At 62.2% G+C, this 56,779-nt stretch carries 50 protein-coding genes and 1 tRNA gene (1 of these 51 cut by a window edge); 17 read left to right on the top strand and 34 right to left on the bottom strand.

Going from position 1 to position 56,779, the window contains the following annotated elements; all coding sequences use genetic code 11:
• From AC3WLP_RS17505 to AC3WLP_RS17490, 4 genes are all read right to left on the bottom strand, one after another.
• Positions 1–58: the 5' end (the start) of a FecR domain-containing protein gene (locus tag AC3WLP_RS17505; RefSeq protein WP_011953274.1), read on the bottom strand. It extends 899 nt beyond the left edge of the window; the window shows 58 of its 957 coding nt (coding positions 1–58); its start codon is at positions 56–58; the stop codon falls past the left edge of the window.
• Positions 55–573: an RNA polymerase sigma factor gene (locus AC3WLP_RS17500; protein ID WP_003255629.1), complete on the bottom strand. Its 519-nt coding sequence runs from the start codon at positions 571–573 to the stop codon at positions 55–57. The genes AC3WLP_RS17505 and AC3WLP_RS17500 overlap by 4 nt, the downstream gene beginning before the upstream one ends.
• 203 nt (positions 574–776) lie before the next feature.
• The gene (locus tag AC3WLP_RS17495; RefSeq protein WP_011953275.1) at positions 777–1,487 is read right to left on the bottom strand and encodes a 3'-5' exonuclease; all 711 of its coding nucleotides are present in this window, start codon (positions 1,485–1,487) and stop codon (positions 777–779) included.
• Positions 1,484–3,421, bottom strand: a complete 1,938-nt coding sequence (locus AC3WLP_RS17490) for a putative nucleotidyltransferase substrate binding domain-containing protein (RefSeq protein ID WP_014755106.1) — start codon at positions 3,419–3,421, stop codon at positions 1,484–1,486. Before AC3WLP_RS17490 ends, AC3WLP_RS17495 begins: the two co-directional genes overlap by 4 nt.
• 116 nt (positions 3,422–3,537) lie before the next feature.
• On the opposite strand from AC3WLP_RS17490, the gene AC3WLP_RS17485 reads away from it, so the two are divergent.
• A complete protein-coding gene (locus AC3WLP_RS17485; protein ID WP_011953277.1) occupies positions 3,538–4,083 on the top strand; it encodes a response regulator in 546 nt (181 codons plus the stop codon).
• 43 nt (positions 4,084–4,126) lie between these two features.
• Here AC3WLP_RS17485 and AC3WLP_RS17480 read toward each other — a convergent pair whose 3' ends face one another.
• On the bottom strand, positions 4,127–6,304 hold the full coding sequence (locus AC3WLP_RS17480) for a malate synthase G (protein WP_003255621.1): 2,178 nt from the start codon (positions 6,302–6,304) through the stop codon (positions 4,127–4,129).
• Positions 6,305–6,753: 449 nt separating this feature from the next.
• Here AC3WLP_RS17480 and AC3WLP_RS17475 point away from each other — a divergent pair, with 449 nt between their 5' ends.
• On the top strand, positions 6,754–7,272 hold the full coding sequence (locus AC3WLP_RS17475) for a glycine cleavage system transcriptional repressor (RefSeq protein ID WP_003255620.1): 519 nt from the start codon (positions 6,754–6,756) through the stop codon (positions 7,270–7,272).
• A 328-nt stretch (positions 7,273–7,600) separates the two neighbouring features.
• Here the strand turns inward: AC3WLP_RS17475 and rarD are convergent, their stop codons facing one another.
• From rarD to AC3WLP_RS17455, 4 genes are all read right to left on the bottom strand, one after another.
• Positions 7,601–8,488, bottom strand: a complete 888-nt coding sequence (gene rarD / locus AC3WLP_RS17470) for an EamA family transporter RarD (RefSeq protein WP_003255619.1) — start codon at positions 8,486–8,488, stop codon at positions 7,601–7,603.
• 64 nt (positions 8,489–8,552) lie between these two features.
• Positions 8,553–9,527: a serine/threonine protein kinase gene (locus AC3WLP_RS17465; protein ID WP_088513529.1), complete on the bottom strand. Its 975-nt coding sequence runs from the start codon at positions 9,525–9,527 to the stop codon at positions 8,553–8,555.
• Positions 9,528–9,685: 158 nt separating this feature from the next.
• Positions 9,686–10,450, bottom strand: coding sequence for a TOBE domain-containing protein (locus tag AC3WLP_RS17460; protein WP_011953279.1), 765 nt, complete (start codon positions 10,448–10,450; stop codon positions 9,686–9,688).
• Positions 10,451–10,499: 49 nt separating this feature from the next.
• Entirely contained in the window at positions 10,500–11,231 is a 732-nt protein-coding gene (locus tag AC3WLP_RS17455; RefSeq protein ID WP_011953280.1) for a ComF family protein, read from the bottom strand.
• A gap of 89 nt (positions 11,232–11,320) precedes the next feature.
• On the opposite strand from AC3WLP_RS17455, the gene bioB reads away from it, so the two are divergent.
• The 9 genes from bioB to AC3WLP_RS17410 all read left to right on the top strand — a co-directional run bounded on the left by bioB (position 11,321) and on the right by AC3WLP_RS17410 (position 21,869).
• Positions 11,321–12,379, top strand: a complete 1,059-nt coding sequence (bioB, locus tag AC3WLP_RS17450; RefSeq protein ID WP_011953281.1) for a biotin synthase BioB — start codon at positions 11,321–11,323, stop codon at positions 12,377–12,379.
• A 1-nt stretch (position 12,380) separates the two neighbouring features.
• Complete coding sequence (gene bioF, locus AC3WLP_RS17445; protein ID WP_088513528.1) at positions 12,381–13,553, top strand: 8-amino-7-oxononanoate synthase; 1,173 nt, start codon at positions 12,381–12,383, stop codon at positions 13,551–13,553.
• A complete protein-coding gene (locus AC3WLP_RS17440; RefSeq protein ID WP_003255608.1) occupies positions 13,546–14,277 on the top strand; it encodes an alpha/beta fold hydrolase in 732 nt (243 codons plus the stop codon). The genes bioF and AC3WLP_RS17440 overlap by 8 nt, the downstream gene beginning before the upstream one ends.
• Positions 14,270–15,088 carry a malonyl-ACP O-methyltransferase BioC gene (gene bioC / locus AC3WLP_RS17435; RefSeq protein ID WP_088513527.1) on the top strand — a complete coding sequence of 273 codons (819 nt, stop codon included), beginning with the start codon at positions 14,270–14,272 and terminating at the stop codon, positions 15,086–15,088. The genes AC3WLP_RS17440 and bioC overlap by 8 nt, the downstream gene beginning before the upstream one ends.
• Before the next feature lie 10 nt (positions 15,089–15,098).
• Positions 15,099–15,779, top strand: a complete 681-nt coding sequence (bioD, locus tag AC3WLP_RS17430) for a dethiobiotin synthase (RefSeq protein ID WP_003255605.1) — start codon at positions 15,099–15,101, stop codon at positions 15,777–15,779.
• A 211-nt stretch (positions 15,780–15,990) separates the two neighbouring features.
• Entirely contained in the window at positions 15,991–16,287 is a 297-nt protein-coding gene (locus tag AC3WLP_RS17425; RefSeq protein ID WP_003255603.1) for a hypothetical protein, read from the top strand.
• 288 nt (positions 16,288–16,575) lie between these two features.
• The gene (locus AC3WLP_RS17420; protein ID WP_010951720.1) at positions 16,576–18,381 is read left to right on the top strand and encodes a phenylacyl-CoA dehydrogenase; all 1,806 of its coding nucleotides are present in this window, start codon (positions 16,576–16,578) and stop codon (positions 18,379–18,381) included.
• A gap of 301 nt (positions 18,382–18,682) precedes the next feature.
• The gene (locus tag AC3WLP_RS17415; protein ID WP_014755114.1) at positions 18,683–19,966 is read left to right on the top strand and encodes a GGDEF domain-containing protein; all 1,284 of its coding nucleotides are present in this window, start codon (positions 18,683–18,685) and stop codon (positions 19,964–19,966) included.
• Between the two features lie 124 nt (positions 19,967–20,090).
• Positions 20,091–21,869 carry an acyl-CoA dehydrogenase C-terminal domain-containing protein gene (locus AC3WLP_RS17410; protein ID WP_003255600.1) on the top strand — a complete coding sequence of 593 codons (1,779 nt, stop codon included), beginning with the start codon at positions 20,091–20,093 and terminating at the stop codon, positions 21,867–21,869.
• 363 nt (positions 21,870–22,232) lie between these two features.
• Here AC3WLP_RS17410 and AC3WLP_RS17405 read toward each other — a convergent pair whose 3' ends face one another.
• Positions 22,233–23,156, bottom strand: coding sequence for a LysR family transcriptional regulator (locus tag AC3WLP_RS17405; RefSeq protein WP_003255599.1), 924 nt, complete (start codon positions 23,154–23,156; stop codon positions 22,233–22,235).
• A 211-nt stretch (positions 23,157–23,367) separates the two neighbouring features.
• Between AC3WLP_RS17405 and AC3WLP_RS17400 the strand changes: the two genes are divergently transcribed.
• Both AC3WLP_RS17400 and AC3WLP_RS17395 read left to right on the top strand, forming a co-directional pair.
• Positions 23,368–24,648, top strand: coding sequence for an aspartate aminotransferase family protein (locus AC3WLP_RS17400; RefSeq protein ID WP_011953286.1), 1,281 nt, complete (start codon positions 23,368–23,370; stop codon positions 24,646–24,648).
• Between the two features lie 147 nt (positions 24,649–24,795).
• A complete protein-coding gene (locus AC3WLP_RS17395; RefSeq protein ID WP_009681539.1) occupies positions 24,796–24,954 on the top strand; it encodes a YqaE/Pmp3 family membrane protein in 159 nt (52 codons plus the stop codon).
• Positions 24,955–25,017: 63 nt separating this feature from the next.
• Here AC3WLP_RS17395 and AC3WLP_RS17390 read toward each other — a convergent pair whose 3' ends face one another.
• The 10 genes from AC3WLP_RS17390 to AC3WLP_RS17345 form a co-directional block, all read right to left on the bottom strand.
• Positions 25,018–26,841 carry a S9 family peptidase gene (locus tag AC3WLP_RS17390; RefSeq protein WP_011953287.1) on the bottom strand — a complete coding sequence of 608 codons (1,824 nt, stop codon included), beginning with the start codon at positions 26,839–26,841 and terminating at the stop codon, positions 25,018–25,020.
• Positions 26,807–27,967 (bottom strand): pyrroloquinoline quinone biosynthesis protein PqqE, encoded by a 1,161-nt coding sequence (gene pqqE / locus AC3WLP_RS17385; RefSeq protein WP_017148053.1) that lies wholly within the window; start codon positions 27,965–27,967, stop codon positions 26,807–26,809. The genes AC3WLP_RS17390 and pqqE overlap by 35 nt, the downstream gene beginning before the upstream one ends.
• Positions 27,939–28,214, bottom strand: coding sequence for a pyrroloquinoline quinone biosynthesis peptide chaperone PqqD (gene pqqD, locus AC3WLP_RS17380; protein ID WP_003255595.1), 276 nt, complete (start codon positions 28,212–28,214; stop codon positions 27,939–27,941). The genes pqqE and pqqD overlap by 29 nt, the downstream gene beginning before the upstream one ends.
• Complete coding sequence (gene pqqC, locus AC3WLP_RS17375; protein ID WP_003255592.1) at positions 28,211–28,966, bottom strand: pyrroloquinoline-quinone synthase PqqC; 756 nt, start codon at positions 28,964–28,966, stop codon at positions 28,211–28,213. Before pqqC ends, pqqD begins: the two co-directional genes overlap by 4 nt.
• Before the next feature lie 162 nt (positions 28,967–29,128).
• Positions 29,129–30,040, bottom strand: coding sequence for a pyrroloquinoline quinone biosynthesis protein PqqB (gene pqqB / locus AC3WLP_RS17370; RefSeq protein WP_003255590.1), 912 nt, complete (start codon positions 30,038–30,040; stop codon positions 29,129–29,131).
• 78 nt (positions 30,041–30,118) lie between these two features.
• Positions 30,119–30,190: a pyrroloquinoline quinone precursor peptide PqqA gene (pqqA, locus tag AC3WLP_RS17365; protein ID WP_003243383.1), complete on the bottom strand. Its 72-nt coding sequence runs from the start codon at positions 30,188–30,190 to the stop codon at positions 30,119–30,121.
• A gap of 159 nt (positions 30,191–30,349) precedes the next feature.
• Positions 30,350–32,650 carry a pyrroloquinoline quinone biosynthesis protein PqqF gene (pqqF, locus tag AC3WLP_RS17360; RefSeq protein WP_088513526.1) on the bottom strand — a complete coding sequence of 767 codons (2,301 nt, stop codon included), beginning with the start codon at positions 32,648–32,650 and terminating at the stop codon, positions 30,350–30,352.
• Between the two features lie 140 nt (positions 32,651–32,790).
• Positions 32,791–33,585 carry a carbon-nitrogen hydrolase family protein gene (locus tag AC3WLP_RS17355; RefSeq protein WP_003255587.1) on the bottom strand — a complete coding sequence of 265 codons (795 nt, stop codon included), beginning with the start codon at positions 33,583–33,585 and terminating at the stop codon, positions 32,791–32,793.
• Between the two features lie 14 nt (positions 33,586–33,599).
• Complete coding sequence (locus tag AC3WLP_RS17350) at positions 33,600–35,282, bottom strand: flavin monoamine oxidase family protein (RefSeq protein ID WP_088513525.1); 1,683 nt, start codon at positions 35,280–35,282, stop codon at positions 33,600–33,602.
• 339 nt (positions 35,283–35,621) lie between these two features.
• The gene (locus AC3WLP_RS17345; RefSeq protein ID WP_003255583.1) at positions 35,622–36,083 is read right to left on the bottom strand and encodes an Lrp/AsnC family transcriptional regulator; all 462 of its coding nucleotides are present in this window, start codon (positions 36,081–36,083) and stop codon (positions 35,622–35,624) included.
• A 187-nt stretch (positions 36,084–36,270) separates the two neighbouring features.
• Between AC3WLP_RS17345 and AC3WLP_RS17340 the strand changes: the two genes are divergently transcribed.
• Positions 36,271–36,825 carry a serine acetyltransferase gene (locus AC3WLP_RS17340; RefSeq protein WP_088513524.1) on the top strand — a complete coding sequence of 185 codons (555 nt, stop codon included), beginning with the start codon at positions 36,271–36,273 and terminating at the stop codon, positions 36,823–36,825.
• Positions 36,826–37,133: 308 nt separating this feature from the next.
• Here the strand turns inward: AC3WLP_RS17340 and AC3WLP_RS17335 are convergent, their stop codons facing one another.
• From AC3WLP_RS17335 to rpsU, 6 genes are all read right to left on the bottom strand, one after another.
• Positions 37,134–37,292 carry a hypothetical protein gene (locus AC3WLP_RS17335; protein WP_004576185.1) on the bottom strand — a complete coding sequence of 53 codons (159 nt, stop codon included), beginning with the start codon at positions 37,290–37,292 and terminating at the stop codon, positions 37,134–37,136.
• 59 nt (positions 37,293–37,351) lie between these two features.
• Positions 37,352–37,428, bottom strand: a tRNA-Ile gene (locus AC3WLP_RS17330).
• A gap of 16 nt (positions 37,429–37,444) precedes the next feature.
• Entirely contained in the window at positions 37,445–41,188 is a 3,744-nt protein-coding gene (locus AC3WLP_RS17325) for a bifunctional diguanylate cyclase/phosphodiesterase (protein WP_011953300.1), read from the bottom strand.
• Between the two features lie 127 nt (positions 41,189–41,315).
• The gene (rpoD, locus tag AC3WLP_RS17320; protein ID WP_003255578.1) at positions 41,316–43,166 is read right to left on the bottom strand and encodes an RNA polymerase sigma factor RpoD; all 1,851 of its coding nucleotides are present in this window, start codon (positions 43,164–43,166) and stop codon (positions 41,316–41,318) included.
• A gap of 67 nt (positions 43,167–43,233) precedes the next feature.
• Complete coding sequence (gene dnaG / locus AC3WLP_RS17315) at positions 43,234–45,216, bottom strand: DNA primase (RefSeq protein ID WP_088513523.1); 1,983 nt, start codon at positions 45,214–45,216, stop codon at positions 43,234–43,236.
• A gap of 304 nt (positions 45,217–45,520) precedes the next feature.
• Complete coding sequence (rpsU, locus tag AC3WLP_RS17310; protein WP_003255575.1) at positions 45,521–45,736, bottom strand: 30S ribosomal protein S21; 216 nt, start codon at positions 45,734–45,736, stop codon at positions 45,521–45,523.
• A 204-nt stretch (positions 45,737–45,940) separates the two neighbouring features.
• Here rpsU and tsaD point away from each other — a divergent pair, with 204 nt between their 5' ends.
• Positions 45,941–46,966, top strand: coding sequence for a tRNA (adenosine(37)-N6)-threonylcarbamoyltransferase complex transferase subunit TsaD (gene tsaD / locus AC3WLP_RS17305; RefSeq protein WP_088513522.1), 1,026 nt, complete (start codon positions 45,941–45,943; stop codon positions 46,964–46,966).
• Positions 46,967–46,983: 17 nt separating this feature from the next.
• Here the strand turns inward: tsaD and plsY are convergent, their stop codons facing one another.
• Positions 46,984–47,553 carry a glycerol-3-phosphate 1-O-acyltransferase PlsY gene (gene plsY / locus AC3WLP_RS17300; protein ID WP_004576187.1) on the bottom strand — a complete coding sequence of 190 codons (570 nt, stop codon included), beginning with the start codon at positions 47,551–47,553 and terminating at the stop codon, positions 46,984–46,986.
• A gap of 74 nt (positions 47,554–47,627) precedes the next feature.
• Here plsY and folB point away from each other — a divergent pair, with 74 nt between their 5' ends.
• Both folB and folK read left to right on the top strand, forming a co-directional pair.
• Positions 47,628–47,984 carry a dihydroneopterin aldolase gene (gene folB, locus AC3WLP_RS17295; protein WP_003255570.1) on the top strand — a complete coding sequence of 119 codons (357 nt, stop codon included), beginning with the start codon at positions 47,628–47,630 and terminating at the stop codon, positions 47,982–47,984.
• Entirely contained in the window at positions 47,975–48,484 is a 510-nt protein-coding gene (gene folK / locus AC3WLP_RS17290) for a 2-amino-4-hydroxy-6-hydroxymethyldihydropteridine diphosphokinase (protein WP_003255569.1), read from the top strand. The genes folB and folK overlap by 10 nt, the downstream gene beginning before the upstream one ends.
• Positions 48,485–48,705: 221 nt before the next feature.
• On the opposite strand, the gene AC3WLP_RS17285 is transcribed toward folK, so the two are convergent.
• The 7 genes from AC3WLP_RS17285 to apaG all read right to left on the bottom strand — a co-directional run bounded on the left by AC3WLP_RS17285 (position 48,706) and on the right by apaG (position 56,644).
• Entirely contained in the window at positions 48,706–49,812 is a 1,107-nt protein-coding gene (locus tag AC3WLP_RS17285; RefSeq protein WP_088513521.1) for a multifunctional CCA addition/repair protein, read from the bottom strand.
• Between the two features lie 55 nt (positions 49,813–49,867).
• On the bottom strand, positions 49,868–51,436 hold the full coding sequence (locus tag AC3WLP_RS17280) for a SpoVR family protein (protein WP_003255566.1): 1,569 nt from the start codon (positions 51,434–51,436) through the stop codon (positions 49,868–49,870).
• Positions 51,433–52,704, bottom strand: a complete 1,272-nt coding sequence (locus AC3WLP_RS17275; protein WP_003255564.1) for a YeaH/YhbH family protein — start codon at positions 52,702–52,704, stop codon at positions 51,433–51,435. The genes AC3WLP_RS17280 and AC3WLP_RS17275 overlap by 4 nt, the downstream gene beginning before the upstream one ends.
• A 141-nt stretch (positions 52,705–52,845) precedes the next feature.
• A complete protein-coding gene (locus AC3WLP_RS17270) occupies positions 52,846–54,768 on the bottom strand; it encodes a PrkA family serine protein kinase (protein WP_003255563.1) in 1,923 nt (640 codons plus the stop codon).
• A 282-nt stretch (positions 54,769–55,050) separates the two neighbouring features.
• Entirely contained in the window at positions 55,051–55,383 is a 333-nt protein-coding gene (gene glpE, locus AC3WLP_RS17265; protein WP_010951742.1) for a thiosulfate sulfurtransferase GlpE, read from the bottom strand.
• Positions 55,384–55,397: 14 nt separating this feature from the next.
• On the bottom strand, positions 55,398–56,264 hold the full coding sequence (locus AC3WLP_RS17260) for a symmetrical bis(5'-nucleosyl)-tetraphosphatase (RefSeq protein ID WP_004576191.1): 867 nt from the start codon (positions 56,262–56,264) through the stop codon (positions 55,398–55,400).
• Positions 56,264–56,644, bottom strand: a complete 381-nt coding sequence (apaG, locus tag AC3WLP_RS17255; protein ID WP_003255559.1) for a Co2+/Mg2+ efflux protein ApaG — start codon at positions 56,642–56,644, stop codon at positions 56,264–56,266. Before apaG ends, AC3WLP_RS17260 begins: the two co-directional genes overlap by 1 nt.
• Positions 56,645–56,779 lie beyond the last annotated feature (135 nt).

Here is a 56,779-nt window from a genome sequence, read left to right as displayed (position 1 = left end):
TGAGTTTCCAGGCAATCGCGGCTTCCAGGACCCGGGACGAAACCGGGACGTTGCTCACGTCGGCTCCCCATACAGGGCTACATAGCACTGGCGCATCCCTTGGGCGATGTACTGGCGCACCCGCGACACCGAAACGCCAAGGCGCTCGGCAATCTCGGCATGGCCCATGCCGTCCAGGCGGCTGTGCAGAAACGCCGCGCGAGCCTTGCTCGACAGCTTGCCGAGCAGGCGGTCGATGGCTTTGAGGTCTTCAAGGATCAGGTGCTGCATTTCTGGCGACGGCTGTTCGGCTTCAGGGATCAATGCCAGCTCGGCCAGGTAGGCTTGTTCCAGCGCGGTGCGACGGAAGTGGTCGAACATCAGCCCCTTGGCCACGGCGGCCAGAAACGCGCGGGGTTCGCGGGGTGTCTCCAGTTGCTCACGACCAAGCAGGCGCACGAAGGTGTCCTGGCTCAGGTCTTCGGCACGTTGGCGGCAGGCCATGCTGCGTTGCAGCCAGGCGAGCAGCCAGCCGCGGTGGTCGCGGTACAGCGCACCGACCAGATCGGCGTGTGGGCTTTGTGCAGAAGACAAGCAGCGTCCCCCTGGAACGAATGCATTAACTAACGATAATTATTCTCGATTGTTGCAGAGGGGAGGGGGTGGGTGCAATGGACGCTTATCGGATTGCCATCATGGGGCTTGGTTTGAGTTATGTGGCGCCGGTGAGATCAAGCTTGCTCGCGATACGCCGCGCGGGCGGCGCTCAATCTCACCGGCGCTGCAAATCCCACGCCTTACAAACCATGACTCTGCATCTTGCGCCGTCGCCACCCGCGCAACCGTTGCTCAAGCTGCAGCGGGCTGTCCAGCTGCTGGCGCCGGGCCTGGCTGAACAGGATCAGCGCCAGTTCTGCAGTCACCTGGGCATCGGCACTGGCATGATGGCGTTCTTCAACCTGCAAGCCAAACCGTGCCACCCAGTCATCCAGCCCGGCCTCGCGCAGTACCGTGTCTGGGTTGAGCATCGGTGCCAGTTCGGCAACGTCTAGGAACATTGACTGCAAGCGATGCCCAAGGGTCTCTTTCAGCGCACGGGCCAGCATGCGCTGGTCGAATGGCGCGTGAAACGCCAGCACCGGGCTGTTGCCAATGAAATCGAGTAAATCCAGCAAGGCCTCGGCCGGGTCGCAACCGGCAGCCAGGGCGCTGGGGCCCAAACCGTGGATCAGTACGCTGGCGTTGGTCTTCTGCAAAGGCCGGTGCAATGTGCGTTCGAACTGCTGGGCAAAGTCGATGGCACCGTCTTCGATGGCCACCGCCCCAATCGACAGTACCTGATCACGGTTGGGGTTGAGCCCGCTGGTTTCCAGGTCCAGCACCACCCAGCGCTGCTCACGCAGGGTACATACCCCCAGCGGCACGGGCTTGGGCAACCGGGCCAGGCGCTGGCGCTTGGCGTGGTCCAGCTCGGGCGCGCTGGGGCGTAGCCAGGCGAACAGGCTCATAGCTGATACCGCAAGGCCAGGCTGCTTTGCAGGCGCTGAGCCTGGCGCAGCGACTCGCGCAGGATGCGCCGGTCCAGGTGGTTGAGGCTGTCCGGGTCGAGCCGGTTGGAGTAAGGCAGGTTGTCGCGAATCTGGCGTTGGTGCTGCTGCATGCGGGTTTGCTGGATGAAGTGGTAGGCCTCTTCATAGGCGGCGCCGTCCAACGGCTCGATCACGCCCTTGGCCACCAGTTGGCGTAGGCGCTCCAGGGTATTGCAGGCTGCTATGCCATTGGCCAGGGCCAGCAAACGGGCACCATCCACGAAGGGCGTCAGGCCCTGGACCTTGAGGTCGAGGGTCGCCGCCTTGTCGTTGCCCTGGCGTGTCAGCACGAACTCGCGCAACCGGCCCACCGGCGGGCGTTGGCGCAGGGCGTTGTCAGCCATCATGCGCTGGAAGATGCGGTTGTCGGCTACCTGTGCCAGCAGGCCCTGGCGCAGTTGCTCGCAGCCTTGCTCGTCGCCCCACACCACACGCAGGTCGAAGTAGATGCTCGAGCCCAGCAGGTTCTCCGGGCTGGCTTCGCGGACAAACCCGGCAAAGCGCCGCGCCCACTCGCTGCGCGACAGGCACAGTTCGGGGTTGCCGGCCATGACGTTACCCGTGCACAGGGTGAAACCGCACTGGGCCAGGCATTGGTTGATGTATTGCGCCAGCGGCAGCAGGCGAGCGCGGATGGCGTCGGCCTCGGCGCTGTCGACTGCTTCGAAGAGGATGCCGTTGTCCTGGTCGGTGTGCAGGGTTTGCTCACGTCGCCCTTCGCTGCCAAAGCACAGCCAGCTGAACGGCACGCCCGGGTCGCCACGTTCGGCCAGGGCCAGTTCGATGACCCGGCACACGGTATGGTCGTTGAGCAAGGTAATGATCTGGGTGATCTGCGTCGACGATGCGCCATGGGCCAGCATGCGTTCTACAAGCTGGCTGATTTCGCCGCGCAGCGAAACCAGCGTATCCAGGCGTGGCGCATGGCGTATGGTGCGCGCCAGGTGAACCAGATCGACCCGTTGCAGGGAGAACAGGTCGCGCTCGGAAACCACGCCGCACAGGCGTCCGTTTTCCACCAGGCAGACATGGGCAATATGCCGCTCGGTCATGGCCATGGCGGCATCGAAGGCGCTGGCCTGGGGTGGGAGGTAGAACGGTTTGGCGGTCATGTGCCGGTCGATGGCGGCGCCCAGGTCGGCATCTACTGTCGCCACCACCTGGCGCAGGTCGCGCAAGGTGAAGATACCGATGGGGTAGCGCTGCGGGTCGACCACCACGATGCTGCCCACCTGTTGCTCGTGCATCAGCCGCACGGCTTCGCGCAGGGGCGTATGGGCGCTGCACACCACCGGGTGACGCATGGCCAGTTCACCCAGGGGGGTGTTCAGCGAGTATTGGGTGCCGAGGGTTTCCACAGCGCGCTGGCGTACTTGCTGATTGACCTGATCAAGCAGGCTGCTGACACCGCGCAGGGCAAAATCCCGAAACACTTCAGACATCGAGAACACGCGGATGAATGCGGCCTTGTTCAGTTGCAGGCAGAAGGTGTCTTCCCCGGCCAGGTGCTCGGTGCGGGTTGCCCGCTCACCCAGCAGGGCTGCCAGCGGGAAGCACTCCCCGCTGGTGATCTCGAACGTGGTTTCGACACCCGGTTTGGCCAGGTGCTGGCGCTCGCCAACCACGCGGCCTTGCTTGACGATGTAGAAGTGCTCGACCGGCCCGTCGGCAGGTTTGACGATGCTTTCACCGCAGGCGTAGAAGCGCAGCTGGCACTGCTCGACCAAGAAGGCCAGGTGGCTGTGCTCCATCTGATTGAACGGCGGAAAGCGCTGCAGGAACTGCAATGTGCCTTGGATGTTTTGCAGTACCGCTGTCTTGCCCGCCTGGCTGTAGGCGTCCTTTTTGCTCATGAAACTGACCGTATCGCTATGCCGAACTATATATATCTATATATAGGTACCGGCCATGTTGTTCTCTGCCTCCATGGTCGGCTTGCGGCGGGGTGGTGCCCATTGGACGTAAGTCTATGAGCGCCCTTGTCAAAGACCCGACGAAAGGCGAAACGGGTTACGCAAGTAATGCGGTCCTAATGCTGAAGCGGAATTATTTTGACGAGACAAGCATGCCCGAGCACACCGACATCCTGAGCGACGCCGAGCGCGAGGCCTTGGCCGTGATAAACCAAAGTGCGCCTGTGGAAGCCAGACCGTTGGTGCTGGTGGTGGATGACAACGCGGTGAACCGCGAGGCGCTGATCCTGTACCTGAAAAGCCGGGGCATTGATGCGGTGGGGGCGGATGGGGCCGAGGAAGCCAGGTTGTACCTGCACTACCAGAAGCGTATCGGGTTGATGATTACCGATTTGCGCATGCAGCCTGAAAGTGGACTGGACTTGATCAGGACAATTCGCGCGTCGGAGCGGGCGGCGTTGTCGATCATTGTGGTGTCGGGTGACACCGATGTGGAAGAAGCAGTGGATGTGATGCACCTGGGGGTGGTGGACTTCCTGCTCAAACCGGTGGATTTGGGCAAGCTGTTGGAGCTGGTGAGGAAAGAACTGAAAATGGGTTGATGCGCCAGGGGGCCGCAAAACGGCACCCTGGCGCAGATGTTACTTACAACCCGTTACGCGCCTTGAACTCGCGGCGACGGCGGTGCAGTACCGGTTCGGTATAACCGTTCGGTTGCTTGCCACCTTCCACCACCAGTTCCACAGCCGCCTGGAACGCCACGTTGTCGTCGAAGTTCGGCGCCATCGGGCGGTACAGGGCGTCGCCAGCGTTCTGCTGATCGACCACCACGGCCATGCGCTTGAGGCTTTCCAGCACCTGCTCCTGGCTGACCACGCCGTGGCGCAGCCAGTTGGCCAGCAGCTGGGCAGAGATGCGCAGGGTGGCACGGTCTTCCATCAGGCCGACGTTGTTGATGTCCGGCACCTTCGAGCAACCTACGCCCTGGTCGATCCAACGCACCACGTAGCCGAGAATGCCCTGGGCGTTGTTGTCCAGCTCGTTGCGGATCTCTTCGGCCGACCAGTTGGTGTCGGCAGCCAGCGGAATGGCCAGAATGTCGTCCACCGACGCCGGGGTACGTGAAGCCAGTTCACGCTGGCGCGCCTGTACGTCCACCTTGTGGTAGTGCAGGGCGTGCAGGGTGGCGGCAGTTGGCGACGGTACCCAAGCGGTGTTGGCACCGGCCAGCGGGTGGGCGATCTTCTGCTCGAGCATGGCGGCCATCAGGTCAGGCATGGCCCACATGCCTTTGCCGATCTGCGCACGGCCTTGCAGGCCGGTGGCCAGGCCAACGTCGACGTTGTTGTTTTCGTAGGCGCCGATCCACTTCTCGTTCTTCATGGCACCTTTGCGCACCACGGCGCCGGCTTCCATCGAGGTGTGGATTTCATCGCCAGTGCGGTCAAGGAAGCCGGTGTTGATGAACGCCACGCGCTCGGCGGCTGCCTTGATGCAGGATTTGAGGTTGACCGTGGTACGGCGTTCCTCGTCCATGATGCCGACCTTGACGGTGTTGCGCGGCATGCCCAGCAGGTCTTCGACCTGGCTGAAGATCTCAGCGGCGAAGGCCACTTCCTCAGGGCCGTGCATCTTCGGCTTGACGATGTACACGCTGCCGCTGCGGGTATTCTTGCGGCTGGTGTTGCCGTTGAGGTTGTGCAGGGCGATCAGGTTGGTGAACAGCCCGTCCTGGATACCTTCGGGGATTTCGTTGCCTTGGGCATCGAGGATCGCCGGGTTGGTCATCAGGTGGCCAACGTTGCGCACGAACAGCAACGAACGACCGTGCAGGGTCACGCTGCCGCCGTTAGGCGCCGCGTACTCGCGGTCCGGGTTCATGGTGCGGGTGAAGGTTTTGCCACCCTTGCTCACGCTTTCGGCCAGGTCGCCTTTCATCAAGCCCAGCCAGTTGCGGTAGACGATGACTTTGTCGTCAGCGTCTACGGCTGCAACCGAGTCTTCGCAGTCCATGATGGTGGTCAGTGCCGACTCCATCAGGATGTCTTTGACGCCAGCGGCGTCGGTGCTGCCGACGGGGGTGCTGGCATCGACCTGGATTTCGAAGTGCAGGCCGTTGTGCTTGAGCAGCACGGCAGTGGGTGCGGCGGCGTCGCCGTGGAAGCCGATCAGTTGCGCATCGTCGCGCAGGCCGCTGTTGCTGCCGCCTTTCAAGGCAACAACCAGCTTGCCGCCTTCGATGCGGTAGCCCGTGGAGTCAACGTGCGAGCCGGCGGCCAGTGGCGCGGCTTCGTCGAGGAAGGCGCGGGCGAAGGCGATGACCTTGTCGCCGCGTACCTTGTTGTAACCCTGGCCTTTTTCGGCGCCGCCTTCATCGCTGATGGCGTCGGTGCCGTAAAGGGCGTCGTACAGCGAACCCCAGCGGGCGTTGGCGGCGTTCAGGGCGAAGCGGGCGTTCATCACCGGCACGACCAGTTGTGGGCCGGCCATGTGGGCGATTTCTTCGTCCACGTTCTGGGTGGTGGCCTGGAAATCGTCGGCTTGTGGCAGCAGGTAGCCGATTTCCTGGAGGAATGCTTTGTAGGCTGCGGCGTCGTGGGCCTGGCCTTTGCGTGCCTGGTGCCAGGCGTCGATCTTGGCTTGCAGCTCGTCGCGCTTGGCGAGCAGGGCTTTGTTCTTTGGAGCGAGGTCATTGATGATCTTCTCTGCACCCGCCCAGAACTGCTCGGCGACGATGCCGGTCCCGGGGATGGCTTCGTTGTTCACGAAGTCGTACAGGACCTTGGCGACCTGAAGGCCACCGACTTGAACGTATCCAGTCATTGCTTGCCTCACTCTGCTCAGCTATTTCGCTCTTCTGTATTAAGCCTGTAGCGCTTCTCTAAACACGGCACCAGTGCATGCTCCCGGTTTTGCTCGGGGGCGGCTGGGTGCGGCCTGCCAGACAGGCTGGCGGGCAGTGTGCGTATTTTCACAGGCGCCTTGGCAGACATCCAAACGACGTTTTGTAGTCCGCGCCACGGGATACTACATGAAGCAGTAGGCGGGGCAAAATCAGACTAAAAGCGCCGTTATGCGACCCGTTGGTCGCGTATGGTCACGCTGGGAAAGGGTATGTTCGCAAAAAACAGGTGGATTGTTCCAGATAAATCTTGAAACAGTACACGATTGGCTGTGCAGATTGCCCTGCGGCAGGTTGCCGCGCCTTGCCTATACTGACTCGATCCCCCGATTTTCTGCCGCCCGGCGCGGTCCGACACGAGGAAGGGCTTGTGGATCATCTTGTACTGACTGTAATTGCCCCTGACAAGGCCGGCCAGGTCGAACGTATTGCCCAGTGCATCGCCGACCACAGTGGTAACTGGCTGGAAAGCCGCATGTCGCGTATGGCCGGGCAGTTTGCTGGCATTCTGCGGGTGGCGGTGCCGGCAGAGAATTACGCCGAGCTTGTGGCCTCGCTGCAGGGGCTGGCCAGGTATGACATTCGCGTGCTGATTGCCGAGAGTGGGATCGAGCCGTCGTGCACCTGGAAGCCAATTGCCATGGAGCTGGTGGGTAACGACCGGCCGGGGATCGTGCGGGACATTACCCGCTTGCTGGCCGAGTTGCAGGTAAACGTCGAGCGGTTTTCCACAGACGTGCAGCCGGCGCCGATGAGCAGTGAGCCGTTGTTCCACGCCGACGCATTGCTGGCGTTGCCGTTGACCTTGCCGCTGGAAGAACTGCAGCAGCGGCTGGAGAGCCTGGCGGATGACTTGATGGTGGAGTTGAAGCTGCGGGCAGAGGATTGATCAGCGATTGCCGGGGCCGCTTTGCGGCCCTATCGCGACACAAGCCCGCTCCCACACGGTCCTGCGTACACCGGACAAATGTGGGGCGGCCTTGTGTTGCGAAGCGGCCATCTGCGGTTATCCCGATATCACGGGGAAGGCCCTGTGGATAACCTGGGGGTGTACCTCTCCAGCCCAGGTATCACGTGCCTTGTACTGTTTTGCTCAAAAAATGCTCAATTATCAGCAGCTTGTGCACAAAGCGCGGGGGCGAGGGTGTGGATAACCTATGGAGATGTCTCTGCAGGCCAGGCGCTACATGGCCTGCAGATCTTTGATCGTTTTCTGATCAGCTACGTTTGCGCAAGTTCAGCCATGCATCGACGCTGTAAATCGCCAAACCTGCCCAGATGAACATGAAGGCCGCCAGGGTGCTCGACGACAAATGCTCATCGAACAGCACTACAGCCTGCAACAGCACCAAGGTCGGTGCCAGGTACTGCAGGAAGCCCAGCGTGGTGTACGGCAGGTGCCGTGCGGCGGCGTTGAAGCATACCAGCGGCACCAGCGTCACCGGCCCGGCCGCCATCAGCCACAGCGCCTCGCTGCTGGTATAGAACGCGCCCTGGGCACTCATCGCGGCCGGGTGCAGCAGCAGCCAGCCAAGGGCCAGCGGCACCAGCATCCAGGTTTCCACCACCAGGCCGGGCAGTGCCGCCACCGGCGCCTGCTTACGGATCAGCCCATAGAAGCCGAAGCTCAACGCCAGCACCAGTGACACCCACGGCAGGCTGCCCACTTGCCACACCTGCTGCGCCACACCCACGGCAGCCATGCCCACCGCCAGCCATTGCAGGCGGCGCAGGCGCTCGCCAAGAATCAGCATGCCCAGCAGTACGTTGATCAGTGGGTTGATGTAATAGCCCAGGCTGGCCTCGAGCATACGGCCGTTGTTCACCGACCACACGTAGGTCAGCCAGTTACCGGCGATCAGTGCCCCGCTCAGTGCCAGGATGCCCAGCCGGCGCGGGTTGTTGCGCAGTTCCCGCCACCAGCCGGGGTGTTTCCACACCAGTAGCAGCAGCGAGCCGAACAGTGCTGACCAGAGCACCCGGTGGACAATGATTTCCACCGCCGGGACGCTCTGGATTGCCTTGAAGTAGAGGGGGAAAAGGCCCCAGATGATGTAGGCGCTCAAGCCCAGTATGTATCCGCGACGCGGGTTTGCGGCGTGCATGCAGAATCCTTGCTTAGGTTGCTAAATAAAGCGACGCCTATTGTAGACAGAGGCGGGCGTGCTTCTAGAACAATTTCAGCGGTGCTTCATCCAGCGCCGCCATCTGTTCGCGCAAGGCGAGAATCTGGTCGCCCCAGTAGCGTGGCTGGCCAAACCAAGGGAAGCTGGGCGGGAACGCGGGGTCGTCCCAGCGCCTTGCCAGCCAGGCGCTATAGTGCAGCTGGCGCAGGGCGCGCAGGGGCTCGATCAGGGCCAGTTCGCGCGGGTCGAAGTCGTGGAACTCGTTGTAGCCGTCGATCAGCTCGGCCAGTTGCCCCAGGCGCTCCTCGCGGTTGCCGGCCAGCATCATCCACAGGTCTTGCACCGCTGGGCCCATGCGGCAATCGTCGAGGTCGACCACGTGGTACACCTCGTCACGGTGCATCAGGTTGCCCGGGTGCAGGTCGCCGTGCAGGCGGATGAGCTGGTGTGGTGTGCGAGCGTAGATGTCCTCCACCCGCTTGAGCAGATCGCGGGCCACGGACTCGAACGCCGGCAGCAGTTCACGCGGGACAAAATTACCCTCCAGCAAGGTGTTCAGCGAGGCGTGGCCAAAGTTGTCCACAGCCAGTGCCTCGCGGTGCTTGAACAGTTTGCTGGCGCCCACGGCATGCAGGCGGCCAAGTAACTGACCCAGGCGATACAACTGGTCGAGGTTGCCAGGCTCGGGGGCGTGGCCGCCGCGACGGGGGAACAGCGTGAAGCGGAAGCCCTTGTGTTCGAACAAGGTGCGGTCATCGTGCTGCAGGGGCGCAACCACCGGGACTTCGCAGTCGGCGAGTTCGGCCGTGAAGGCGTGTTCTTCGAGGATGGCTGCATCGCTCCAGCGGCCTGGGCGGTAGAACTTGGCAATCAGCGGCTGCGCGTCTTCGATGCCCACCTGGTACACGCGGTTCTCGTAGCTGTTCAGCGCCAGCACCCGCGCATCGCTGAGAAAGCCCAGGCTTTCCACTGCGTCCAGGACCAGGTCGGGGGTGAGGGTGTCGAAGGGGTGGGACATGGTGGCTCCGGAGGGTAAGCGGCGTGGGGCCATGGTACCGCTTTATACCGGTGTCGGCCCCTTCGCGGGCGTGCCCGCACATTACGGCCCAGATGCATCGGGTGGTGCGGTCCCTGTGGGAGCGGGCAAGCCCGCGAACCGCGCACCGCGCGGCCAGACTATGCGGGAACCCCGATCAACACATAAGACGGGTGAAACTGTACCCGCACCACACTGCCATCCACGACATGCTGGGCAGCCAACCAGTGCGCATCAGCCATTGCACACAGGGTCTGCCCGTTGCCTAACGCCAGCCTGACTTCACTGGGCCCATCGACCTCTGCCAGCACTTCCTCCACCTTCGTGCAAAGGCAATTGCTCCCCGCTTCGGCCTCTTCCCCCTCCGCCAACAAGCGCACCCACCCGGCCTTGAGCAGCGCCACCACCGTTGTTCCCACTGTCAGCTCCAGGCGCGCAGTGCTGTCGTGGGTGATCAGCGCATCGATCTCCAGCCCGCCGCTCAATGCCAGGCTGACGCGGTCATACCGGCCTTCAGGGCGCAGGCCGCTGACCTGGCCCTGCAACTGGTTGCGCGCACTGGTGCGCAGCATCAGGCGCCCGAGCAGGTCGAGGTCGCTGGATTCTTCGGCGGCCTCGAGGATTTGTGCCTGCAGGGCCTGCAGCCGTTGGTACAGGCGCAACACCCGCTCGCCTTCCGGCGACAAGTGCGCACCGCCACCGCCGCGGCCACCGGTGCTGCGCTTGACCAAGGGCTGGCTGGCCAGGTTGTTGAGCTCGTCGATGGCATCCCAGGCCGCCTTGTAGCTGATACCTGCGGCCTTGGCGGCGCGGGTGATCGAGCCTTGTTCGGCAATATGCTGCAGCAGCGCGATGCGCTGTGGGCGGCGGGCGATGTGCTGGGTGAGAAGGGCGGGTAGGGACATGGGTATTCCGTATACAAGGGTGCTTTACAAAGGGGCAGGTCGCGCCTGGTCATACATACCCCGGTTTGGGCGTACGTGCCAGGCAATACACATCCACCTGCCGCGCACCTGCCTTGCGCAGTGCCTGGGCGATAGCCTGCGCAGTGGCACCGGTGGTCAACACATCATCGACGATGGCGACATGCTTGCCTTGCAGTTTGCCCATGACCGCGAACGCCTGGCGCAAATTGCGCTGCCGTGCCTTGGCGCCCAGATGTTGCTGTGCCGGTGTCTCGCGGGTGCGGACCAGCAAACGCTCGTTGCAGGTTACGCCGATGTGCGACGACAACCACCGCCCAAGCATCCCCGCCTGATTGAACCCCCGCTCGCGCAGTCGACGCCTGGCCAAAGGCACAGGCAACAGCAGGTCAGGGCGAGGCAACCCTTCGGCATAGCGATACAGCAGCCCGTGCCCCAGCAGCTCAGCCATCAGGCGCCCCAAAGGCCATTGGCGATTGTGCTTGAAACGGCTGATCAACGTGTCCACCGGAAAGCCGAAATGCCACAGGGCAATGACCTGATCGAAGGCCGGCAAGCCGCGGCCACACGGGGCGCAGGTCAAGCCGGCCATGGGCAAGGGCAGGGCGCAATGCCGGCACTGATCACCCAGCCAGGGCAGCGCCTGTTCGCAGGTGATGCACAGCGGGTAATGCTGCTCGGCAGGCTCATCACATAACAAGCATTTCTGATTAATAAGTGACCACTTGTAAACCAGTCGCTTCCAGTGCAGTTGACAGTTCATAGGCCTTCCATGACTATGCGAGCTATCCGTGATGCGCTGGCGGGCTTTCCTGTCCCGGCGCCAGCTACAGCCTAAACAAGGAAACGCCGATGAGCGCCAGCACAACTGCAACAACACGTCACGACTGGTCCCTGGCCGAGGTCAAGGCGCTGTTCCAGCAACCGTTCAATGACTTGCTGTTCCAGGCGCAGACCGTGCACCGCGCGCATTTCAACCCCAACCGCGTGCAGGTTTCGACCTTGCTGTCGATCAAGACCGGCGCCTGCCCGGAAGATTGCAAATATTGTCCGCAGTCCGGCCACTACAACACCGGGCTGGAGAAACAGAAGCTGATGGAAGTGCAGAAGGTGCTAGAAGAAGCTGCCCGTGCCAAAGCCATCGGTTCTACCCGTTTCTGCATGGGGGCGGCGTGGAAGCACCCGTCGGCCAAAGACATGCCCTACGTGCTGGAGATGGTCAAAGGCGTCAAGGCCATGGGCCTGGAAACCTGCATGACCCTCGGCAAACTCGATCAGGAGCAGACCAAGGCCCTGGCCCACGCGGGTCTGGACTACTACAACCACAACCTCGACACCTCGCCGGAGTTCTACGGCAGCATCATCACCACACGTACCTACAGCGAGCGCCTGCAGACCCTGGCCTACGTGCGCGATGCCGGGATGAAAATCTGCTCTGGTGGCATTCTGGGCATGGGTGAATCGCTGGATGACCGCGCCGGCCTGCTGATCCAGCTGGCCAACCTGCCGGAACACCCGGAGTCGGTGCCGATCAACATGCTGGTCAAGGTGGCCGGCACGCCGCTGGCTGAGGAAGAGGACGTCGACCCGTTCGACTTTATCCGTATGCTGGCCGTGGCCCGTATCCTCATGCCCAAGTCTCACGTGCGCCTGTCCGCCGGCCGCGAGCAGATGAACGAGCAGATGCAGGCCCTGGCCTTCATGGCGGGCGCCAACTCGATCTTCTACGGCGAAAAGCTGCTGACCACTGCCAACCCCCAGGCCGACAAGGACATGCAGCTGTTCGCACGCCTGGGCATCAAGCCCGAAGCGCGTGAAGAGCACGCCGATGAAGTGCACCAGGCAGCCATCGAGCAAGCGCTGGTCGAGCAGCGCAGCAGCGAGATGTTCTACGACGCCGCGACAGCCTGATATGGCTTTCGACCTGGCAGCGCGCCTGGCCGAACGGCGCGCCGCAGACCTGTATCGGCAGCGGCCATTGCTGGAAAGCCCGCAAGGGCCGGAAGTCGTGGTCGACGGCCAGCGGTTGCTGGCCTTCTGCAGCAATGACTACCTGGGCCTGGCCAACCACTCCGAGGTGATCGCCGCCTGGCAGGCTGGCGCCGAGCGCTGGGGTGTGGGGGGTGGTGCCTCGCACCTGGTGGTTGGCCACAGCACTCCGCACCATCAGGTTGAAGAGGCACTGGCTGAACTGACCGGCCGCCCGCGCGCACTGTTGTTCTCCACCGGTTATATGGCCAATCTGGGCGCCATCACGGCGCTGGTAGGGCAGGGCGACACGGTACTGCAAGACCGCCTCAACCATGCCTCGCTGCTGGATGGCGGGCTGCTCAGTGGTGCCCGCTTCAACCGTTACCTGCATAACGACCCGGCCAGCCTGGCCAGCCGCCTGGACAAGGCAGTCGGCAATACCCTGGTGGTGACCGATGGCGTATTCAGCATGGACGGTGACCTCGCCAACCTTCCGGCGCTGGCTGATGTCGCCCGTGCCCGCGGAGCCTGGTTGATGGTTGACGATGCCCATGGCCTGGGTACCTTGGGCGCACAGGGCGGCGGCATCGTCGAGCACTTTGGCCTGGGCGTGGATGACGTACCGGTGCTGATCGGCACGCTGGGCAAGGCTTGCGGCACTGCGGGCGCCTTTGTTGCTGGCAGCGAAGCGCTGATCGAGGCGCTGGTACAGTTCGCCCGCCCCTACATCTACACCACCAGCCAGCCACCGGCGCTGGCCTGCGCCACACTCAAGAGCCTGGAGCTGCTGCGCCGCGAAACCTGGCGTCGTGAGCACCTGGCAGCCTTGATTCGCCAGTTCCGAGAAGGCGCGCAGCAGATGGGGCTGCAGTTGATGGACAGCCCGACGCCGATCCAGCCCATCGTCATCGGCGACAGTGCGCAGGCGTTGCGCCTGTCACGCCTGCTGCGTGAGCGCGGCTTGCTGGTGACGGCCATCCGCCCACCCACCGTGCCGGCTGGCAGCGCACGCCTGCGGGTAACCCTGAGCGCCGCACACAGCGAGGCGCAGGTGCAGCTATTGTTGAATGCATTGGCCGAGTGTTATCCACAGTTGGAGAACGCCGATGCGTAATCGACTTGTTCTATTGCCCGGCTGGGGCTTGGGAACTGCTGCGCTGGAGCCGCTGGCCGCTAGCCTGCGTGCTCAGGACGCCCGCCTGCAGGTAGAGCTGATGCCCCTGCCAGAACTGGCCCACAGCGATGTGCAGGCCTGGATCGACCATCTGGACCGCAAGCTGCCCAGCAATGTCTGGCTGGGTGGCTGGTCACTGGGTGGCATGTTGGCCAGCGCGCTGGCGCACAAGCGTGGCGACCACTGCTGCGGGCTGCTGACCTTGGCCAGCAACCCCAGCTTCCTGGCCCGGCCAGATTGGCCCCATGGCATGGCCGAAGATACCTTCGGCACCTTCCTCGACGGCTGCCGCAACCATACCCAGGTCACCCTCAAGCGCTTCCGTACCTTGTGCAGTGACGGCGCCCTGCAGCCGCGCACCTTGTTGCGTCAGCTGGGTGTCGGCGTGCCGGATACCGACCCGTTGTACCTGGCCACTGGCCTTGAAGTGCTGGCCAAGCTGGACACCCGTGAAGCCTTGCAGGCCTATGGTGGCCCGCAACTGCACCTGTTCGCCGGCAGCGATGCGCTAGTGCCGGCAGAGGCGGCAAAGGCGTTGAGCGAGCTGTTGCCCGATGTAGAAGTGGGCCTGGTCGAAGACAGTTCCCACGCGTTCCTGCTGGAGTATCCGCAGGAGCTGGCGGCGGGCATCAAGAGTTTTCTGCATGAGAGTGGCGATGACTGACCTTTCCCGTCCGACCCTGCCCGGCGCATTGCCCGACAAGCGTCAGGTGGCGGCCTCGTTCTCCCGCGCCGCGGCCAGTTACGACAGCGTGGCGGCCCTTCAGCGCGCTGTAGGCCTGAGCCTGCTGGAGCAGTTGCCGGCAGGCCTGCAGCCGTCACACTGGCTGGACCTGGGCAGCGGCACCGGCCATTTCAGCCGCATGCTGGCCGAGCGTTTCGCCCAGGCCAGCGGCGTGGCGGTGGATATAGCCGAGGGCATGTTGCTGCATGCCCGTCACGTAAAGGGTGGGGCGCAGTATCATGTGGTTGGCGACGCCGAGCGTTTGCCGCTGCGCGATGGCAGCGTCGACCTGGTGTTTTCCAGCCTGGCGGTGCAGTGGTGCGATCAGTTCGCCTGTGTGCTGGCCGAAGCGCAGCGGGTGCTGCGCCCAGGTGGAGTACTGGCCTTCAGCAGCCTGTGCGTGGGCACCCTCGACGAACTGCGCGCCAGCTGGCAGGCGGTGGATGCCCTGGTGCATGTAAACCGCTTCCGCCGTTTCGAAGACTATCAGCGCCTGTGCGCAGCCAGCGGTTTTGAACAGCTTGAGCTGGAGCGGTGCCCGCATGTGCTGCACTACCCGGATGTGCGCAGCCTGACCCACGAACTGAAGGCGTTGGGGGCGCACAATCTGAACCCTGGGCGACCTTCCGGCCTCACCGGCCGGGCGCGAATGCAGGGCCTGTTGCAGGCCTATGAGGCATTTCGCCAACCCGCGGGGCTGCCAGCCACCTATCAAGTGGTCTATGGTGTGTTGCGCAAGCCACTGGCGTAAGGGGAGCACGATGAGCCAGGCCTTTTTCATTGCGGGTACCGATACCGATGTCGGCAAGACCACCATCGCCGCCGGCCTGTTGCATGCGGCGCGTTTGCAGGGCATGAGCACACTGGGTGCCAAGCCGGTGGCCTCGGGCTGCACCATGACGCCGAAAGGCCTGCGCAATAGCGATGCCCTGGCGCTGATCGACGAAAGCACGGTCAAGCTGCCCTATGAGCAGGTCAATCCGTTTGCCTTCGAGCCTGCTATTGCCCCGCATGTGGCGGCGCGCGAGGCAGGGGTGACGCTGGCTGTGCCAGAACTGCTCGCGGCGATGCGCAATGTGCTGCAACAAAATGCCGACTTCACCCTGATAGAGGGGGCCGGTGGCTGGCGCGTACCGCTGTCGGGCCTGGAGAACCTGTCCGACCTTGCCGTTGCCCTGCGGTTGCCGGTGATTCTGGTGGTAGGCGTGCGGTTGGGTTGCATCAGCCATGCCTTGCTCAGCGCCGAAGCGATCGAGCGTGATGGGCTGCAGTTGGCGGGTTGGGTGGCAAACATCATCGAGCCGCGCACTTCACGCCTGGAAGAGAACCTGGCCAGCCTTGCAGAGCGCTTGCCGGCGCCTTGCCTGGGGCGGGTGCCCAAGCTCAAGCAGGCCAGTGCCGACATGGTGGCTGAGCATCTGCAGCTGGATCTGCTGGATTAGTGTGATGCAGGCCCGGCCTCTTCGCGGGTAAACCCGCTCCTACGAGAGGACGCATACCGTTGTGGGCGCGGGTTTACCCGCGAGGCGGCCAGTGTAGGAATACCCAAGGCCTATCAACTGGCATTGAGCCATTAGGGATTTAAACGGGCCTTTTCGCCCCTAGCCTGTTTTAATTGGGCTGTTCGTCATCCAGCGTCAATGGAGTCCTGACATGGAAATCACCGGTAGCTCCGCCTACTACGCGGGCCTGAGCGCAATCCAGACCGGCCAGAACCGCGTCGATCAGGCTGCCAGCCAGATCGCCAACACCACTGCCGAACGTACCGCCACTAGCCAGTCCAGCGATTTTCAGGCCGAACGCCTGCGCGCGGTCGACCGCAGCCAGCAGATGGACCTGGCCACCAGTGTCGTGCAACAGGCGGTGGGCAAGACCGAAGTCGAGCTCGGCGCGAAGGTCGCCAAGGCATCCGACGAAATGCTTGGCCGGATCATCGACACCTACGCCTGAACACTTGCGTCATCCCCTATTTCAGCGCCTGCCCTTGTAGGAGCGGGCTTGCCCCCGAATGCGTCCGATCAGACAACAATTTTGTCTGGTCGGGCCTCTTCGCGGGCAAGCCCGCTCCTACAGGGGTTTTTGGCATGGCATGACTGATTTGCCATTTTTCGTGGCGTAAATGGCACCATAGTCCATCCTTGACAGAAAGCTGAGCTAAACGTAAGTTTCAAACAACTGTTTGATCGGCTTCCGCCAAGCGCGGGTCACCCCACAGAACTCACCTAGAGGTTCATCGCAATGCCTGACTACAAAGCCCCCTTGCGTGATATCCGCTTCGTTCGCGACGAGCTGCTTGGCTATGAGGCGCACTATCAGAGCCTGCCGGGCTGCCAGGACGCCACGCCCGATATGGTCGACGCGATCCTTGAAGAAGGCGCGAAGTTCTGTGAGCAGGTGTTGTCGCCGCTGAACCGCGTGGGTGACCAGGAAGGCTGCACCTGGAGCGAATCGGGGGTGAAAACCCCAACCGGCTTCAAGGAAGCCTACCAGCAGTTCGTCGAAGGCGGCTGGCCGAGCCTGGCACATGACGTCGAACATGGCGGCCAAGGCCTGCCAGAGTCGCTGGGCCTGGCCCTGAGCGAAATGGTCGGTGGCTCGAACTGGTCGTGGGGTATGTACCCAGGCCTGTCGCATGGCGCGATGAACACTATTTCTGCGCATGGCACTGCCGAGCAGCAGCACACCTACCTGACCAAGCTGGTGTCCGGCGAGTGGACCGGCACCATGTGCCTGACCGAACCGCACTGCGGCACCGACCTGGGCATGCTGCGCACCAAGGCCGAGCCACAGGCCGACGGCAGCTACAAAGTGTCGGGCACCAAGATCTTCATCTCGGCCGGTGAGCACGACATGGCCGACAACATTGTCCATATCGTCCTGGCCCGCCTGCCGGACGCACCGGCCGGCACCAAGGGTATTTCACTGTTCATCGTGCCGAAGTTCCTGCCCAACGCCGAAGGCGGTGTGGGCGAGCGCAACGGCGTGAGCTGCGGCTCGATCGAACACAAGATGGGCATCCACGGTAACGCCACCTGCGTCATGAACTTCGATGCGGCCACCGGCTACCTGATCGGCCCAGCCAACAAAGGCCTGAACTGCATGTTCACCTTCATGAACACTGCTCGCCTGGGGACCGCGCTGCAAGGCCTGGCCCACGCCGAGGTGGCGTTCCAGGGGGGCCTGAAGTACGCCCGTGAGCGCCTGCAGATGCGTTCCCTGACCGGCCCGAAAGCACCGGACAAGGCCGCTGACCCGATCATCGTCCACCCGGACGTACGGCGCATGCTGCTGACCATGAAGGCCTTCGCCGAAGGCAACCGCGCGATGGTGTACTTCACTGCCAAGCAGGTGGACATCGTCAAGTACAGCCAGGACGAAGAAGAGCGCAAGAAGGCTGACGCCCTGCTGGCGTTCCTGACCCCGATTGCCAAGGCATTCATGACCGAAGTCGGTTTCGAAGCCGCCAACCACGGCGTACAGATCTACGGTGGCCATGGCTTCATCGCCGAATGGGGCATGGAGCAGAACGTGCGCGACAGCCGTATCTCCATGCTGTACGAAGGCACTACCGGTATTCAGGCCCTCGACCTGCTCGGTCGCAAAGTGCTGATGACTCAGGGCGAAGCACTGAAGGGCTTCACCAAGATCGTGCACAAGTTCTGCCAGGCGCAGGAAGGTAACGAAGCGGTCAAGGAGTTCGTCGAACCGCTGGCGGCCATCAACAAGGAGTGGGGCGAGCTGACCATGAAAGTGGGCATGGCTGCCATGAAGGACCGTGAAGAAGTGGGTGCGGCTTCGGTCGATTACCTGATGTACTCCGGCTATGCCTGCCTGGCTTACTTCTGGGCCGACATCGCCCGTCTGGCCGCCGAGAAACTGGCAGCCGGTACCAGCGAGGAGGCGTTCTACACCGCCAAGCTGCAGACTGCCCGCTTCTACTTCCAGCGCATCCTGCCACGTACCCGTACCCATGTGGCGACCATGCTGTCGGGCGCCAACAACCTGATGGCGATGGACGAAGAGCACTTCGGCCTGTCGTACTGATACTGGCGCTGTACCCAAAACCCGCCTGCCCTGACCGGGAGGCGGGTTTTTTACGTCTTCAGGTTCAGCGTGGTCCCTCGTAGGAGCGGGTTCACCCGCGAAGAGGCCGGCCCTGCTGGCCAATCTCCATCAGCCGTTCACCGTTGCCGGCGCTACCGTATTCGCGGGTAAACCCGCTCCTACAAGGCTCGCGTGGCGGCCGGAAGTTCGTTCATCCAACCGCAAATTCAACTGTTCCAGTGCACTGCCGATGAAGTGAGGGCACAATGCCATTATTGATCTGCCGGGTTGGAGATTACCCTTGTTTCGTTTTAATGCTGTTCGCGCAAGCCACTTCCTGCCGTCGCTGTTCTTGTTGCTGGCAGGGCTCGCCGCAGCCTATGTGAGAGACCTCAGCGTCTTTTTCACATCGCTGTTCAATGTCCTGCCTACCTTGGTTCTACTGCTGGGCGGCGCCTACTGTGCGGTTTATCGCCGCCAGCGTGAGCTGTTCCTGATGCTGACGGTGTACATCGCCTACTTCCTGCTCGATACCCAGACCGACTTCTACCGTGACCATGGCCGCGTGCGTGAGGACGCCGCGGTGATCTTCCACCTGGTCTGCCTGTTGCTGCCGGCGCTGTTCGGGCTGTACGGCGCCTGGCAGGAGCGCACGCACCTGCTGCAGGACCTGGTCGCCCGCGGTGCCGTATTGTTTGCCGTGGGCAGTGTGGCGGTGGCCCTCCAGCAAAGCTACCCCGAGGCGTTGCTGACCTGGTTGGCGGAGATCCGCTGGCCGGCTTTGCATGGCCACTGGATGAGCCTGATCCAGATGGTCTACCCACTGTTCCTGGGTGTGTTCATTCTGCTGGTGGTGCAGTACCTGCGTGCACCCCGGCCGCTGCACGCTGCGCAGTTGATCGGCCTGCTGGGCATTTTCTGGATGCTGCCGCAAACCTTCATCCTGCCGTTTACCTTGAACATCATGTGCAGCCAGGTAATGTTGATGATCGCCGCAGCCGTGGCGCACGAGGCTTATCAGATGGCCTTCCGTGACGAGCTGACTGGCCTGCCGGGGCGTCGTGCGCTGAACGAGCGCATGCAGCGCCTGGGGCGTAACTATGTGATCGCCATGACCGATGTCGACCACTTCAAGAAATTCAACGACACCCACGGCCACGATGTCGGTGACCAGGTGCTGCGGTTGGTCGCCAGCCGCTTGTCCAAGGTCACCGGCGGTGGCCGCGCCTACCGTTATGGCGGGGAAGAGTTCGCCTTGGTGTTCGCCGGCAAGACTGCCGCGGAATGCGTGCCGCATGTGGAGGCCGTGCGTGAAGTGATCGCCAATTACGTGATGCACCTGCGCGATCAGCACAACCGCCCGCAGGACGATACCGCCGGGCGCCAGCGCCGGGCGGGCAGCGCCGGCGGCACGGTCTCGGTCACCATCAGTATCGGCGTGGCCGAGCGCCAGGCCGATCATCGCAACCCCGAGGCGGTGCTGAAATCCGCCGACCAGGCGCTTTACAGTGCCAAAGGCGCGGGGCGAAATTGTGTCATGGTGCATGGGCGACAATCACTGCGGGGGGCAGTGCGCACGGCGTGACCAGGCGAGACTATACAGTCGGTTGATGACCCTATGTCTCGCAAAAGTTGTTCGGTTACACTGCCAGTAACCCCAGTGTCGCGGTTCCCCGAGACCGCCCCGACCCGACTAGCGAGAGGTTGTCATGGCTGACTATAAAGCGCCCCTGCGCGACATGCGCTTCGTACTGAATGAAGTCTTCAACGTGGCCGAGCAGTGGACGCAGTTGCCCGGGCTGGCCGAGGTTGTCGATGCCGACACGGCCATGGCCGTGCTGGAAGAAGCCGGCAAGGTCACCGCCAAGACCATTGCGCCGCTCAGCCGCGCCGCCGACGAAGAGGGCTGCCACTGGGACAACGGCGCGGTGCGGACCCCAGCCGGTTTCATTGAAGCCTACAACACCTACGCCGAAGGCGGCTGGGTGGGCGTGGGCGGCGACCCGCTGTTCGGCGGTATGGGCATGCCCAAGGCCATCTCGGCCCAGGTCGAGGAAATGGTCAACGCGTCCAGCCTGGCTTTCGGCCTGTACCCGATGCTGACGGCCGGCGCCTGTCTGTCGATCAACGCCCACGCCAGCGAGGCCTTGAAGGAAAAATACCTTCCGAACATGTATGCCGGCGTTTGGGCCGGCTCCATGTGCCTGACCGAGCCGCATGCCGGTACTGACCTGGGCATCATCCGCACCAAGGCCGAGCCCCAGGCGGATGGCAGCTACAAGGTCAGCGGTACCAAGATTTTCATCACGGGTGGCGAACACGACCTGACCGAGAACATCATCCATCTGGTGCTGGCCAAGTTGCCGGATGCACCGGCGGGGCCGAAAGGTATTTCGCTGTTCTTGGTGCCGAAATTCCTGGTCAATGAAGACGGTAGCCTCGGCGCGCGGAACCCGGCCACTTGCGGCTCGATCGAGCACAAAATGGGCATCCAGGCCTCGGCTACCTGTGTGATGAACTTCGACGAAGCTGTCGGCTACATCGTCGGTGAGCCGAACAAAGGCCTGGCGGCCATGTTCACCATGATGAACTACGAGCGCCTGGGCGTTGGCATTCAAGGCCTGGCGTCGGCCGAGCGCTCCTACCAGAACGCCGTGGAGTACGCCCGCGATCGCCTGCAAAGCCGTGCCCCGGCCGGCCCACAAGCCAAGGACAAGGCTGCCGACCCGATCATCGTCCACCCGGACGTGCGTCGCATGCTGTTGACCATGAAGGCGCTGATCGAAGGTGGCCGCGCATTCTCCACTTATGTGGCCATGCAACTGGACAGTGCCAAGTACAGCGAAGACGCCAGCGTGCGCAAACGCAGCGAAGAGCTGGTGGCACTGCTGACGCCGGTGGCGAAGGCCTTCCTCACCGACCTGGGCCTGGAGTGCGCAGTGCACGGCCAGCAGGTATTTGGCGGGCATGGTTACATTCGTGAGTGGGGGCAGGAGCAGTTGGTGCGCGACGTGCGCATTACCCAGATCTACGAAGGTACCAATGGCATCCAGGCCCTAGACCTGATGGGGCGTAAAGTGGTGGCCAGCGGCGGGGCATACTACAAGCTGTTCTCTGACGAGATTCGTCAGTTCATTACCGGTGCAGGCAGCGAACTGGACGAATTCGCCAAGCCACTGGGCGCTTCGCTCGATCAGCTCGACGGGTTGACCGAGTGGGTACTGCAGCAGGCCAAGGGCAACCCGAATGAAATTGGCGCGGCTTCGGTCGAGTACCTGCATGCCTTTGGCTATGTTGCCTATGGCTACATGTGGGCACTGATGGCGCGGGCGGCCCAGGCGGGCGAGGGGGATGCGCCGTTCTATTCGGGCAAGCTGGGCACGGCGCGGTTCTACTTCGCGCGGTTGCTGCCACGGGTGGATTCGCTGGTGGCTTCGGTGAAGGCGGGAAGTGAATCGCTGTACCTGCTGGATGCCGAGCAGTTCTGATCGATTTCTGGGGCTGCTGCGCAGCCCAATCGCGACGCAAGGCCGCTCCCACAGGTATTGCCTAAGTTTGGATAGGTGGGGCCTTGCGTCGCGATTGGGCCGCAAAGCGGCCTCAGCCATCGCATATCTGTGAATGAACTCCCTGTGTAAGCTTTTTCCTACACGACGCGGTGACTTTTCACCACTGTTCTAAGATTGGATCCACTGTTAATCTTTACCACATGGACGTTGCGCAGGAAGCGCATAGGACAGATCAAGGATGACGACGAAGGACCACCTGCCAGGATGGCGGGGCGATACGGATGTCACAGGGAAACAGTCTGGAAAACCCCGCTTCGGCGGGGTTTTCTTTATGTGCGTGTTTTAGGCCAGCACATCCAGCGGTGATGCCCCCAGCAGGCGGGCGTCCGTCTCTTCCTCAAGCAATGTGCGCAGCAGCTCTACAGAGGCCTGCTGGCGCTGGGCATCGCGAAATACCAGGCCAACCTTCAATGGCACGCGCGGCTCGCTCAACGGCTTCCACAGCAGCCCCTGATCATCTTCGGCGGCCTCCTTGGCGCGCCCCGGCAGAATGGTAGCCAGCGCCGTGTGCGCGAGGCTATCGAGAATCCCTGCCATATTGTTCATCTCTGCCTGCACCTGCGGCCGTCGGCCTTGGCTGGCCAGCTGCGCCTGCCAGATCTGACGGATCTGGAACTCTTCGCCCAGCATCAGCATGGGCAATTCGGCGGCCTGACGGATGGACACCTTCTTGAAGTCCTTCAGCGGGTGGGTATCGGGTATGACCAGTTGCAGCTCATCTTCGTACAACAGCAGGCCATGCAGCCCTGGCTGGCGCGGCGGCAAGTAGCTGATGCCGATGTCCAGGTTGCCATTGAGCAGGCGCCGTTCGATCTCTAACCCTGACAACTCGTAAATCTGCACGACCAGGTGAGGTTGAGCCTTGCGCAGCCGTTCAAGCAGCTGCGGTATCAGGCTTGGCCGCACGGTCTGCAATACACCGATAGCCAAGGTGCGCAGCGACTGGCCCTTGAAGTTGCGCATAGCCTCGTGGGCACGCTGCAGGCCGTCGAGCAACGGCAGGGCATGGTTGTACAAGGTGTGGGCGGCCAGGGTCGGCAGCAAGCGTTTGTTGCTGCGCTCGAACAGGCTCAGGTCGAGGCTGTGCTCCAACTGGCGAATCTGCTGGGAAAGCGCCGGCTGTGACAGCGACAGGCGCTCGGCGGCACGGCCTACGTGGCCTTCTTCGTACACCGCGACGAAATAACGCAGTTGGCGGAAATCCATAAGCAACACTTATCGAAAATGCTGGAAAAACGAAATGGTCGAAAACCCTGCTGAAGCCTAGTCTATCGCCGTATTCCAAAGGGTTACAGCGATGATTCGGTCGATTGTTACCCCGGATGAAAAACACTTTTGATAGGAAAGGCAAAATATCGAGTGCCGGCACCAAGACCGCACCGTGGCTGCCCTTTACCGTGATTGGTTGGAGCCCTTGATGAACCTGTTCAACCTGCGCCGCTCGGCTCCTGCCGCCGCCGCCGAGCCCAAGCGTGCGCCGGTGATCGTGCCGCACGCGTCTGAGCTGTCGCCTGAGCGCCTGATGCCCGGCGCCGAACGTGCAGCGCAGGTATTCGTGCGTGGCCAGGGCTCATGGTTGTGGGACAACGAAGGGCATGCCTACCTGGACTTCACTCAGGGCGGTGCGGTCAACAGTTTGGGCCACAGCCCCAGCGTGCTGGTCAAAGCGTTGGGCAACCAGGCTCAGGCGTTGATCAACCCGGGCTCGGGCTTCCACAACCGTGGCCTGCTGGGGCTGGTCAACCGGCTGTGTCAGAGTACCGGCAGTGACCAGGCCTACCTGCTTAACAGCGGTGCCGAGGCCTGTGAAGGGGCGATCAAGCTGGCGCGTAAGTGGGGCCAACTGCACCGCAACGGCGCCTATCACATCATTACTGCCAGCCAAGCCTGCCATGGCCGTAGCCTCGGCGCGCTGTCCGCGTCCGACCCGTTGCCGTGCAATCGCTGCGAACCTGGCCTGCCGGGTTTCAGCAAGGTGCCGTTCAATGACCTCGCGGCGCTGCACGCTGAGGTGGATTCACGCACCGTGGCAATCATGCTCGAGCCGATACAGGGTGAGGCGGGCGTTATTCCCGCTACTCAGGAATACCTCAAGGGCGTGGAAACGCTCTGCCGCGAACTGGGCATCCTGCTGATCCTTGATGAGGTGCAGACCGGTATTGGTCGCTGTGGTGCGCTGCTGGCCGAGGAGCTCTATGGCGTGCGCGCCGACATCATCACCTTGGGCAAGGGCCTGGGGGGCGGCGTGCCGCTGGCCGCCTTGTTGGCAAGGGGCAAGGCATGCTGCGCCGAGCCTGGTGAGCTGGAAGGCAGCCATCACGGCAACGCGCTGATGTGCGCCGCCGGCCTGGCGGTGCTGGACAGCGTGCTGGAACCTGGCTTTTTAGCCCAGGTACAGGACAACGGTCGTCACCTGCGTGAAGGCCTGAGCCGCCTGACCGGGCGCTATGGTCAGGGTGAAGTGCGCGGTCACGGGCTGCTATGGGCCCTGCAACTGAAAGAAAACCTGGCCCGCGAACTGGTGGCTGCGGCCCTGCACGAAGGCCTGCTGCTCAACGCGCCGCAAGCGGATGTAGTGCGCTTTTCACCGGCGCTGACTGTGAGCAAAGGCAACATCGACGAAATGCTGCTGCGCCTGGCGCGCGCTTTCGCCCGCCTGCATGCCCAGCAGCAGGCCCGTCGCGAAGTGCCGGCGTAGCGGCCTGGCAAAGAATTCAACGAACCGTCTGGCGTTCCTGCGCATCGCCCCTGGCCTGTTTCATTCGGCCCGGGGCGTTTTTTTTTGCCTGTGGAACCTCTAAGGCGGGCAGCTAGTCTTTGATGTAACCCTTAAGGAGAGACTCGCATGGACTTTATCCGCATCATCATCGCCATCATTCTGCCGCCGCTGGGGGTGTTCCTGCAGGTCGGGTTTGGTGGGGCGTTCTGGCTTAATATCCTGCTGACCCTGCTGGGGTACATTCCGGGGATCGTGCATGCGGTGTATATCATCGCCAAGCGTTGATACAGGCAGAGATTGGCCCCTACAGGAGCAGCACAAGGTTGCTCCTGCTCGGGGCGTCTGGAACTATTGCGCCAACACCCGGCAATAAAATTTCCACTCTTCTTCCAAGGCATGCGCCAGGTTCTCCGCCTTGCGGAACCCGTGCCGCTCTCCCGCATAAAAGTGCCCTTCAGCGTCGATCCCGTTGGCCTGCAGCGCTGCCAGCATGGACCGCGTCTGTTCCGGCACCACCACTGCATCCAGCTCACCCTGGAAGAAAATCACCGGCACCTTGATGCGCTCTGCATGCAGCAGCGGCGTGCGCTGGCGATAGCGGTCAGCGTCCCGCTGCGGGTCGCCGATCAACCAGTCCAGATAATCACCCTCGAACTTGTGGGTGGCATGGCCGAGGGCTATCGGGTCGCTGACCCCGTACAGGCTGGCGCCGGCGCGAAACACGTCTTGGAACGCCAAAGCGCACAGGGTGGTGTAGCCCCCGGCGCTGCCGCCGCGGATGAACGCCTTGCGTTTGTCGACCACGCCCTGAGCTGCCAGGTATTCGACTACCGCGCAGGCATCGGCCACATCGCTCTCGCCCCAGCGCTGGTGCAGTGCCTGGCGGTATTCCCGACCATAGCCGGTGCTGCCCCGGTAGTTGAGGTCGGCCACGGCAAAGCCGCGCTGGGTCCAATACTGGATACGCGGGTCGAGCACGGGATAACAGGCTGAGGTTGGCCCGCCGTGGATGAACACCACCAGCGGTGCGGCGCCTTGCGGCTGCGCTGGCGGGTAGAAGAAACCATGGGCCTGCTCGCCGCCACTGTCGTAATGGATCGGCTGCGGCAGGCTGATTTGCCCTGCCGGCAGCATTTCGGCACCACCGGCCAGCACGCGTACTTCATGGTTGCTGCGGTCAATGGCAATGACTGCCGGGGGGCTGATGGGCGACGCGGCGATGGCATACAGGTGTTCGCTGTCCATGGCCAGGCTGCGAAAGCGTGTGTAGGCACTGGCGAAACGCTCCATACGGCCATCTTCACCACGCAGCCCCAATTGCCCGAAGCCGTCTTCGAACCAGCTGGCCAGGTAGCTTTGCGGGCCCAGTGCCAACCAGGTACAGGTGCCCAATTGCCAAGGCGCAGCAGCATGGTCTGCCGGTGCGGCAGGCAACGCCTGCCATTGGCCATCGACCTCACCCCAGGGTTGCCAGAAACCATTGCGGTCGGACAGGCAGTAGAGCCGACCTTCGGCATCGAAGCGTGGTTGTTGCAGCGATTCTTCTGCGGCGGCTACACATTGCGCCGACCCCCAGTGGCCGCTGGCATCGCGCGCGCGATACATCAGCCGGGTGACGGTCCAGGGCTGCGCCGGGCGGTCCCATTCGATCCACGCCAGGCGCTGGCCATCGGCACTGACAGCAGGCGAGGCATAGAAGTCGGCGCCCTCGGCGAGCACCTCGCGGCTGCTGTCACCCAAAGCGATCAGGCGGTGCTCTACTTGCTCGGCATGGCGCTCTTCGACGGCCAGTACCTGGCCGTCGTGCCACTGCACATCGCCATAGCGGCAGCTGACATCGTGAGTCAGCGCACGCGGTAGCGAATCGTCCAGCGGCTGGGTGTAGACCTGCTGGTCCTTTTCGTTGACGAACACCAGCCCGTCGCCACCCAGGCAGAAGCTGCCGCCGCCATACTCATAAACCCGGCTGCGTACGCTGAAACCGTCCGGGGTCAGGCAACGGGCCTGGTAGTGCAGCCAGTGCCAGATACGGCACGCTCCATCGGCCGGGCGGAATTCGTTCCAGAACAGCCCGTCGGCACTGACCTTGAGTTCAGCGAAGTCGGTGCCGGCGGCAACCGCCTGGGCCGCGCTGAACTCAGCCGCGGGCGATGACACGGGAGTTTCGATCATTGCGGAAGGTCATCTGTTCGATCGCGAGCTGGGCGGTTTCTGCCTCCTCGCGGGCCTTGAGGATGATGCCGTGCTCGGTCGATTTGGCGCACACCGGGTCTGCGTTGCTGGCATCGCCGGTCAGCATGAAGGCCTGGCAGCGACAGCCGCCGAAGTCCTTTTCTTTCTCGTCGCAGGAGCGGCAAGGTTCGCGCATCCACTCATAGCCACGGAAGCGGTTGAAACCGAACGACTCATACCAGATATGGTGCAAGTCGTGGTCGCGTACATTCGGAAACTGCACGGGCAGCTGGCGGGCGCCGTGGCAGGGCAAGGCGGTACCGTCCGGGGTGATGGTGAGGAACAGGTTGCCCCAACCGTTCATGCAGGCCTTGGGGCGCTCTTCGTAGTAGTCAGGGGTAACGAAAATCAGCTTGCACGGGTTGCCCTCGGCCTTGAGCTTGTCCCGGTATTCGTTGGTGATACGTTCTGCCCGCTCGAGCTGCGCGCGGGTTGGCAGCAGCCCAAGGCGGTTGAGGTGCGCCCAGCCATAGAACTGGCACGTGGCGAGTTCGACAAAGTCGGCCTCAAGGGCAATGCACAACTCGATGATGCGGTCGATCTTGTCGATGTTGTGCCGATGGGTGACGAAGTTGAGCACCATCGGGTAGCCATGGGCTTTTACCGCGCGGGCCATTTCCAGCTTCTGTGCAAAAGCCTTTTTCGAGCCGGCCAGCAGGTTGTTCACCTGCTCGTCGCTGGCCTGGAAGCTGATCTGGATATGGTCCAGGCCAGCCTTTTTGAAGTCGGCGATGCGCGCCTCGTTCAGCCCAATGCCCGAGGTGATCAGGTTGGTGTAGTAACCCAGGCGGCGGGCCTCTGCGATCAGCTGGGCAAGGTCCTGGCGTACCAGCGGTTCACCGCCGGAAAAGCCGATTTGTGCGGCACCCATTTCCCGCGCTTCAGCCATGACCTTGAACCACTGTTCGGTGCTCAGCTCCTGGCCCTGGGCGGCGAAGTCCAGCGGGTTGGAGCAATACGGGCACTGCAGCGGGCAGCGGTAGGTCAGCTCGGCCAGCAGCCACAGCGGCAGGCCGACCTCGGGCGTAGGTGGCAACTCAGGCGAGGACGATCCAGTGTTCGGCACGGGCCACCTCCATGAACTGCTCGATGTCATCGGCCACTTCCGGGACATCGGGGAATTGCTGTTCGAGTTCGCTGATGATGGCTGCCACGTCACGCTGGCCGTCGATCAGGCCACCGATCAGGCTCGCGCTGTCGTTGAGCTTGATCATGCCTTCGGGGTACAGCAACACATGGCCCTTTTGCGCCGGCTCGTACTGGAAGCGGTAGCCGGGGCGCCAGTTCGGCACTTGGTTACGGTCGAAACTCATAGGGTGATTCCCTTGTGCCACACCCGTTCCTGGGTGACGGAGTGATAGGGTGGGCGGTTCAGTTCGTAGGCCATGCTCATGGCATCGAGCATACTCCAGAGGATATCCAGCTTGAACTGCAGTATCTCCAGCATACGCTCCTGGCCCGCACGGGTGGTGTAGTGCTGCAGGGTAATCGCCAGGCCGTGTTCCACATCGCGTCGAGCCTGGCCCAGGCGGGTACGGAAATACTCATAGCCGGCGGGGTCGATCCACGGGTAGTGCTGCGGCCAGCTGTCCAGGCGTGACTGGTGGATTTGCGGGGCGAACAGCTCGGTCAGCGAACTGCTGGCGGCTTCCTGCCAGCTGGCGCGGCGGGCAAAGTTGACGTAGGCGTCCACGGCAAAGCGCACGCCAGGCAATACCAGTTCTTGCGAGCGCAATTGGTCCGGGTCCAGCCCGACAGCCTGGCCCAGGCGCAGCCAGGCTTCGATGCCGCCATCCTCGCCGGGAGCACCATCGTGGTCGAGCAGGCGCTGGATCCACTCGCGGCGCACTTCGCGGTCCGGGCAGTTGGCCAGGATCGCGGCATCTTTCATCGGGATGTTGACCTGGTAGTAGAAGCGGTTGGCTACCCAGCCCTGGATCTGCTCGCGGGTGGCGCGCCCCTGGTACATCGCCACGTGGTACGGGTGATGGATGTGGTAATAGGCGCCCTTGGCGCGCAGGGCCTGCTCGAATTCGGCAGGGGACATTGGCAGTGCGTCGCTCATTCGGCTGGCTCCTGTAGAACGATTATCTGGCCTGGCACATCCCTCTCCCTTGTGGGAGCGGGCGTGCCCGCGAACACCGGCGAAGCTGGTGCCATGGACCGTGTTGGCTTTTTCGCGGGCATGCCCGCTCCCACAGGGTCTGGTGTCGCCTCACAGACTGTTTTACAACGCGATGCTCATGCCATCGAAGGCAACTTCGACGCCTCGGCGCAGGACTTCGGCGCGCTCGGGTGAGTCTTCGTCGAGAATCGGGTTGGTGTTGTTGATGTGGATAAGTACCTTGCGCTGGCGCGGGAAGCCGTCGAGCACTTCCAGCATGCCGCCAGGGCCGTTCTGGGCCAGGTGACCCATCTCGCGGCCAGTGCGGGTGCCCACGCCACGGCGCTGCATTTCGTCGTCTTCCCACAGGGTGCCGTCGACCAGCAGGCAGTCGGCACCGTGCATCATCGCCAGCAGCTTTTCGTCTACCTGGCCCAGGCCCGGGGCGTAGAACAGCTTGCCGCCGGTGCGGGTGTCTTCGACCATCAAACCCAGGTTATCGCCCGGGTGCGGGTCGAAGCGGTGCGGGGAGTAGGGCGGCGCGGCGCTGCGCAGGGGGAAGGGGGTGAACTTGAGGTTGGGGCAGGCGTCGATCACGAAGCTGCCTTCCAGCTCGATACGGTTCCACTGCAAGCCACCGTTCCAGTGGCTGAGCATGTTGAACAGCGGGAAACCGGTGGTCAGGTCCTGGTGGACCATGTCCGTGCACCACACCTGATGCGGGCAGCCTTCGCGCAGGCTGAGCAGGCCGGTGGTGTGGTCGATCTGGCTGTCCAGCAGGACGATGGCGTTGATACCGGTGTCGCGCAGTGCCCGGGCCGGCTGCATCGGCGCAAAGGCCTGCAGTTGGGCGCGGATGTCGGGCGAGGCATTGCACAATATCCAGTGCACACCGTCGTCGGACAGGGCGATGGATGACTGGGTGCGCGCCGTGGCTTTCAGGGTGCCATCACGGTACCCCTTGCAGTTGACGCAGTTGCAGTTCCACTGCGGGAACCCGCCACCGGCGGCGGAGCCGAGAACCTGGATGTACATGGCCACTCTCTATGCAGAAACCGGATCTGAAAAACGAAAACGCCCCGGCAGGCCGAGGCGTGAAACCCTAAGCCCGGCTTAGCGGTTAGCGAAGTACATGGTGACTTCGAAGCCGATACGCAGGTCAGTGTATGCAGGTTTGGTCCACATGGAATTACTCCTTCCGAATGAGGGTTGGGTTGTTCAGCTACTACTTGGGTACCGCCATGCGTTGGCAGTTCCGTGAAAACGGGATTGCGCTATCTTACAAGAAAAATTTGAACCGGAAGGTTAATTATTCGAGAAGCGCCGTTGCAGTTCGCGTAATAATCAGCGATTTTCACCCTGCCAGGAAGTGTCTGGCGCGGCAGCGTTGGCCAAACATAGCCAAGCGGAACCTGAGTCGAGCAGGTCGCTCAGCAGGTGGTCCAGATCCGTCTGCCGCGTAGTCAGGATAGACCTGCGCAGTACATCCAGCCTATCGGCTTGTGTGCCCAAGTGTGTCTGCCACGCCCATTCGGCGACATCGGCATTGGCCATGGCGGGTTCGTCGAATTGCCCGGCCAACGCCTGGCGAGCGGCCGGGTCAAGGGTGACGCCATGGCGCAGCAGGCTGAGCAAGTGGTCGAGCACCTGTGCCTGACCGGTGTTGGGGGACTGCACACCGAACAGCAGCCCACCGACCCCCTCGACCTGACGAAAGGCGCTGAACACCGCGTAGCCGAGTTGCAAGTCTACCCGCAGGCGCTGGTAAACCGGCCCTTGCAGCAATTGGGCTAACAGGCGGCCTGCGGCCTCTTTTGCCGCCGGCAACGGGCAGAAGAGCAGCAGGGCATGTTCGCTGCCTTGCACGTGGGCATGCTGCCAGCGGTGGTTGGCCCATGATGGCAGGGGCCCCGGCCGCGAGCCTTGCCCAGGGCACTGCAACAGCGCGGCGCCCAAGGCGTTTAGCGCGGTATCCTCGAAACCTGCAGCCATGCCATGCCACTCGGTGTGCAGCCACAGGCTGTCGAGCTGCTGCTGGGTCAGCGTGCAGGCAGGCACCGCTGCGGGCAGGCTACCCCGTACCGCGTCTGGCAGTTGCTTGAGCAGTGCCCTGATGGGGATCAGGGCCGGGGGCTGCGCCGTGTCGGGCAGCCAGCAACGGGCAGGTGGCTTGAGCATCAAGGCCAAGGCTTGTTCCACTGCCCGCAGCACTGCTGCTGGCAGGCCGGCGCAGCGCAACTGCCAGTATTCTCCGGCGCTGCTGTACTGCAGTTGCACGCAGGCGCGGTCACAGCGTTCCTGCAGTGGTGCCAGTGCCAGTTCCAGCACACGCTGTAGCTGCTGGCGCAAAGGCGAAGGTACATACCAGCGCAGGTACAGCGCAGCGTATTGGCGCGCCGGCGGGAGCTGGTCACTGATCTTCAGCGCTGCCGGCAGCGGCTGCGCCTTGGCATGGGGCAGGTCAGCCTTCAGCAATGGGTCGACTGGTAAAAGCTGCCAATCGCCATGGTCGCCACCTGGCAGGCTTTCCAGCAGGGCGCCAAGCGCCTGCAACCCTTGGGCATCCAGCTTGGCGAACGGCTGGCCTGTGCTGTCCCGGCGGGCCAGCTCGAGCGCGCTGGCACTGTGCGCACGGCTGTGCTGCAACAGGCCGAATTGGTGGTTCAACTGTTCGCGGTCGGCCTGGCGGATGAACCTGAACCAACCTTGCAGCAGGGCGCTGGCTTCGTCCGGGCAAGCGTCGGCACTGAGCTTCAGGTCAAGGTGCCACAGCAGCTGACCGGCGAACGCATACAACCTTTCGGCCGTGAAACGTTGTAGCCAGCCACGCTCGCGAAGCGCGCCCAGCCAGGTACCTGGGCGGCTGTCCTCCAGGTAAGCGATCAGCAGTTCCAGGGCGTGCTCGGCACCGCTGGGGAGGCTTTGGTGCGTGAAGGTCAAAGCGCTAGCCATTGCTGGCAGTGGCGGCGGCAGCACTTGCGGCACGCGCTCACCTGCGGCGAACAGTTCGGCCTGCTGCCGGGCAAGGCGTTCAAGTTCATCCAGCGGCTGCGGACCGCAAAGGCTCAGGCAGATCTGGCCGCCTTGGTAGAAGCGTTGATGAAAGCCCGCAAGCGCTTGCTGGAAGGCCGCATCGTGCAAGGCCAGGGTGTATCGATTGCCAGCATGAAAAGCGCCCAGTGGATGCTTGGCTGACACTGACTGCAGCAAGGCGAACTGCTGTTGGGCCGATGGATTGCGCGACCAGGCGATGAATTCGGCATGGATCACTTCGCGTTCACGGCGTTGGCGTTCGATGCCCAGATCCGGTTCTGCCAGCATTTGGCACAGGCGCTCGAGACCGCCACCGAGCGTGTTGGGGGGCACCTCGAAGAAAAAGTCGGTGGCGCGTTCCCGGGTGCTGGCGTTGACCTGGCCGCCCAGGGCTTGCACGTAGCGCATCAGGCCGTCTTCCAGCGGGAAGCGCGGGGTACCGAGGAAGAACAGGTGTTCGAGGAAGTGCGCCAGACCGGGCCATTTGGCAGGCGCGTCGTGGCTGCCCGCGTGCACCCGCAGTGCGGCGGCCGAGCGCTTGAGGCGCGGGGCGTGGCGCAGGGTCAATTGCAAGCCGTTGGCGAGGGTGAGTTGGCGGATGGCGTCAGGCATGGGGGCTCCGGTGGCTGCTTTCCATGCTAACCGATTTGTTCGTAGGCCCGGCCTTTTCGCGGGTAGGGCGCCGGTATGAAAGGCAGCGCAGACCCCGTGGGAGCGGGCGTGCCCGCGAATGGGCCGCATAGCGGCCCTTGTCAGCCTTTACGCAGGTGCAGCTCCTGGCGCAAATCGGTCAGGTAGGGAAACGCCGTGCGCCCCTGCACCACCCGCTCATGTTCAAGCTCTGCCAACAACTGGCACTCATCCCGCCCGGCCATGGCCAGCAAGCTGCCATCCGGGCCGATGATGCTGCTCTGCCCGCAATACTCGATCTCGTCTTCCGCACCGCAGTAGTTGGCATATACCAGGTAGCACTGGTTTTCCTGTGCCCGCGCTCTCACGGTCACCTGGCAGGTAAAGTCGTACGGCGTCATGTTCGCCGTCGGCACCAGGATCAGCTCGGCGCCATCCAGCGCCAGGCGTCGGGCGTTCTCCGGGAACTCGATGTCGTAGCAGATCAGCAGGCCAACCTTCCAGCCTTCCAGTTCCACCACCGGGAAGTGGTCGGCACCTGGGCTGAACATCGAGCGGTCCAGTTCACCGAACAGGTGCGTCTTGCGGTAATTGCTCAGGCTGCGACCATGCGCATCGATCAACTGCACGCTGTTGTAGATCGCCCCGTCGTCGCCGCGCTCCGGGTAGCCATAGACAATGGCGATGCGGTGCGCCTGGGCGATCTCTACCACGGTCATGGCTGCCGGGCCATCGGCGGCCTCGGCCAGGCGCTCGACCTGGGCCAGGCCGATGTTGTAGCCGGTCAGGAACATCTCCGGGCACACCAGCAACTGTGCGCCGCGTTCGGCTGCCAGCTGCGCCTGGTGGCGCAGCCGTTGCAGGTTGCCGGGCACATCCAGTGGCTTGGGTGCGCCCTGGTACAGAGCGATGCGCATGGTGCCTCCTTGTCTCAATCCGCCAGGGCGATCGGGCCGATTTCGTTGAACACATCGCCCGGGCCCGGGTTGTCGGGGTGGGTGTGGCCACCAAAGTGGTTCATGATACCCCACACTGCATTCAGCGACGTCTGCACCGCGCCTTCAACCCAGGCGGGGGTCCATGACACGTCGTCACCGGCAATGAAGATACCGCGCTGCTCCGCCGGCATGTCCTGCTGCATGAAGTGCGCGTACATGCGCTGGTTGTAGCGGTAATGGCCCGGAAGCGCGCCTTTGAAGGCGCCGAGGAAGTACGGGTCGGCCTCCCAGGAAACCGTGATCGGGTCGCCGATGATGTGGCCGGCGATATCGGTCTTCGGGTAGATCTTCTTCAGCGCATCCAGGGCCAGTTGTACGCGTTTCTCCACCGGGTGCGGCAGCATTTTCAGCGCGTCGCTCATCCACGAGTATGACAGGCAGATCACCCCGGGCTTGTCGTTGCCGTTGTCGAACAGGTAAGTGCCGCGGGTGAGGCGATCGGTGAGGGTCATGCTCAGCAGGTCACGGCCGGTTTCCGGGTCCTTGTCCTTCCAGAACGGGCGGTCGACCATGACGAAGGTTTTCGACGACTGCATGTAGCGGGTACGGTCCAGGGCCATCCACATCTTTTGCGAGAACAGCGATTCTTCGCAGTCGATCTGGGTGGTCAGCAACCAGGTCTGGCAGGTGGCGAGTACTGCGCTGTAGTGGCGGGTATCGCCCCAGTTGTCGGTGACCGCCAAGCGGCCATCGGCGGCGCGGGCAATGCGCTTGACACCGGTACGCGGTGCGCCGCCATGCAGCGTGCTCAGGCTGGTGCCCTCTGGCCAATGCACGCAGCGTTCCGGTACGTGGCGCCAGATGCCTTGTGGCACTTGTTCCACGCCCCCGACCACCAGGTGCTGGTGGTCGTCGCAGTTGGTCATCACCACGCGGAAGATTTCCAGCATCGAGTTGGGGAAGTCCGAGTCCCAACCGCCGGTGCCGAAACCGACCTGGCCGAACACTTCGCGGTGCTGGAAGCTCAGCTTGGCAAAAGAGCGCGAGGTGGCGACGAAGTCATAGAAGGTGCGGTCGTCCCACAGCGGCACCAGCTTGTTCCAAAGTTCCTTCAGGCGCGGTACATCACGGTCGCGGATGGCCTGCTGGATATCGGCGAACTGCGCACCGCTCTCCAGCGCATCGGCCCAGGCGTCGGCTACCTCATGAAACAGTTGTGGCAGGTCGGTGGGCTTCTCGGCGTAGTAGGTCTGGCCTTCCAGGTCGATCACCGTGCTGCCCGAAGCCGGGGTCAGCGGGTTGGGGAAGGGCTTGGTTTCCAGGCCCAGCTTGTCGACGTAGTGGTAGAAGGCGGTGGACGACACCGGGAAGCGCATGCCACCCAGCTCGGCAACGATCCCGTCAGTGCCATTGAAGGCTTGCGAGCGCAGCCGGCCGCCCAGCTTGGAAGCCTCGTACACCACCGGCTTGAGGCCCAGCTTCATCAGCTCGTAGGCCGCTACCAGGCCGGCGATACCGGCACCGACAATGGCCACCTCTTCCCCATGGCGCTCAGCCGGAATGCTGCCCAGGCCTGCCGGGTGTTCCAGCCAGTCGTCGAAAGCAAAAGGGAAGTCCGGGCCGAAAATGGTGATCGGCTTCTTGCCGTCGGCGGGGTGGCGGTTCTTCTTTTTCATGAAATGACCTTGCCAGAGAGGCTGCGCGAGGAGCGGAGCCTGAGTATAGGAGATGCCCGGCTGTCATTTTAGGGAGTGAGGTGTTCGTTATTAAGGTGCAGAGTGTTGTCTGAATGTAGTTAGTTTCGTCGTAATGATTAAGCTTATGTTCATTAAGACGAGGCAGGCGGTCGAGGTAGTTCAAAAAACACCTTGGCCCTTTGTAGGAGCGGGTTCACCCGCGAATGCGTCGGTAGATTCTCTGCCCTATTCGCGGGTAAACCCGCTCCTACAACCGGCTCCTGCCGCGAAATCTAGAACTGACCCACGCCCGCTAACCCCACCCGAGCGCCAGTCCGTTCAAAGCGGCTGTCCACGGTCCACCTTGCTGCTGAGAATGATCGACGTGGTGGTTTTCTCCACCCCGTCGACACTGCCAATCTGGTCGAGCAACTGATCCAGCTGCTCGGGCGAGTCCGTACGCAGCCAGGCCACATAGTCGAATTCGCCGCTTACCGCACACAGCTGCTGCACCTGGCCCATGGCACTCAGGCGCCGCACCACGTCCTTGCCGGAGCGTGGCTGCACCTTGATCCCGACATACGCCTGCAACCCGCCGCCTATCACACTCTGGCCAAGGCGTACGCCATAGCCGGAGATAACCTTGTTTTTCTCCAGCCGCTCCAGGCGCGAATTGACGGTCGTGCGGGCGATGCCCAACTGGCGGGCGAGGGTGGCGACGCTTTCGCGGGCGTTGATCTGCAGCAGGGCGATCAGCTGGCGATCGATTTCATCCAGCGTAATGGAGCGGGAGTCCGACATGGCGAGTCTCTACGGTTGGCCCGCTAGCCTAGCCAGCCTGTGCCAATCAGGGCAAGGCCAGGTACAGTCGATCACCGTTGACGGCGTCGGCTTGGCACTTTGGGTTAGAACGGCCGCGCATGTCCGAAGGCTGCGTCTTCGGCATTAATTCGGCATGATGAAGTGCTAGTTCAACGGGAACCTCAGCGTGAACCTCGACCACCTGCTCGAATGCTGGCGACTGGAAGTCTCCAACAAGAAAAGGCCCGGACGCCCGATCAGCCTGCTGTTCAACGTGCTGCGCCGCGCACGCAAGGACAACAAACTGCGTTTCCTCTTCGCCTATCGCCTGGCCCAGTACCTCGACGCCCGCGGCGGCCTTGCCCGGCGTCACGCCCGGCGCATGCAACAGCGGCTCAACCTCAAGTATGGGGTGGACATCGACATCGGCGCCCAGATTGCCCCCGGCCTGCGCATCGCGCACCTGCCGGGGGTGGTGATTACCCGGTACGTCAGCATCGGGCGCAATTTCTTCATCCGGCAGAACTGCTCGATCGGCATCAAGACCCTGGGGTTGCAGAAGTACGCACTGCGCATTGGTGACAACGTGAGCATGGGCGCCAACAGTTGCATCGTTGCTGATCGCATCGACATTGGCGATGACGTGGTGATTGGCGCGATGTCGTTGGTTACGCGGGATATTCCGCCTGGCATGACCTTCTACAACCCACGGCAGGTCGAGATGCGTCCGGGAGGGGATTAACCAACAGCGGTACATTTGCGGACGTTGGCAGAGGGGGTGGTGGAGCAGGCTGGGAGGGTTCTTATGGGGTTGCCCATGGTTGATGGCCTCGCCCGATGGACTGGATCGTGCAGTGGTGCGGCCTTCTTCGTTTATCCCCAGGCGCCGCGCCAGTGATGAGCACGCCGAACGAATACGCAAAAGGCTTGAGGCAGTTGGCTCTGTAGCCAGCTTCTTGGCGTCCGTTGTCACGGGGCAGGCCCAGGTCATTCATAGGCTTGCTCATTTGTGAGCCGATTAGCGAGCATATTCGGCTCATTGTCTGATCCTCAAGCTAGGGTGTTTGGCTTGAAGTATCGATAGGGCACCTTTCCGCGATTATCGGCGTGCTGGGTGATCGGCTTCTTGGTGGGGCTGATTTCGCTGAGATGGTGTTTCAGCGCCACTTCCAAGGTCATGCGCTCGGCGCCGCTGCGCTGGATGTACACGCCCCGAACATTTATTTCTTGCGGGCATGAAAAAGCCGCGCAGTGCGCGGCTTCTAAGCTGGTGGGCCCACACGGACTCGAACCGTGGACCAAAGGATTATGAGTCCTCTGCTCTAACCAACTGAGCTATAGGCCCTCAGTAAGTGGGCGGATTATAACGAGGGTTTCGCACCTGTGCCATCTGAAAGATCCGATAGTGCTATGCGAAGAAACGCGGCCGCGAATTCCTCTGGCGGTAGCGGGAGGCTGACGATGTAGCCCTGGATCTGCTCGCAGCCCTCGGCTGCCAGAAAACGTTGCTGGGCCTGGTTCTCCACGCCTTCGGCAATGATGGTCAACTGCATGCTGCGGCCCAGGGCAATGATCGCCCGGGCAATGGCGGCGTCGTGTGGATCGTCGGGCAGGCCGCGGATGAACGACTTGTCGATCTTGAGGATGTCCAGCGGCAGGCGCTTCAGGTAGCTCAGCGAGGAATAGCCGGTGCCAAAGTCGTCGATGGCTAGCTGTACACCCAGTTTTTTCAGTTGGTACAGCACGGCCAAGGCCTCCTCTGCCTGGCTCATGATGAAGTTCTCGGTGATTTCCAGCTGCAGGTCACCGGCCCTCAGCTGGTAGTGCTTGAGCAGTTGTTCGATGCGCCGTGCCAGGTGTGGGTGGCGCAGCTGGGCGCCGGCAAGGTTGATCGACAGCGGGCCGAAGGGTTCGTAGTGCTGCTTCCAGGCCTGCATCTGCCGGCAGGCTTGCTCCAGTACCCAGTCGCCGAGCTGCAGGATGGTGCCATTTTCTTCCGCCAAGTGGATGAAGTGTTCCGGCGGTACCTCACCAAAGGTCGGGTGGCTCCAGCGGATCAGCGCTTCGGCACCCACCAGGCTCTGGGTCTTCAGGCTGAGCTTGGGCTGGAAGCACAGGCTCATTTCGTTGCGTTCGACGGCCCGGCGCAGCTCATGCTCCAGGGCGATGCGCTCGCTGGCCTGGGCGGTGAGGTCGCGGGTGTAGGCTTCGACGCGGTTGCGGCCTTTGGCTTTGGAGCGGTACATGGCGGCGTCGGCGTTGCGGATCAGTGTGGAGACGTCAGTGCCATCCTGTGGGTAAAGACTGATGCCGATGCTGGCGCTGGTGAAAAACTCATGCTCGCCGGCCTGGAACGGTGCGTTGAAGCAGGCCAGTAGTTTGTTGGCGATAGTGCTGGCGTCACTGGGCTTGTGCAAGCCGGGCAGCAGAATGATGAATTCGTCGCCACCCAGGCGGGCTACGGTGTCAACATCGCGTACCTGCTCTTTCAGGCGCTGGGCGATGCCCTTGAGCAGCAGGTCGCCGACCGGGTGGCCAAGGCTGTCGTTGATGTGCTTGAAGCGGTCGAGGTCCAGGAACAGCACTGCGCCTTGGCGGTTGGACACCTGCGCGCAGGTGAGTACGCCCTGCAGCCGGTTTTCGAACAAGGTGCGATTGGGCAGGCCGGTCAGCGGGTCGTGGTGGGCCTGATAGTCGAGTTTGGCCTGGGCATGCTTGATGCTGGAGATGTCTGCAAAAACCGCCACGAAGTGGGTGATCTCGCGGTCGCTGTTGCGCACGGCGCTGATGGTCAGCCAGCTTGGGTAAAGTTCGCCGTTCTTGCGCTTGTTGTAGATTTCGCCCTGCCAGTGGCCCTCGGCGGTAAGCTGGTGCCACATGGCCAGATAGAAAGCGCTGTCGTGCTGGCCAGAGGCGAGCAGGCGCGGGGTCTGGCCGAGGGCCTCGATCTCGCTGTAGCCGGTGATCTCGCTGAAGGCGCGGTTGACGGCACTGATGCGCTGGTCAATGTCGGTAATCAGCACCCCTTCGGCAGTGTTCTCGAACACCGTGGCGGCCAGCTGCAGTTTTTCTTGCATCAGGTGACGCTCGGTGATGTCGCGGGCGATGGTCAGCATGCAGTCGACGCCGGTAATCGGCAGGGGCCGGGCGGACAGCTCGCACAGTCGGATCTGCCCGTCGCTGCGGCGGATATGGCAGGTGAAGTCGCGCACGAAGCCGTCACGGTTGAGCTGGTCGACCAGGCGTTTGCGCTCGTTGAGGTCGACCCAGATACCCAGGTCCAGCGAGGTCTGGTCAATGGTTGGGTTGAGGTCGTAGCCGGTGAGGCGGCAGAAGCCTTCGTTCACCTCCAGCAGCAAACCGTCGCTCTGGCGCGACAGCAGCAGGCCGTCGGGCGAAGCGTGGAAGGCCTTTGCGAACTTTTCTTCAGAAGTTTGCAGCTGCTGCTGGGTCTCCTTGAGCTGGCTGATGTCGCGTACCGCCACTACCAGCGCGGGTGTGCCGTCCAGTTCGAAGGTTTCAGCCGAAGTCAGGCCGGTGAACAGTTGGCCGTTGCTGCGGCGGAAGCTCATTTCCAGGTTACGGATACCCCCTTGGTGCAACCTTTGAAGCAGGAGCGGGCCACTGCCCTCTACGCCCCACAGGTCAAGGTCGGTGGCAGTGCGGCCTATGACCTGGTCTGGGGGCAGTCCGATCTGCTCTTCGAAAGCCTCGTTCACCTCCAGCAGGCAGCCATCGCTGTGGCGAGCGATCAGCAAGATATCGGGGCACTGCTGGAATACCGAGGCGAACTTCTGTTCGGACAGACGCAGGGCATCCTCCGTGCGCTTGGTTTCGCTGATGTCGATCATCAGCCCGCGCATCACTGGCTGGTGGCCGTGCTCGATCATACTGACGATGTTGCGTATCCAAAGGGGCTGACCGTCAGCCCGGATCACCCGGTAGTCCAGGCTGTGGTCGCGCCCCGCTGCGGTCTCGCTGTCGCAGTAGGCCTGGGCCCAGAGCGCGTCCTCCGGGTGCAGGATACTGCGCCAGAAACCGGGCCTGAGCCAGTCACTCAATGGGTAGCCGAGCAGATCTTCGGCATGGGGTGAAACGTAGCTGTAGGTGAAGTCGTTGGCATCGGCTTCCCAGGCGATGGCTGACAGGCTCTCGACCAGGCCGCGGTAGTGGTACTCGCTGCTGCGCAGTTCTTGCTCAAGGGCGATGCGCCGGGAAATTTCCGAGCTGAGCCGGCGGTTGATGCGAATGACCACTGCCAGCACAGCCATCAGCAACAGCACCGTTGGCAGGCCATACACCAGCAGGTCGGACCAGAACATTCGCTGGTCGACCACATTGCCCACCCAGTGCTGCTGGATCTGGCTGATTTCGCTGCTGCTCATGTCGGCCATCACTTTGTCGAGAATGCCGACCAGCACGCTCTTGTCGCGGGGAACGGCCATCGCCAACTGGTAGCGGTAGGGCGTTTCGCCGCTGACGTAGAGGCCGTCGAGCTTGAGTTGGCGCAGGCTCCAGATACTGGAAGCGAGGTCGCCGACCACGGCATCCACTTGGTCGGTAGCCAGGGCTTGCAGCGTGGAGCTGACGTTTGGCAGGGCAACCAGGTTGAGGTCCGGGTGGTGGGTACGCAGCAACTCGTGCGGGGCGTAGTTCTCGACCACGGCAACTTTCAGGCCGTACAGGTCAGCCAGCTTGCGCGGTTGCGCGCCGCCTTTGTGCGCGAGGATGACAATGGGGAAGTCGAGGTACGGGCGAGTGAAAGCCAGGAAGCCTTGGCGTTCGGGGGTGGACATGATGCCGGGCAGCAGGTCGATACGGCTTTCCCGCGCCTGCGCCAGCACCTCGGTCCAGCTGCTGGGTTCGACCGGTTTGAACGTTACGCCCAGGCGCTGCTGGATCATGGCGATGTAGTCGGCGGCCAATCCCTGGTACCGGCCCTCCTGGTCGCGAAACTCGAACGGTGGCCAAGAGGCGTCTACACCCAGTTTCAGCTGCGGGTGGGCAGCCAGCCAGGCGTTCTCCTCATCTGTCAGGGTCAGGGCGCCGGCCGTTGTGTTCCACAAAATCAGGATCAGCAACAGAATGGCCGGCTTCAAGGACATGGCAGCCTCGCACTCAGGTGGTCTGCAGTCGAGTGTAGACGGGCATTGCTGCAGGTGTGCAACGGAAGGCGGGCTTTATGTCTCGGGCCACTAAAGAAAAACCCCGGCCTGGGCCGGGGTTTTGTCATCACTCGTCGAGGAAGGAGCGCAGGTGCTCGCTGCGAGTCGGGTGGCGCAGCTTGCGCAACGCCTTCGCTTCGATCTGACGGATCCGCTCACGCGTTACGTCAAACTGCTTGCCCACCTCTTCAAGGGTGTGGTCGGTGTTCATGTCGATACCGAAACGCATGCGCAGCACCTTGGCTTCACGTGCGGTCAGGCCCGAGAGCACGTCACGGGTGGCTTCCTTGAGGCTTTCGACCGTGGCTACGTCGATCGGGGACTGCATGGTCGAGTCCTCGATGAAGTCGCCCAGGTGCGAATCTTCGTCGTCACCGATCGGGGTTTCCATGGAGATCGGCTCTTTGGCGATCTTCAGTACCTTGCGGATTTTGTCCTCAGGCATTTCCATGCGCTCGCCCAGCTCTTCCGGAGTCGGTTCGCGACCCATTTCCTGCAGCATTTGGCGGGAAATACGGTTGAGCTTGTTGATCGTCTCGATCATGTGCACCGGAATCCGGATGGTGCGTGCCTGGTCGGCGATCGAACGGGTGATCGCCTGACGGATCCACCAGGTGGCATAGGTCGAGAACTTGTAGCCGCGACGGTATTCGAACTTGTCCACCGCTTTCATCAGACCGATGTTGCCTTCCTGGATCAGGTCGAGGAACTGCAGGCCACGGTTGGTGTACTTCTTGGCGATGGAAATCACCAGACGCAGGTTCGCCTCGACCATTTCTTTCTTGGCGCGGCGGGCCTTGGCTTCACCGATCGACATGCGACGGTTGATTTCCTTGATCTCGGCAACGGTCAGGCCGGTTTCGGTCTCAAGGTCGATCAGCTTCTGTTGGCAAGCGACGATGGCAGCGTTCTTTTCACCCAGGGCGGCAGCCCACTTGGTGTTGCGCTTGGCCAGGTCACCGCTCCAGGTCTGGTCGGTTTCGTTGCTTGGGAACATGCGCAGGAAGTCGGCTCGCGGCATGCGGGCGTCACGTACGCAGAGCTGCATGATGGCGCGTTCTTGCTGCCGCAGACGGTTCAGGGCATCACGTACACGCTCGACCAGTACCTCGAACTGCTTCGGTACCAGCTTGATCGGCATGAACAGGTCAGCCAGGGCCTGCAGGGCCTCGATGCTTTCCTTGTGGTTACGACCATTTTTCTTCAGGACCTTGGAGGTCGCCTGAAGCTGATCGGATACCGCACCGAAGCGTTGGGCTGCGACTACCGGGTCCGGGCCGCTCTCGGCCTCTTCCTCGTCGTCACCGCTTTCGGATTCTTCTTCGTCGTCGTCGGACTCTTCCTTCGCCGCAGCGGCCTTGGCGCCTGGGATCGGCACTTCTTCGGTTGGCGCGGCAATGTTGTCGTCAGGGTCGATGTAACCGCTGAGAACGTCCGACAGGCGGCCACCCTCGGTGGTGACGCGATCATATTCGCCGAGAATGTAGTCGACAGTGCCCGGGAAGTGGGCGATAGCGCCCATGACTTCACGAATGCCTTCCTCGATACGCTTGGCGATTTCGATCTCGCCTTCGCGGGTCAGCAGCTCGACAGTACCCATTTCGCGCATATACATGCGCACCGGGTCGGTCGTGCGGCCGATATCGGTTTCAACTGCCGCCAATGCAGCAGCGGCTTCTTCGGCCGCGGCTTCATCGGTGTCGGCTTCCGCCAACAGAAGGGCATCCGCATCCGGAGCACTCTCGAATACGTTGATCCCCATGTCGTTGATCATGCGGATGATGTCTTCCACCTGTTCCGGATCTGAAATATCCTCAGGCAGGTGGTCGTTGACCTCCGCGTAAGTCAGGTAGCCCTGCTCACGACCGCGGGTGATCAACTCTTTGATACGAGACTGCTGTTGCGCTTTTCCGGACATAACACCCTATCCACTGAAGGTCTTGGCGGGCAAAAAACAAGCCGAGGATTATACCCGAGCATGGGCCTCACGCGCCAGATGAGGTCGGCGTTTGTGCGGGAACATTTCGGCTCAGCAGGGCGAGGAGCTGGGTTTTTTCCTCGCTGGTCAATTCGCTTTGACGTGATTTCCTGAGCAGTTGTTCCAGGCTGCGCTCGCGTTGGCGGGCGGACAAGCTAGTTATAGTGTCGAAAAACTGTTGTTCAAGGTTGTCGGCCACGATAAGCCATTCCTTTTCCGCCAGGGCTCGCAGCAGGCGGCCCTGTTCGGTGCCATGCCAACGTGCGATCAACTGCATTGAGCTTAGCCCAGGATTTTTCTGCGCGGCTTCGATCAGCGCCACCAGCAGCTGGCTGTACAGGTGTTCTTCGTCGGCGAAGTGGCTGGCATCCTCCACCTTGCCTGCCAGCAGTGGGTGGTGCAGCAGGGTGCGCAGCGCGGCCAGGGTGGGCGGCTCGACCGGTGCTGGCACGCGGGGAGGTGCTTCGTCGCGTTGCTGCCAGGGCTTGCCGCTCTTGCGGTTCTTGTCCCAGGGTTTGTCACTCCACGGCTTCTTGCTACCACCCTTGTTGGGCTTCCATGCCTGCTCCTGATGAACGGGGGCATAGTCGTGCTGTGGCATGTCGCCGTAGTCGGGGGTGTAGCTGGCCATGGCGTCGTAGTCGTAGCCAGGGTCGTAGTCCGGCATGCTGCTGGTCGCCGGCGCTTGTTGCGCCAGCTGCTCGACCTGCTGCGGGTCGAGGCCGGTGATTTCCTTCAGGCGGTTGCGCATCAGCTGACGCAGGTTGGCGCCGGGGATCTTTTCGATCAACGGTGCGGCCAAGGTCGCCATATGCGCCTTGCCTTCCAGTGAGCGCGGGTCGGCTTCGACGCCAAGTTGCTCGAAGAAGTAGTCGGCCAGCGGTTGGGCGTGCTGGTTGATACGGGCCATGAAGGCGTCGGTACCTTCGGCACGCACCAGGCTGTCGGGGTCTTCGCCTTCGGGCAGGAACAGGAAGCGCGCGCGACGGCCGTCCTGCAGGTTCGACAATGTCGATTCCAGTGCGCGCCAGGCCGCCTTGCGCCCAGCCTGGTCGCCGTCAAAACAGAACAGCACGCTGGGCACCACGCGGAACAGGCGCTTGAGGTGCTCTTCGCTGGTGGCGGTGCCAAGGGTGGCCACGGCATTGCGCAGGCCTTGCTGGGCCAGGGCAATGACGTCCATGTAGCCCTCGACGACGATGATCTCGTCGAGGTTGCGGTTGTGCTTGCGCGCCTCGTACAGCCCGTACAGCTCCTGTCCCTTGTGGAACACCGGGGTTTCCGGGGAGTTCAGGTACTTGGGCTTGTCGTCGCCGAGCACCCGGCCACCGAAGGCGATGATGCGCCCGCGGCTGTCACGTATCGGGAACATCACCCGGTCGCGGAAGCGGTCGTAGCGCTTGCCGCTCTCGGCGTTCTCGATCAGCAGGCCGGCATCGATCATCACCTTCTGCTGCAGGGTGTCGGCACCCAGGTGCTTGAGCAGGTTGTCCCAGCCGGGCGGGGCAAAGCCCAGGCCGAAGTCGCGGGCAATTTCCCCGGACAGGCCGCGGCCCTTGAGGTAGTCCACCGCTGCCTTGCGTGACGGGTGGCTGCGCAGGGCCTGGCGGTAAAACTCCGAGGCGGCGTCCAGTAGCGGGTACAGTGGCGAGTCAGTGGGCTGGCGCGGCTTCTGGTCACGGCGGCCTTGCTCGCGGGGGACTTCCATGCCAGCGGCGCGTGCCAGTTCCTCGACGGCCTGGGGGAAGTCCAGGTTGTCGTGGTCCATGACAAAGCCCAAGGCGTTGCCTCCGGCGCCACAGCCGAAGCAGTAGTAGAACTGCTTGTCTGGGCTGACCGTGAAGGACGGGGTTTTTTCTTTGTGGAACGGGCAGCAGGCCGAGTAGTTCTTGCCGGTTTTTTTCAGCTGGACGCGCGAACTCACCACGTCGACGATGTCGAGGCGGTTGATCAGGTCGTCAATGAAACTCTGGGGAATCAGCCCGGCCATGGCAGTCTCGTTATCTGGCAACTGGCAAGTCTAATCGCTCACGCGCCGAAGGGGGCGAGTGCTGCTTGGGGAAGTGCGAGGGAATGTGTGCTCGTCGCCAGCCCCTAAGGGCTCGTCAGTCGGACGTGCACGCCTGGTCATACAGCAAGGAGGACCAGCTCTGACGTTTCAGGCAGGTTGCCCATGATGCAGTTCGCATGAAGCTTGTGCAGGGCCTTGAGCTAGCTGCTCAAGTTTGAAACGACCACTGCCATCGCCCGGGGGTTAGCCGGGCAGGGCAGAAGCTTTGCGTTGAACGTCTGTATTAGTACAGACGAACGGCGCGGCGCTGTTCGCGCTGAACTTTCTTGGCGTGACGCTTAACAGCAGCAGCTGCTTTGCGCTTACGCTCTGCGGTCGGCTTCTCGTAAAACTCGCGGCTACGAACTTCAGCCAGTACACCGGCTTTTTCGCAGGAGCGCTTGAAACGACGCAGAGCTACGTCGAAGGGTTCGTTCTCTTTAACTTTGACGGCTGGCATCCAGGGCTACCTTAATTCATTACCGGGGTAGACGTGCTCCTGGCAAAACAAAGGTGTGCTGGAGAACGTCGGTTTTCAAGGGTTGCGGATGTTAACCCTTAGCAAGCCGGAATGCAAAGCCTCTGATCGAAAACCGCTGGTCGGCACCCGACACGGGGACTATCATGCGCGGCTTCGAATTCAGCCCCCACAAGGGACGAGCCCATGCTAGTACTGGGATTGGAAACATCCTGCGACGAAACCGGCGTCGCATTATACGACAGTGAACGCGGTTTGTTGGCCGACGCACTGTTCAGCCAGATCGACCTGCACCGCGTCTTCGGCGGCGTGGTGCCCGAGCTTGCCTCGCGTGATCACGTCAAGCGAATGCTGCCGCTCATCCGCCAGGTGCTGGACGAGGCAGGCTGCGTTGCCACCGAAATCGACGCCATCGCCTACACCGCGGGCCCCGGCCTGGTCGGCGCCTTGCTGGTGGGCGCTTCCTGCGCCCAGGCGCTGGCCTTTTCCTGGGACATCCCGGCGATCGGTGTGCACCACATGGAGGGTCACCTGCTGGCGCCCATGCTGGAAGAAAACCCGCCAGCGTTTCCGTTCGTCGCTTTGTTGGTTTCCGGTGGCCATACCCAGCTGGTTCGGGTCGATGGCATCGGTCAGTACGAACTGTTGGGTGAGAGCCTGGACGATGCTGCCGGTGAAGCGTTCGACAAGACTGCCAAGCTGATCGGCCTCAATTACCCAGGCGGTCCGGAAATTGCGCGTCTGGCCGAACAAGGTGTGGCCGGGCGCTTCGTCTTCCCGCGGCCAATGACCGATCGGCCAGGCCTGGAATTCAGCTTCAGTGGCCTCAAGACCTTCGCCCTGAACACTTGGCAGCAATGCAAGAATGCTGGCGACGACAGTGAGCAAACCCGTTGCGACCTGTCCCTGGCATTCCAGCAGGCGGTGGTGGAGACTTTGACCATCAAGTGCAAGCGGGCGCTCAAGCAGACCGGCCTCAAGCGGCTGGTCATCGCGGGTGGCGTGAGTGCCAACAAGGCCCTGCGCGCGTCCCTGGAGGACATGCTCGGTAGCATCAAGGGCAACGTGTACTACGCGCGCCCGCAATTCTGTACCGACAATGGTGCGATGATCGCCTACGCCGGTTGCCAACGCCTGCTGGCCGGGCAGCAGCAAGACCTGGCGATCAGCGTGCAGGCACGCTGGCCGATGGAACAGTTGCCGCCGCTGTAAGGCAGCGCGTCGAAGGTTCAGAAGTGCCGTTCGCGCCCTGCAAACAAGTCGCGCAGGTTGTTGCGGTGGCGCCACACGATCATCACAGTCAGTACGCTGATCGGCAGCAGGGCTTCGGGCTCGCGCCAGGCCAGCAATGGCAAGGTGAGTGGCGTGGCAATCAGTGCGGCCAGTGAGCTGGTACGCGTGAGGTAGAAGGTCAGCAGCCAGGCGCCGATGGCCAGCAGCGCGGCCGGGAAATACAGGCCCATGAGCATGCCGGCAGCCGTCGCCACGCCCTTGCCGCCCTTGAAACGGAAGTACAGGGGGAACAGGTGGCCCAGCACCGCGCATATGCCGACCCAGGCCTGCGCGTGCAGGTCCAGCCCGGCAACGCGGGCGAGCAGTACCGGCAAAAGGCCCTTGCACAGGTCGCCAAGCAGGGTCAGGATCGCCAGTTTACGGCCTGCCAGGCGTAGCATGTTGGTGGCGCCGGCATTGCCTGAGCCGCTGGAACGCGGGTCCGGGCTGCCCGAGAGGCGGCTGAGAACAATGGCGAAGGACAGCGAGCCGAGCAGGTAGGCGAGCAACGCCAGTAACCAAAACATGCTAACTATTCCGGGCGAGGACGCCCTGATTCTAACGGCGCCAGTCGCCCTTGTCGTGCTGTGGAGAGAAGTGCTTGGACAGAGTGTTCATCGAAGGCCTGGAAGTCGATACCGTTATCGGTGCCTATGACTGGGAGCGGGATATTCGCCAGTGCTTGCGCCTGGACCTGAGCTTTGCCTGGGACAACCGCCCGGCCGCCGCCGGAGACGACCTGAGCCTGGCGCTGGATTACGCCAGTGTGTCGGCGCGCATCCAGGCGTTTGCCGAACAGGCCCGTTTCGAGCTGGTTGAAACATTTGCCGAGCGACTGGTGGCCACCCTGATGGACGAGTTCCACATCCCTTGGGTGCGCTTGAAGCTGACCAAGCCGGGCGCGGTGCCCGCGGCCCGTGGTGGTGTAGGCGTGGAGATCGAGCGCGGATGTCTTTGAGCACGGTTTACCTGGGCCTGGGCAGCAATATCGACCGTGAGGCGCATTTGTGCGCCGGGCTCGATGCGTTGGCTGGCATCCTGACCGACATGCGCTGTTCGCCGGCATTCGAAAGCCAGGCGGTGGGCATCAAGAGCGGGCCGTTCATCAACTTCGTGGTGACCGGGCAAACCGCGTTGCCGTTGATCGAGCTGGACCGCCGGCTGAAGTTCATCGAGGCCGACAATGGCCGCTATGCCCCGGACCGCAAAGGGTTGCCGCTGGATATCGACGTGCTGATGTATGACGATTTGCACGGTACCTTCGATGGGCTGGTACTGCCCCGTGCCGAGATCCTGAAGAACGCTTTTGTGCTGTGGCCGCTGTCGTTGCTGGCACCCGACCTGGTGCATCCGGGGGTGGGCAAGCGCATGGCGCAGCTGTGGCAGGAAGCGCAGATCGATCAGGTACTGGCCCCGGTCGCCTTTGAGTGGCGCGGGTTGCAGTTGACGCCCGCTTAAGCCTGTATCTACAACGGGCTGAGACCAACCTCTGATGTGTGCCCCCTGTAGGAGCGGGTTTACCCGCGAATACGGTGGCGGCTGCGACGGTGAACCGCGGGCGGAAATTGGCCCGCAGGTCCGGCCCTTTCGCGGGTAAACCCGCTCCTACAACGGGCTGTGCCCAACCCTCGATGTGTGCCCCTGTAGGGGCGGGTTTACCCGCGAAGAGGCCGGTAGGTCTAACCGCGCTGGTAAGCTTCGAGCGCTTTCAGCCGTTCACCTTTGAGTGCTTCGCCCAGTGCCTGCCCCGTCAGCCCGGCTTGCACCAACGGCTTCACATCCACCGCTCTCGCCGCCGCTGCTGCGCCTCGCAGGTAATCGGCCTGTGGGTAACCCTGCTCGCCATCGCCCCGCGCCGCCATCTCGCAAACGACCAAAAAATCCTCAAATCGCTGCGGCCGTCGGTACACATCGAACTTCTGCAACAGCTCCAGCAGTGCCGTGGCAGGCAGTTCGAGCGCCTGATTGCCCTGCGCCAGGCATTCCCCTGTCAGCATGGCCAGTTCCTGGCACTCACGCGGTGCCTTCAGGCGCTGGTTGACGGCTTTGATCGATGTCGGTGCCAACCCCCGCAACAGGCAGGCCCAGCGCACGTGCAGCGGTTGTGCGTGCACCGCTGCCTGCTCCAGCGCCGCCAATGTCCGGGAGCTGTCATCGAGCTCTGGCAGCAGCTCCTGCAGGGCCCCGCACGCGCTCAGCACCTTGAAGAACACCTGCGGTTGCACTTCCATCAGCGCGCGCTCGATTTCCTTCCAGCTGCGCTCGGCAGTGAGTGCCTGCAGTTCGCCCGAGGCACTGATCTGGCGCATCAGCGCCAAGGTTTCATCGGCAACCCGGAACCCCAGTGGTGCGTAACGGGCAGCAAAGCGTGCAACACGCAGCACGCGCAAAGGATCTTCGGCGAATGCCGGGGAAACATGGCGTAGCAGGCGTTGATCCAGATCGTTCCTGCCTTGGTAGGGGTCGTAGACCGTGCCCGCCTCATCCTCGGCCATCGCATTGATGGTGAGGTCGCGACGGATCAGGTCCTCTTCCAGGGTTACGTCGGGGCTGGCGTGAAAGGTGAACCCGCCGTAGCCTCGCCCACTCTTGCGCTCGGTGCGCGCCAGGGCGTATTCCTCGCCGGTTTTCGGGTGCAGGAACACCGGGAAATCGGCACCCACCGGCCGATAGCCCTTGGCGAGCATTTCTTCGACGGTGGCGCCCACCACCAGCCAGTCGATATCGCTGACAGGGCGGCCGAGCAGGCGGTCGCGCACGGCGCCGCCAACTTTGTAGATGTGCATGTGCAGCTCTCCATAACTGCCGACAGGATAACCCGTCGGCGGTCATGGGGTTGCATCAGAGGTGGTGGATAACGGCCAGGTCCATGCGACCGTAATCGGCGCTTTCGCTATGCTCGCCGCGCGGCGGCATGTGGTGAGTACTCATCACTTGCTCGCCTTGCACGGTCTCCAGGTGGATATCGAAGCCCCACAGGCGATGCAGGTGCTTGAGCACTTCGTCGGTCGAGTCGCCCAGCGGTTTGCGGTTGTGTTGCTGGTGTCGCAGGGTCAGCGAGCGGTCTCCGCGGCGGTCGACGCTCCAGATCTGTACGTTCGGTTCACGGTTGCCCAGGTTGTACTGCGCTGCCAGCTGCTCCCGAATCACCCGGTAGCCGGCCTCATCATGGATGGCGGGCACCAGCAGATCGTCGCGCTGGTCGTCATCGAGGATGCTGAACAGCTTGAGGTCGCGCATCACCTTGGGCGACAGGTACTGCAGGATGAAGCTCTCGTCCTTGAAGCTGCTCATGGCGAACTTGATGGTAGAAAGCCAGTCACTGCCGGCAATGTCGGGGAACCAGTGGCGATCTTCCTCGGTGGGGTTTTCGCACATGCGGCGGATGTCGGTGTACATCGCAAAGCCCAGCGCATAGGGGTTGATGCCGCTGTAGTACGGGCTGTCGAAGCCGGGCTGGAACACCACACTGGTGTGCGACTGCAAGAACTCCATCATGAAGCCTTCGGTTATCAGCCCCTCGTCGTACAGGTCGTTCATCAGGGTGTAGTGCCAGAAGGTTGCCCAGCCTTCGTTCATGACCTGGGTCTGGCGTTGCGGGTAGAAGTACTGGGCGATCTTGCGCACGATGCGCACCACCTCACGCTGCCAGGGTTCAAGCAGCGGGGCGTTCTTCTCGATGAAATACAGGATGTTTTCCTGGGGTTCGGCGGGGAAGCGCCCCTCATCGCGGTCGTTGCCCTTTTCGGCGTTTTTCGGAATTGTTCGCCAAAGGTCGTTGATCTGACGCTGAAGGTGCTCTTCGCGCTCCTGTTGCCGGCGCCGCTCTTCTTCGGCAGAAATAGGGTAAGGCCGCTTGTAGCGGTCGACACCGTAGTTCATCAGGGCATGGCAGGAGTCGATCAAGTCCTCCACAGCATCGATACCGTGGCGCTCTTCGCACTGGGCGATGTACTGCTTGGCGAACACCAGATAGTCGATGATCGAACTGGCGTCAGTCCAGGTACGGAACAGGTAATTGCCTTTGAAAAAACTGTTATGGCCGTAGCACGCGTGCGCAATCACCAGTGCCTGCATGCACATGGTGTTTTCTTCCATCAGGTAGGCGATACAAGGGTCGGAGTTGATCACGATCTCGTAGGCCAGGCCCATCTGGCCGCGGCTGTAGGACTTTTCCGTACTGAGGAACTGCTTGCCGTAGGACCAGTGGTGGTAGCCCAGCGGCATGCCGACCGAGGCGTAGGCGTCCATCATCTGTTCGGCAGTGATGACCTCGATCTGGTTGGGGTAGGTGTCCAGGGCGTAACGCTCGGCCAGGCGGCTGATTTCCCGGTCGTAGGTCTGGATCAGCTCGAACGTCCACTCGGACCCAGTGGAAATGGGTTGGCGTCTCTGTGCTCTGGCGGTCATGTGGCTAACCTGCGCTGGAAGAGTTCACGGAAGACCGGGTAGATATCGCCGGCCGATACCAACTGCTGCTGGGCGAACGTGTCGGGGAAAGCATCTCCGATACGCTCGTATTCATACCACAGCGCCTGGTGTTCACGGGGGGTGATCTCAACGTAAGTGTAGTACTGCACATGCGGCATGATCTGTTTGGAAAGGATGTCGCGGCAGATGGGCGAGTCGTCGTTCCAGTTGTCGCCATCAGAAGCCTGCGCGGCATAGATGTTCCAGTCGCTGGCCGGGTAGCGCTCGGCCATGATCTCCTGCATCAGCTTGAGGGCACTGGAGACGATGGTGCCGCCGGTTTCCCGCGAGTAGAAGAACTCTTCTTCATCGACTTCCCGGGCACTGGTGTGGTGGCGAATGAACACGACTTCGATGCGCTCGTAGTTACGCTTGAGGAACAGGTACAGCAGGATGAAGAAGCGCTTTGCGATGTCCTTGGTGGCCTGGGTCATCGAGCCAGATACGTCCATCAGGCAGAACATCACTGCCTTCGAGCTGGGGTTGGGTTGCTTGACCAGCAGGTTGTACTTGAGGTCGAAGGTGTCGAGGAAGGGCAGGCGGTTGATACGTGCCTTCAGGCGCTCGATTTCCTGTTCGACTTCCTGGATATCGGTGAAATTGTCTGGCTCTTCGACCCGCAGGCGATCGAGTTCCTTTTGTGCTTCGCGCAGCAGGGCGCGGCTGCTGCCGGTCAGGGCGATACGCCGGGCATGGGCCGAGCGCAGGGTGCGCACGATGTTGATGCGTGACGGGTTGCCTTCGTTGGCGATGCCGGCGCGAACAGTCTTGAAGGTATCGGCGCCAGTCAGGTGACGTTTGACCAGGTTGGGTAGCTCAAGGTCTTCGAACATGAATTCGAGAAATTCTTCCTGGGTGATCTGGAAGACGAACTCGTCCATGCCCTCGCCGGAATTGCCGGCCTTGCCGCGACCGCCACCGCCTCCACCGCCTTGCGGCCGTGGGATGTGTTCACCGGCAGTGAACTCTTTGTTGCCAGGATGCACGATGGTCTGTTTGCCCCCGCGACCATGATGCAAGACGGGTTCGTCGATGTCGCGCCCGGGAATACTGATCTGCTCGCCGTGTTCCATATCCATGATGGAACGGCGGCTCACCGCCTCTTCGACGGCCTTCTTGATGTGTTCGCGGTACCGCCGCAGGAAGCGCTGGCGGTTGACCGTGCTCTTGTTCTTGCCGTTCAGGCGTCGGTCTATAACGTAGCTCATGGTCCCTCCGGTGACTGGATGCAGCTGCAACCCACAAGCTTCAAGCTGCAAGAAAGAGCAGCCACCGCCGCTGCAAGCTGTGACGCGGGCAGCAATGCCAACGCCAGGCAGCTTGCAGCTTGCGGCTCGTAGCTTGCCGCTTTATTGCGATTTCCTGACCCGCAGGTACCATTCCGACAGCAGGCGCACCTGTTTGTCGGTATAGCCACGCTCCACCATCCGGGTGACGAAGTCGTTGTGTTTCTTCTGGTCCTCTTTGCTGGCCTTGGCGTTGAAGCTGATGACCGGCAGCAGGTCTTCGGTGTTGGAGAACATTTTCTTCTCGATCACGACCCGCAGCTTTTCATAACTCAGCCAGCTTGGATTCTTGCCATTGTTGTTAGCGCGTGCGCGCAGTACGAAGTTGACGATCTCGTTGCGGAAGTCTTTCGGGTTACTGATGCCAGCCGGTTTCTCGATCTTTTCCAGTTCCTCGTTGAGCGCAATGCGGTTGAGAATTTCGCCGGTTTCCGGGTCGCGGTATTCCTGATCCTGGATCCAGAAGTCTGCATACAACACGTAGCGGTCGAAGATGTTCTGGCCGTATTCGCTGTAGGACTCCAGGTAGGCGGTCTGGATTTCCTTGCCGATAAACTCGATGTAGCGCGGTGCCAGGTATTCCTTCAGGTAGCGCAGATAGCGTTCGCGCACTTCAGCCGGGAATTGTTCCTGTTCGATCTGCTGTTCGAGGACATACAGCAGGTGCACCGGGTTGGCGGCAATTTCGTGTGGGTCGAAGTTGAACACCTTGGACAGGATCTTGAAGGCGAAGCGCGTCGACAGGCCGTTCATGCCTTCGTCGACACCCGCAGAGTCCCGGTATTCCTGGATCGACTTGGCCTTTGGATCGGTATCCTTGAGGTTTTCCCCGTCGTAAACGCGCATCTTGGAATAGATATTGGAGTTCTCTGGTTCTTTCAGGCGGGAAAGCACCGTGAACTGAGCCAGCATCTTGAGCGTATCGGGTGCACAGTGGGCCTTGGACAGCGAGCTGTTGACCAGCAGTTTGTCGTAGATCTTTATTTCATCGCTGACCCGCAGGCAGTACGGCACCTTGACGATATAGATCCTGTCGATGAACGCTTCGTTGTTCTTGTTGTTACGGAAGGTGTGCCACTCCGATTCGTTGGAGTGCGCCAGCAGAATCCCGGTATAGGGAATTGCCCCAAGGCCTTCAGTACTGTTGTAGTTGCCTTCCTGGGTGGCGGTGAGCAAGGGGTGCAGGACCTTGATCGGCGCCTTGAACATTTCGACGAATTCCATCAGGCCTTGGTTGGCCCGGCACAGCGCGCCCGAGTAGCTATAAGCATCGGCGTCGTTCTGTGGGTATTCCTCAAGTTTGCGGATATCGACCTTGCCGACCAGGGCCGAGATGTCCTGGTTGTTTTCATCGCCGGGTTCGGTCTTGGCAATGGCGATCTGGTTAAGAATCGACGGGTACAGCTTCACCACCTTGAACTTGGAGATGTCCCCGCCAAACTCCTGCAGGCGCTTGGTGGCCCAAGGCGACATGATGGTATTGAGGTAGCGCCGTGGGATGCCGAACTCTTCCTCGAGAATGGCCCCATCTTCGGTGGCATTGAACAAGCCCAGAGGTGACTCGAATACCGGCGAGCCCTTGATCGCGTAGAACGGCACCTTTTCCATCAGCTGCTTGAGTTTTTCCGCCAGCGAGGACTTGCCGCCGCCTACCGGGCCCAGCAGATAGAGGATCTGTTTCTTCTCTTCCAGGCCTTGGGCGGCGTGGCGGAAGTACGACACGATCTGGTCGATGCACTCTTCCATGCCATGGAAGTCGGCAAAGGCCGGATAGCGGCGGATAACCTTGTTGGAGAAGATGCGCGACAGCCTGGAGTTGGTAGAGGTGTCGATCAGCTCTGGTTCACCGATGGCCAGCAACAGCCGTTCGGCCGCCGATGCGTAGGCACTGCGATCCTCTTTACACAGCTCGAGGTACTCCTGCAGCGAGAGTTCTTCCTGGCGCGTAGACTCGAAACGTTGTTGGAAGTGGCTAAAAATACTCATGACGTCACCTCGCTCGATACGTGGAGACGACGCCGGATCAGTCAGCTGATGCTGGCATGCAACCGGGTTGGCCGATTGCTGTAAACCCCCCAGAACACCCTGTAACGCTACCGATGACCCGCACGCCGGTGTACCGGCTCTCCCCTTTTTGGATGGCCTGAGCTTAAGCGTAGTTGGTTATCTGCAAGGTAAAGGGGCGAGAAAGGCAGAAGTTGCGAACGACCGTTCGTCAGATAAGCCGCAAGCCCGCGCGGGGCACGGGCTGCAGGGGAAAATAAAAAATTATTCAGCGTTGCCCTGGGCGGTCTCGGCCGGGTAGGTCGCGCGCCACAGTTCGAAGCCGCCGTCCACGCTGTAAACGTCGGAGAAACCCTGGCCTACCAGGTAGGCGGCAGCACTTTGGCTGGAATTGCCGTGATAGCAGACCACCAGGGTTGGCGCGTCGAGGTCGGCGTTGCGTATGAAATCGGCGACCGAGTGGTTATCCAGGTGCCGGGCGCCGGTGATGTGGCCGGCGGCGAAGGCCTGTGGGTCGCGAATGTCGACGACGACCGCACCTTCTTTCTTGCGAAGCTCCAAGGCCTGCTCAGGAGGGATGCGCTTGAATTCGCTCATGGGTACTACTTCCTTCAGGTGTGGTCGTTGAGTGTAGTGGGTTGTGCCGGCTGGCGCAGGGTGCCGTCGTCGGCGCAGTCGCAGCGGTGGTATTCGCCGCTGTCGACGTTGTACAGGGTCATGGCGCCGCCCCATACGCAGCCAGTGTCCAGGGCGATGACGTCGGGCTCGGTGACCTCACCCTGCAGAGCGGCCCAATGGCCAAAGATGATCTTCACGTGGCGTGAGCGGCGGTCCTTGTGCGCGTACCAGGCTTTGTAGCCTTTGGGCGCGCTACCCAGGCCTTCCTTGCTCTTGAGGTCGAGTTTGCCATCGGCCGTGCAGAAGCGCATGCGGGTGAAGTAGTTGGTGATGACCCGCAGGCGTTCGACGCCGGCGAGGTTCTTGCTCCACTTGTTCGGCTCGTTGCCATACATGCCGTCGAGGTACAGCTGCAGGCGAGTGTCGTCACGCAGCACTTCCTCGACCTCGGCGGCAAGCTCCAGGGCTTTGCCAAGGGTCCATTGTGGCGGTATGCCGGCGTGAACCAGGGCGATGCCGCGAGGCTCGTCGTAATGCAGCAGCTTTTGCTGGCGCAGCCAGTCGAACAGCTGGTCGGCGTCCGGCGCTTCGATGATCTCGCGCAGTGTGTCGCTTTTCTTGAGGCGCTCGACGTTGTGCCAGGCGGCCAGCAGGTGCAGGTCATGGTTGCCCAGCACGCAGACCAGTGAATGACGGATCGAGTACAGGAAGCGCAGGGTTTCCAGTGACTCGGGGCCGCGGTTGACCAGGTCGCCGACCAGCCACAGGCGGTCGACGGCGGGGTTGAAACTGACGCGGTCGAGCAGGCATTTGAGTGGCTGCAGGCAGCCCTGCAGGTCACCGACGGCGTAGGTGGCCATCAGTGCAGCGCTCCGGGCACTGCCAGCCGGAAGGGGGCAATCTCGGCGTCGAAGCGCTTACCGTCTTCGGCGAACATCTGGTAGCTGCCCTGCATGGTGCCAACGCGGGTGCTGATGACGGCACCACTGCTGTAAGTGTGGCTCTGACCAGGGTCGATGTTGGGTTGCTGGCCGACCACGCCGGCGCCGCGTACTTCCTCAACCTCGCCGTCACCGTTGGTGATCAGCCAGTGGCGCGACAGCAACTTGGCACTGAGCGAGCCGTTGTTCTGCACGGTAATGGTGTAGGCGAAAGCGAAGCGACTGTTTTCGGGGTCGGATTGTTCTTTCAGGTAGCGGGTCACGACGCTGACGTCGATTTGATAGCGGGGGTCGGACATGCAAGGGCCTTGGGCGAACTGACGCAATAATGCAGTCTAGGCCATTGGGAGGGGGGAGGGCCAGCGGTGATCGGGCTTTGGGGGGTGTGTTGTCGGTGCCGGCCGCTTAGCCGGGAAACCCGCTCCAACAAGGGG

Source organism: Pseudomonas sp. FW305-E2, from assembly GCF_058782925.1.
Note: the sequence above shows the minus strand (reverse complement) of the source record. Positions and strands in the feature narration are given on the sequence as shown.

Bases quoted from the DNA above. Each gene is read 5' to 3' on its own strand.
- AC3WLP_RS17495 (WP_011953275.1), bottom strand. From the start codon at position 1,487: ATGAGCCTGTTCGCCTGGCTACGCCCCAGCGCGCCCGAGCTGGACCAC.
- AC3WLP_RS17490 (WP_014755106.1), bottom strand. From the start codon at position 3,421: ATGAGCAAAAAGGACGCCTACAGCCAGGCGGGCAAGACAGCGGTACTG.
- AC3WLP_RS17485 (WP_011953277.1), top strand. From the start codon at position 3,538: ATGAGCGCCCTTGTCAAAGACCCGACGAAAGGCGAAACGGGTTACGCA.
- AC3WLP_RS17480 (WP_003255621.1), bottom strand. From the start codon at position 6,304: ATGACTGGATACGTTCAAGTCGGTGGCCTTCAGGTCGCCAAGGTCCTG.
- rarD (WP_003255619.1), bottom strand. From the start codon at position 8,488: ATGCACGCCGCAAACCCGCGTCGCGGATACATACTGGGCTTGAGCGCC.
- AC3WLP_RS17465 (WP_088513529.1), bottom strand. From the start codon at position 9,527: ATGTCCCACCCCTTCGACACCCTCACCCCCGACCTGGTCCTGGACGCA.
- AC3WLP_RS17460 (WP_011953279.1), bottom strand. From the start codon at position 10,450: ATGTCCCTACCCGCCCTTCTCACCCAGCACATCGCCCGCCGCCCACAG.
- AC3WLP_RS17455 (WP_011953280.1), bottom strand. From the start codon at position 11,231: ATGAACTGTCAACTGCACTGGAAGCGACTGGTTTACAAGTGGTCACTT.
- bioB (WP_011953281.1), top strand. From the start codon at position 11,321: ATGAGCGCCAGCACAACTGCAACAACACGTCACGACTGGTCCCTGGCC.
- bioF (WP_088513528.1), top strand. From the start codon at position 12,381: ATGGCTTTCGACCTGGCAGCGCGCCTGGCCGAACGGCGCGCCGCAGAC.
- AC3WLP_RS17440 (WP_003255608.1), top strand. From the start codon at position 13,546: ATGCGTAATCGACTTGTTCTATTGCCCGGCTGGGGCTTGGGAACTGCT.
- bioC (WP_088513527.1), top strand. From the start codon at position 14,270: ATGACTGACCTTTCCCGTCCGACCCTGCCCGGCGCATTGCCCGACAAG.
- bioD (WP_003255605.1), top strand. From the start codon at position 15,099: ATGAGCCAGGCCTTTTTCATTGCGGGTACCGATACCGATGTCGGCAAG.
- AC3WLP_RS17425 (WP_003255603.1), top strand. From the start codon at position 15,991: ATGGAAATCACCGGTAGCTCCGCCTACTACGCGGGCCTGAGCGCAATC.
- AC3WLP_RS17420 (WP_010951720.1), top strand. From the start codon at position 16,576: ATGCCTGACTACAAAGCCCCCTTGCGTGATATCCGCTTCGTTCGCGAC.
- AC3WLP_RS17410 (WP_003255600.1), top strand. From the start codon at position 20,091: ATGGCTGACTATAAAGCGCCCCTGCGCGACATGCGCTTCGTACTGAAT.
- AC3WLP_RS17405 (WP_003255599.1), bottom strand. From the start codon at position 23,156: ATGGATTTCCGCCAACTGCGTTATTTCGTCGCGGTGTACGAAGAAGGC.
- AC3WLP_RS17400 (WP_011953286.1), top strand. From the start codon at position 23,368: ATGAACCTGTTCAACCTGCGCCGCTCGGCTCCTGCCGCCGCCGCCGAG.
- AC3WLP_RS17395 (WP_009681539.1), top strand. From the start codon at position 24,796: ATGGACTTTATCCGCATCATCATCGCCATCATTCTGCCGCCGCTGGGG.
- AC3WLP_RS17390 (WP_011953287.1), bottom strand. From the start codon at position 26,841: ATGATCGAAACTCCCGTGTCATCGCCCGCGGCTGAGTTCAGCGCGGCC.
- pqqD (WP_003255595.1), bottom strand. From the start codon at position 28,214: ATGAGTTTCGACCGTAACCAAGTGCCGAACTGGCGCCCCGGCTACCGC.
- pqqC (WP_003255592.1), bottom strand. From the start codon at position 28,966: ATGAGCGACGCACTGCCAATGTCCCCTGCCGAATTCGAGCAGGCCCTG.
- pqqB (WP_003255590.1), bottom strand. From the start codon at position 30,040: ATGTACATCCAGGTTCTCGGCTCCGCCGCCGGTGGCGGGTTCCCGCAG.
- pqqF (WP_088513526.1), bottom strand. From the start codon at position 32,650: ATGCCTGACGCCATCCGCCAACTCACCCTCGCCAACGGCTTGCAATTG.
- AC3WLP_RS17355 (WP_003255587.1), bottom strand. From the start codon at position 33,585: ATGCGCATCGCTCTGTACCAGGGCGCACCCAAGCCACTGGATGTGCCC.
- AC3WLP_RS17350 (WP_088513525.1), bottom strand. From the start codon at position 35,282: ATGAAAAAGAAGAACCGCCACCCCGCCGACGGCAAGAAGCCGATCACC.
- AC3WLP_RS17345 (WP_003255583.1), bottom strand. From the start codon at position 36,083: ATGTCGGACTCCCGCTCCATTACGCTGGATGAAATCGATCGCCAGCTG.
- AC3WLP_RS17325 (WP_011953300.1), bottom strand. From the start codon at position 41,188: ATGTCCTTGAAGCCGGCCATTCTGTTGCTGATCCTGATTTTGTGGAAC.
- rpoD (WP_003255578.1), bottom strand. From the start codon at position 43,166: ATGTCCGGAAAAGCGCAACAGCAGTCTCGTATCAAAGAGTTGATCACC.
- dnaG (WP_088513523.1), bottom strand. From the start codon at position 45,216: ATGGCCGGGCTGATTCCCCAGAGTTTCATTGACGACCTGATCAACCGC.
- rpsU (WP_003255575.1), bottom strand. From the start codon at position 45,736: ATGCCAGCCGTCAAAGTTAAAGAGAACGAACCCTTCGACGTAGCTCTG.
- tsaD (WP_088513522.1), top strand. From the start codon at position 45,941: ATGCTAGTACTGGGATTGGAAACATCCTGCGACGAAACCGGCGTCGCA.
- plsY (WP_004576187.1), bottom strand. From the start codon at position 47,553: ATGTTTTGGTTACTGGCGTTGCTCGCCTACCTGCTCGGCTCGCTGTCC.
- folK (WP_003255569.1), top strand. From the start codon at position 47,975: ATGTCTTTGAGCACGGTTTACCTGGGCCTGGGCAGCAATATCGACCGT.
- AC3WLP_RS17285 (WP_088513521.1), bottom strand. From the start codon at position 49,812: ATGCACATCTACAAAGTTGGCGGCGCCGTGCGCGACCGCCTGCTCGGC.
- AC3WLP_RS17280 (WP_003255566.1), bottom strand. From the start codon at position 51,436: ATGACCGCCAGAGCACAGAGACGCCAACCCATTTCCACTGGGTCCGAG.
- AC3WLP_RS17275 (WP_003255564.1), bottom strand. From the start codon at position 52,704: ATGAGCTACGTTATAGACCGACGCCTGAACGGCAAGAACAAGAGCACG.
- AC3WLP_RS17270 (WP_003255563.1), bottom strand. From the start codon at position 54,768: ATGAGTATTTTTAGCCACTTCCAACAACGTTTCGAGTCTACGCGCCAG.
- glpE (WP_010951742.1), bottom strand. From the start codon at position 55,383: ATGAGCGAATTCAAGCGCATCCCTCCTGAGCAGGCCTTGGAGCTTCGC.
- AC3WLP_RS17260 (WP_004576191.1), bottom strand. From the start codon at position 56,264: ATGGCCACCTACGCCGTCGGTGACCTGCAGGGCTGCCTGCAGCCACTC.
- apaG (WP_003255559.1), bottom strand. From the start codon at position 56,644: ATGTCCGACCCCCGCTATCAAATCGACGTCAGCGTCGTGACCCGCTAC.